At 68.0% G+C, this 55,689-nt stretch carries 52 protein-coding genes and 6 tRNA genes (2 of these 58 running past the window's edge); 23 read left to right on the top strand and 35 right to left on the bottom strand.

The features are described from left to right. The 19 genes from rpoB to OV208_RS15890 form a co-directional block, all read right to left on the bottom strand. Positions 1 to 2,512 carry the 5' portion of a DNA-directed RNA polymerase subunit beta gene (gene rpoB / locus OV208_RS15980; protein ID WP_267574693.1) on the bottom strand. The gene continues 1,715 nt to the left of window position 1, outside the view, so 2,512 of the gene's 4,227 nt are visible here — the first part of the coding sequence; the start codon lies at positions 2,510 to 2,512; the stop codon falls past the left edge of the window. A 180-nt stretch (positions 2,513 to 2,692) separates the two neighbouring features. Further along, the gene (gene rplL, locus OV208_RS15975; RefSeq protein WP_267574692.1) at positions 2,693 to 3,061 is read right to left on the bottom strand and encodes a 50S ribosomal protein L7/L12; all 369 of its coding nucleotides are present in this window, start codon (positions 3,059 to 3,061) and stop codon (positions 2,693 to 2,695) included. 92 nt (positions 3,062 to 3,153) lie between these two features. Then, positions 3,154 to 3,675 (bottom strand): 50S ribosomal protein L10, encoded by a 522-nt coding sequence (rplJ, locus tag OV208_RS15970; RefSeq protein ID WP_267574691.1) that lies wholly within the window; start codon positions 3,673 to 3,675, stop codon positions 3,154 to 3,156. Between the two features lie 397 nt (positions 3,676 to 4,072). Beyond that, positions 4,073 to 4,786: a 50S ribosomal protein L1 gene (gene rplA / locus OV208_RS15965; protein WP_120533437.1), complete on the bottom strand. Its 714-nt coding sequence runs from the start codon at positions 4,784 to 4,786 to the stop codon at positions 4,073 to 4,075. 28 nt (positions 4,787 to 4,814) lie between these two features. Next, a complete protein-coding gene (gene rplK / locus OV208_RS15960) occupies positions 4,815 to 5,261 on the bottom strand; it encodes a 50S ribosomal protein L11 (protein ID WP_120533438.1) in 447 nt (148 codons plus the stop codon). Positions 5,262 to 5,364: 103 nt separating this feature from the next. After that, positions 5,365 to 5,913 (bottom strand): transcription termination/antitermination protein NusG, encoded by a 549-nt coding sequence (gene nusG, locus OV208_RS15955; protein ID WP_267574690.1) that lies wholly within the window; start codon positions 5,911 to 5,913, stop codon positions 5,365 to 5,367. Beyond that, positions 5,913 to 6,356 (bottom strand): preprotein translocase subunit SecE, encoded by a 444-nt coding sequence (secE, locus tag OV208_RS15950; protein WP_267574689.1) that lies wholly within the window; start codon positions 6,354 to 6,356, stop codon positions 5,913 to 5,915. The genes nusG and secE overlap by 1 nt, the downstream gene beginning before the upstream one ends. 88 nt (positions 6,357 to 6,444) lie before the next feature. After that, positions 6,445 to 6,520, bottom strand: a tRNA-Trp gene (locus OV208_RS15945). Between the two features lie 22 nt (positions 6,521 to 6,542). Then, positions 6,543 to 6,707: a 50S ribosomal protein L33 gene (gene rpmG, locus OV208_RS15940; RefSeq protein ID WP_002617522.1), complete on the bottom strand. Its 165-nt coding sequence runs from the start codon at positions 6,705 to 6,707 to the stop codon at positions 6,543 to 6,545. Between the two features lie 94 nt (positions 6,708 to 6,801). After that, the gene (gene tuf, locus OV208_RS15935; RefSeq protein ID WP_267573766.1) at positions 6,802 to 7,992 is read right to left on the bottom strand and encodes an elongation factor Tu; all 1,191 of its coding nucleotides are present in this window, start codon (positions 7,990 to 7,992) and stop codon (positions 6,802 to 6,804) included. A gap of 16 nt (positions 7,993 to 8,008) precedes the next feature. Then, positions 8,009 to 8,084, bottom strand: a tRNA-Thr gene (locus OV208_RS15930). A gap of 21 nt (positions 8,085 to 8,105) precedes the next feature. Then, positions 8,106 to 8,181, bottom strand: a tRNA-Gly gene (locus OV208_RS15925). 9 nt (positions 8,182 to 8,190) lie between these two features. Further along, positions 8,191 to 8,274, bottom strand: a tRNA-Tyr gene (locus tag OV208_RS15920). A gap of 93 nt (positions 8,275 to 8,367) precedes the next feature. Continuing rightward, positions 8,368 to 8,440 (bottom strand) — tRNA-Thr (locus OV208_RS15915). Positions 8,441 to 8,567: 127 nt separating this feature from the next. Then, on the bottom strand, positions 8,568 to 9,371 hold the full coding sequence (gene rlmB, locus OV208_RS15910; RefSeq protein ID WP_267574688.1) for a 23S rRNA (guanosine(2251)-2'-O)-methyltransferase RlmB: 804 nt from the start codon (positions 9,369 to 9,371) through the stop codon (positions 8,568 to 8,570). A 5-nt stretch (positions 9,372 to 9,376) separates the two neighbouring features. Next, the gene (locus OV208_RS15905) at positions 9,377 to 9,823 is read right to left on the bottom strand and encodes a hypothetical protein (protein WP_267574687.1); all 447 of its coding nucleotides are present in this window, start codon (positions 9,821 to 9,823) and stop codon (positions 9,377 to 9,379) included. Positions 9,824 to 9,889: 66 nt separating this feature from the next. Further along, positions 9,890 to 10,867, bottom strand: coding sequence for an ATP-grasp domain-containing protein (locus OV208_RS15900; RefSeq protein WP_120545537.1), 978 nt, complete (start codon positions 10,865 to 10,867; stop codon positions 9,890 to 9,892). Between the two features lie 76 nt (positions 10,868 to 10,943). Beyond that, entirely contained in the window at positions 10,944 to 12,263 is a 1,320-nt protein-coding gene (gene cglB / locus OV208_RS15895; protein WP_267574686.1) for an adventurous gliding motility lipoprotein CglB, read from the bottom strand. A gap of 209 nt (positions 12,264 to 12,472) precedes the next feature. After that, entirely contained in the window at positions 12,473 to 12,865 is a 393-nt protein-coding gene (locus tag OV208_RS15890) for a DsrE family protein (protein WP_267574685.1), read from the bottom strand. Positions 12,866 to 12,943: 78 nt separating this feature from the next. Here OV208_RS15890 and OV208_RS15885 point away from each other — a divergent pair, with 78 nt between their 5' ends. From OV208_RS15885 to hrpB, 4 genes are all read left to right on the top strand, one after another. Further along, on the top strand, positions 12,944 to 13,603 hold the full coding sequence (locus tag OV208_RS15885; protein ID WP_267574684.1) for a HEAT repeat domain-containing protein: 660 nt from the start codon (positions 12,944 to 12,946) through the stop codon (positions 13,601 to 13,603). A gap of 65 nt (positions 13,604 to 13,668) precedes the next feature. Further along, entirely contained in the window at positions 13,669 to 14,364 is a 696-nt protein-coding gene (locus OV208_RS15880) for an HAD family hydrolase (RefSeq protein ID WP_120544433.1), read from the top strand. Positions 14,365 to 14,403: 39 nt separating this feature from the next. Beyond that, positions 14,404 to 15,591, top strand: coding sequence for a hypothetical protein (locus OV208_RS15875; protein ID WP_267574683.1), 1,188 nt, complete (start codon positions 14,404 to 14,406; stop codon positions 15,589 to 15,591). Positions 15,592 to 15,636: 45 nt separating this feature from the next. Next, positions 15,637 to 18,201 carry an ATP-dependent helicase HrpB gene (hrpB, locus tag OV208_RS15870; RefSeq protein ID WP_267574682.1) on the top strand — a complete coding sequence of 855 codons (2,565 nt, stop codon included), beginning with the start codon at positions 15,637 to 15,639 and terminating at the stop codon, positions 18,199 to 18,201. A gap of 17 nt (positions 18,202 to 18,218) precedes the next feature. Here hrpB and OV208_RS15865 read toward each other — a convergent pair whose 3' ends face one another. Then, positions 18,219 to 18,698, bottom strand: a complete 480-nt coding sequence (locus OV208_RS15865; RefSeq protein WP_267574681.1) for a GNAT family N-acetyltransferase — start codon at positions 18,696 to 18,698, stop codon at positions 18,219 to 18,221. A 296-nt stretch (positions 18,699 to 18,994) separates the two neighbouring features. Between OV208_RS15865 and OV208_RS15860 the strand changes: the two genes are divergently transcribed. Both OV208_RS15860 and OV208_RS15855 read left to right on the top strand, forming a co-directional pair. Continuing rightward, positions 18,995 to 20,047 (top strand): hypothetical protein, encoded by a 1,053-nt coding sequence (locus OV208_RS15860; protein WP_120544429.1) that lies wholly within the window; start codon positions 18,995 to 18,997, stop codon positions 20,045 to 20,047. A gap of 294 nt (positions 20,048 to 20,341) precedes the next feature. Then, positions 20,342 to 21,037: a hypothetical protein gene (locus OV208_RS15855; protein ID WP_267574680.1), complete on the top strand. Its 696-nt coding sequence runs from the start codon at positions 20,342 to 20,344 to the stop codon at positions 21,035 to 21,037. Between the two features lie 103 nt (positions 21,038 to 21,140). Here OV208_RS15855 and fdxA read toward each other — a convergent pair whose 3' ends face one another. From fdxA to OV208_RS15835, 4 genes are all read right to left on the bottom strand, one after another. Further along, positions 21,141 to 21,482: a ferredoxin FdxA gene (gene fdxA, locus OV208_RS15850; protein ID WP_267574679.1), complete on the bottom strand. Its 342-nt coding sequence runs from the start codon at positions 21,480 to 21,482 to the stop codon at positions 21,141 to 21,143. A gap of 108 nt (positions 21,483 to 21,590) precedes the next feature. After that, positions 21,591 to 22,679, bottom strand: a complete 1,089-nt coding sequence (asd, locus tag OV208_RS15845) for an aspartate-semialdehyde dehydrogenase (protein ID WP_267574678.1) — start codon at positions 22,677 to 22,679, stop codon at positions 21,591 to 21,593. 69 nt (positions 22,680 to 22,748) lie between these two features. Continuing rightward, a complete protein-coding gene (locus tag OV208_RS15840; protein ID WP_267574677.1) occupies positions 22,749 to 23,099 on the bottom strand; it encodes a rhodanese-like domain-containing protein in 351 nt (116 codons plus the stop codon). A 111-nt stretch (positions 23,100 to 23,210) separates the two neighbouring features. Further along, positions 23,211 to 24,362: an acyl-CoA dehydrogenase family protein gene (locus tag OV208_RS15835; protein WP_267574676.1), complete on the bottom strand. Its 1,152-nt coding sequence runs from the start codon at positions 24,360 to 24,362 to the stop codon at positions 23,211 to 23,213. 150 nt (positions 24,363 to 24,512) lie between these two features. On the opposite strand from OV208_RS15835, the gene OV208_RS15830 reads away from it, so the two are divergent. Next, positions 24,513 to 24,584 (top strand) — tRNA-Cys (locus OV208_RS15830). Between the two features lie 82 nt (positions 24,585 to 24,666). Here OV208_RS15830 and OV208_RS15825 read toward each other — a convergent pair. Beyond that, positions 24,667 to 26,331, bottom strand: coding sequence for a right-handed parallel beta-helix repeat-containing protein (locus tag OV208_RS15825; protein ID WP_267574675.1), 1,665 nt, complete (start codon positions 26,329 to 26,331; stop codon positions 24,667 to 24,669). Positions 26,332 to 26,414: 83 nt separating this feature from the next. Here OV208_RS15825 and OV208_RS15820 point away from each other — a divergent pair, with 83 nt between their 5' ends. The 3 genes from OV208_RS15820 to OV208_RS15810 all read left to right on the top strand — a co-directional run bounded on the left by OV208_RS15820 (position 26,415) and on the right by OV208_RS15810 (position 30,549). Continuing rightward, positions 26,415 to 28,214 (top strand): SpoIID/LytB domain-containing protein, encoded by a 1,800-nt coding sequence (locus tag OV208_RS15820; RefSeq protein ID WP_267574674.1) that lies wholly within the window; start codon positions 26,415 to 26,417, stop codon positions 28,212 to 28,214. Positions 28,215 to 28,333: 119 nt separating this feature from the next. After that, positions 28,334 to 29,572 (top strand): energy transducer TonB, encoded by a 1,239-nt coding sequence (locus OV208_RS15815; RefSeq protein WP_267574673.1) that lies wholly within the window; start codon positions 28,334 to 28,336, stop codon positions 29,570 to 29,572. Positions 29,573 to 29,649: 77 nt separating this feature from the next. After that, positions 29,650 to 30,549, top strand: a complete 900-nt coding sequence (locus OV208_RS15810; RefSeq protein WP_267574672.1) for a cation diffusion facilitator family transporter — start codon at positions 29,650 to 29,652, stop codon at positions 30,547 to 30,549. Between the two features lie 75 nt (positions 30,550 to 30,624). Here OV208_RS15810 and gcvP read toward each other — a convergent pair whose 3' ends face one another. The 3 genes from gcvP to gcvT form a co-directional block, all read right to left on the bottom strand. Then, positions 30,625 to 33,531, bottom strand: coding sequence for an aminomethyl-transferring glycine dehydrogenase (gene gcvP / locus OV208_RS15805; protein ID WP_267574671.1), 2,907 nt, complete (start codon positions 33,529 to 33,531; stop codon positions 30,625 to 30,627). A 105-nt stretch (positions 33,532 to 33,636) separates the two neighbouring features. Continuing rightward, positions 33,637 to 34,020, bottom strand: a complete 384-nt coding sequence (gcvH, locus tag OV208_RS15800; protein ID WP_267574670.1) for a glycine cleavage system protein GcvH — start codon at positions 34,018 to 34,020, stop codon at positions 33,637 to 33,639. Positions 34,021 to 34,061: 41 nt separating this feature from the next. Continuing rightward, positions 34,062 to 35,147 carry a glycine cleavage system aminomethyltransferase GcvT gene (gcvT, locus tag OV208_RS15795; protein WP_267574669.1) on the bottom strand — a complete coding sequence of 362 codons (1,086 nt, stop codon included), beginning with the start codon at positions 35,145 to 35,147 and terminating at the stop codon, positions 34,062 to 34,064. Positions 35,148 to 35,244: 97 nt separating this feature from the next. On the opposite strand from gcvT, the gene metF reads away from it, so the two are divergent. Genes metF through OV208_RS15780 form a run of 3 tightly spaced genes read left to right on the top strand, consistent with a single transcriptional unit; the run spans position 35,245 to position 37,588 of the window. Continuing rightward, on the top strand, positions 35,245 to 36,117 hold the full coding sequence (gene metF / locus OV208_RS15790; RefSeq protein ID WP_267574668.1) for a methylenetetrahydrofolate reductase [NAD(P)H]: 873 nt from the start codon (positions 35,245 to 35,247) through the stop codon (positions 36,115 to 36,117). Beyond that, the gene (locus OV208_RS15785; RefSeq protein ID WP_267574667.1) at positions 36,114 to 36,536 is read left to right on the top strand and encodes a hypothetical protein; all 423 of its coding nucleotides are present in this window, start codon (positions 36,114 to 36,116) and stop codon (positions 36,534 to 36,536) included. The genes metF and OV208_RS15785 overlap by 4 nt, the downstream gene beginning before the upstream one ends. Further along, the gene (locus tag OV208_RS15780; RefSeq protein ID WP_267574666.1) at positions 36,533 to 37,588 is read left to right on the top strand and encodes a hypothetical protein; all 1,056 of its coding nucleotides are present in this window, start codon (positions 36,533 to 36,535) and stop codon (positions 37,586 to 37,588) included. Before OV208_RS15785 ends, OV208_RS15780 begins: the two co-directional genes overlap by 4 nt. A 9-nt stretch (positions 37,589 to 37,597) precedes the next feature. On the opposite strand, the gene OV208_RS15775 is transcribed toward OV208_RS15780, so the two are convergent. Beyond that, the gene (locus OV208_RS15775) at positions 37,598 to 38,533 is read right to left on the bottom strand and encodes an ADP-ribosylglycohydrolase family protein (protein ID WP_267574665.1); all 936 of its coding nucleotides are present in this window, start codon (positions 38,531 to 38,533) and stop codon (positions 37,598 to 37,600) included. 293 nt (positions 38,534 to 38,826) lie between these two features. Here OV208_RS15775 and OV208_RS15770 point away from each other — a divergent pair, with 293 nt between their 5' ends. Together OV208_RS15770 and OV208_RS15765 are read left to right on the top strand one after the other, a co-directional pair. Further along, positions 38,827 to 39,006, top strand: a complete 180-nt coding sequence (locus OV208_RS15770; RefSeq protein WP_267574664.1) for a hypothetical protein — start codon at positions 38,827 to 38,829, stop codon at positions 39,004 to 39,006. A 194-nt stretch (positions 39,007 to 39,200) separates the two neighbouring features. Further along, positions 39,201 to 39,377, top strand: coding sequence for a hypothetical protein (locus tag OV208_RS15765; protein ID WP_267574663.1), 177 nt, complete (start codon positions 39,201 to 39,203; stop codon positions 39,375 to 39,377). A gap of 51 nt (positions 39,378 to 39,428) precedes the next feature. Here the strand turns inward: OV208_RS15765 and folD are convergent, their stop codons facing one another. Next, positions 39,429 to 40,280 carry a bifunctional methylenetetrahydrofolate dehydrogenase/methenyltetrahydrofolate cyclohydrolase FolD gene (gene folD, locus OV208_RS15760; RefSeq protein WP_267574662.1) on the bottom strand — a complete coding sequence of 284 codons (852 nt, stop codon included), beginning with the start codon at positions 40,278 to 40,280 and terminating at the stop codon, positions 39,429 to 39,431. A gap of 78 nt (positions 40,281 to 40,358) precedes the next feature. Here folD and OV208_RS15755 point away from each other — a divergent pair, with 78 nt between their 5' ends. From OV208_RS15755 to OV208_RS15725, 7 genes are all read left to right on the top strand, one after another. Continuing rightward, the gene (locus OV208_RS15755) at positions 40,359 to 41,174 is read left to right on the top strand and encodes a TerB family tellurite resistance protein (protein WP_267574661.1); all 816 of its coding nucleotides are present in this window, start codon (positions 40,359 to 40,361) and stop codon (positions 41,172 to 41,174) included. Between the two features lie 24 nt (positions 41,175 to 41,198). Continuing rightward, the gene (locus OV208_RS15750; RefSeq protein ID WP_267574660.1) at positions 41,199 to 41,900 is read left to right on the top strand and encodes a Smr/MutS family protein; all 702 of its coding nucleotides are present in this window, start codon (positions 41,199 to 41,201) and stop codon (positions 41,898 to 41,900) included. Between the two features lie 36 nt (positions 41,901 to 41,936). Further along, positions 41,937 to 42,929, top strand: a complete 993-nt coding sequence (add, locus tag OV208_RS15745) for an adenosine deaminase (protein ID WP_267574659.1) — start codon at positions 41,937 to 41,939, stop codon at positions 42,927 to 42,929. Between the two features lie 5 nt (positions 42,930 to 42,934). Then, entirely contained in the window at positions 42,935 to 44,035 is a 1,101-nt protein-coding gene (locus tag OV208_RS15740; protein WP_267574848.1) for a quinone-dependent dihydroorotate dehydrogenase, read from the top strand. Positions 44,036 to 44,155: 120 nt separating this feature from the next. Further along, entirely contained in the window at positions 44,156 to 45,679 is a 1,524-nt protein-coding gene (locus tag OV208_RS15735) for a hypothetical protein (protein ID WP_267574658.1), read from the top strand. Between the two features lie 165 nt (positions 45,680 to 45,844). Further along, positions 45,845 to 46,519, top strand: coding sequence for a hypothetical protein (locus OV208_RS15730; protein ID WP_267574657.1), 675 nt, complete (start codon positions 45,845 to 45,847; stop codon positions 46,517 to 46,519). Between the two features lie 63 nt (positions 46,520 to 46,582). Next, entirely contained in the window at positions 46,583 to 47,734 is a 1,152-nt protein-coding gene (locus OV208_RS15725; protein ID WP_267574656.1) for a serine/threonine-protein kinase, read from the top strand. Between the two features lie 94 nt (positions 47,735 to 47,828). On the opposite strand, the gene OV208_RS15720 is transcribed toward OV208_RS15725, so the two are convergent. The 5 genes from OV208_RS15720 to OV208_RS15700 all read right to left on the bottom strand — a co-directional run bounded on the left by OV208_RS15720 (position 47,829) and on the right by OV208_RS15700 (position 51,456). Continuing rightward, entirely contained in the window at positions 47,829 to 48,149 is a 321-nt protein-coding gene (locus OV208_RS15720; protein WP_267574655.1) for a hypothetical protein, read from the bottom strand. Beyond that, the gene (locus OV208_RS15715) at positions 48,119 to 48,808 is read right to left on the bottom strand and encodes a TVP38/TMEM64 family protein (protein WP_267574654.1); all 690 of its coding nucleotides are present in this window, start codon (positions 48,806 to 48,808) and stop codon (positions 48,119 to 48,121) included. The genes OV208_RS15720 and OV208_RS15715 overlap by 31 nt, the downstream gene beginning before the upstream one ends. Then, complete coding sequence (locus OV208_RS15710; RefSeq protein ID WP_267574653.1) at positions 48,805 to 49,458, bottom strand: hypothetical protein; 654 nt, start codon at positions 49,456 to 49,458, stop codon at positions 48,805 to 48,807. Before OV208_RS15710 ends, OV208_RS15715 begins: the two co-directional genes overlap by 4 nt. Before the next feature lie 79 nt (positions 49,459 to 49,537). Beyond that, complete coding sequence (locus tag OV208_RS15705; RefSeq protein WP_267574652.1) at positions 49,538 to 50,095, bottom strand: TetR/AcrR family transcriptional regulator; 558 nt, start codon at positions 50,093 to 50,095, stop codon at positions 49,538 to 49,540. 134 nt (positions 50,096 to 50,229) lie between these two features. Continuing rightward, positions 50,230 to 51,456 (bottom strand): erythromycin esterase family protein, encoded by a 1,227-nt coding sequence (locus OV208_RS15700; RefSeq protein ID WP_267574651.1) that lies wholly within the window; start codon positions 51,454 to 51,456, stop codon positions 50,230 to 50,232. A gap of 95 nt (positions 51,457 to 51,551) precedes the next feature. On the opposite strand from OV208_RS15700, the gene OV208_RS15695 reads away from it, so the two are divergent. Next, a protein-coding gene (locus OV208_RS15695; protein ID WP_267574650.1) for an NACHT domain-containing protein crosses the window boundary here: on the top strand, positions 51,552 to 55,689 show its 5' portion. 20 nt of this gene lie beyond the right edge of the window; the window shows 4,138 of its 4,158 coding nt (coding positions 1–4,138); it begins with the start codon at positions 51,552 to 51,554; its stop codon lies off the right edge, out of view.

Below are 55,689 nucleotides of genomic sequence, written 5' to 3'. Positions count from 1 at the left end.
AGTCTTCGAAGTTGTAGCCCTGCCACGGCATGAACGCGACGACGATGTTCTGCCCCAGCGCCAGCTCACCGGTCTCGGTGGCCGGACCGTCCGCGATCACGTCGCCCTTCTTCACCCGGTCACCCTTGCGGATGATGGGCTTCTGGTTGAGGCACGTGTTCTGGTTGGAGCGCTGGTACTTGAGCAGGTTGTAGATGTCCACTTCGCTGGACACGTCGCTCAGGGCCGCGTTGGAGTCCGCCTTCACCACGATGCGGCCGGCGTCCACCGACTCCACGATGCCGTCGCGGCGCGCCACGCAGGTGACGCCTGAGTCGCGGGCCACGATGGCCTCGATGCCCGTGCCTACGAGCGGCGCCGCCGTGCGCAGCAGCGGCACGGCCTGACGCTGCATGTTGGAGCCCATGAGCGCGCGGTTCGCGTCGTCGTTCTCCAGGAACGGGATGAGGGAGGCGGCCACCGACACCAGCTGGTTCGGGGACACATCCATCAGGTCCACGTCCTCGGCCTTGACCTGGACGAACTCGCCGCTGCGGCGGCTCTGCACCAGCGCGTTGACGAACTTGCCCTTCTTGTCCGTCTCCGCGTTCGCCTGGGCGATGGTGTGCTTCTCCTCCTCGAGCGCCGAGTAGAAGGCCACGTCCGCGGTCACACTGCCCGCGTCCACCTTGCGGTACGGCGTCTCCACGAAGCCGAACTCGTTGACGCGCGCATAGGTCGACAGCGACGCGATGAGGCCGATGTTCGGACCTTCCGGCGTCTCGATGGGGCAGATGCGGCCGTAGTGCGTCGGGTGCACGTCGCGCACCTCGAAGCCGGCGCGCTCACGCGTGAGACCGCCAGGCCCGAGCGCGGACAGACGACGCTTGTGCGTGACTTCCGAGAGCGGGTTCGTCTGGTCCATGAACTGCGACAGCTGGCTGGAGCCGAAGAACTCCTTGATGACCGCCGTCACAGGCTTGGCGTTGATGAGATCGTGCGGCATGAGCGTCTCGATCTCCTGGAGGCTCATGCGCTCCTTGATCGCCCGCTCCATGCGAACCAGACCGATGCGGTACTGGTTCTCCAGCAGCTCGCCCACCGCGCGCACGCGCCGATTGCCCAGGTGGTCGATGTCGTCGATCGTCCCCTTGCCGTTCTTGAGGTCGATCAGGTAGCGGATGACCTCCAGAATGTCGCGCTTGGTGAGGATCTGCCCGTCCAGGGGCTCCTCGAGGCTGAACTTGAAGTTCAGCTTGAGGCGGCCGACCTTCGACAGGTCGTAGCGCTCCGGATTGAAGAACAGGTTGCTGAACAGGTTCGTCGCCGTCTCCGGCGTCGGGGGATCACCCGGGCGCAGGCGCCGGTAGATCTCCATGATGGCCTGCTCGGGCGACTCGATTTTATCCATCATCAACGTCTCACGCAGGTACGGACCCACGTTGAGGTTGTCGATGAAGAGGACCTTGAACTCCTTGATGTCGCGCTTGAGGAGCTCGTCCACCTTCTCCTGCGAGACTTCCTCGTTGCACTCGAGGATGACCTCACCGGTGTTCTCGTCCACGACGTCGTAGGCGGACACCTTGGTGAAGAGCTCGTCCACGTCGATGGGCAGCTTCGTCATCTTCGCCGCTTCAAGCTTCTTGATGGCGGCGCGCGTGAACTTGCGGTTCTTCTTGACGATCAGGTCACCGGACTTGGTCTTGATGTCGCGCGTGGCGCGCTGACCCGGCAGCAGCTCCAGCTCGACGCTCTTCTCAAAGTCGGCGGCGCTCTGCAGGTAGACCGTCTCGGTGGCGTAGTAGTAGTTGAGGATCTCCTCGGTGGAACCCTTGAAGTCGAGCGGGTTCTTCTTCGCGGTGTCACCAACGGCGCCCAGGGCGCGGATGAGCACGGTGGCCGGCAGCTTGCGGCGCCGGTCGATGCGCACGTACAGCAGGTCCTTGTGGTCGAACTCGAAGTCGATCCACGAGCCGCGGTACGGGATGATGCGGGCGTTGTAGAGCAGCTTGCCCGACGAGTGGCTCTTGCCCTTGTCGTGGTCGAAGAACGCACCCGGGCTGCGGTGCAGCTGGCTCACCACCACGCGTTCGGTGCCGTTGATGATGAACGTACCGTTCTGGGTCATCAGCGGGATTTCGCCGAAATAGACTTCCTGCTCCTTCACATCGCGGATCGACTGGGCGCCGGTCTCCTCGTCCTTGTCCCAAACGACCAGGCGCACGACGACCTTGATGGGCGCCGAGTAGGTCATTCCACGCTGGTGGCACTCATCGACGTCGTACTTCGGCTTTTCCAGGTGATAGCTGACAAACTCCAGCGAGGAGGTCTCGTTGAAGTCCCGGATCGGGAAGACGGACTTGAAGACACCCTGAAGGCCAAGGTCCTCGCGCTTCTCCGGGGCGATGTCAGCCTGGAGGAACTTTTCGTAGGACTGCTTCTGGATGTTGATGAGATTGGGAATGTCGATGATCTTCGCGATTTTGGCGAAGGTCTTCCGCACGCGGAAATTGTTCTGGATCTGCGTCGGCATTCGGTCTCCGGGGACGGCTGCTCGGGCGGGGCAAACTTCAGTAACGCGCGGCGGCGCCGGGAAATTTGGCAAATGTCAAATGGGCAAAGCCGGCGCCCCAGCAAAGGGGACGCCGGCCTGCTCATCCAGTCAGGAGGCTGTCCGGGATTTCCCGGAAGAACAGGACAGCCCCTGTCAGAACTACTTCACTTCGACGGTGGCGCCAGCCGCGACGAGCTGGTCCTTGAACTTCTTGGCGTCGTCCTTGTTGACGCCTTCCTTGACCGTCTTGGGCGCGCCCTCGACCAGGTCCTTAGCCTCCTTCAGGCCCAGGCCGGTGATGGCGCGTACCTCCTTGATGACGTTGATCTTGTTCGCGCCCGCGTTCGCGAGAATGACGTTGAACTCCGTCTTCTCCTCGACAGGAGCGGCGGCGGCAGCAGGGCCCGCGGCAACGGCAACGGCCGCGGCGGAAACGCCCCACTTGGTCTCGAGGGCCTTCACGAGCTCAGCGGCCTCGAGGATGGTCAGGGAGGAGAGGTCTTCGGCAATCTTGTTCAGGTCAGCCATGGAACTGTGTCCTTCTGGTGTTGACTAACGGCCGGCGACCCATTGGGTCAGCCCAGCCGCAGGGGTTGCGGTAGAAAAACTTCTCGGGACGATTACTCGGGCTTCGACTTGTCCGCGTTGGCCTGGATGACCCGCGCGAGCTGCGACCCGGGGGCCGCGATGGTCCGAACCAGCATGCCAGCAGGCTGGTTGAGCATTCCGAGCAGCTGCCCTCGGAGCTCGTTGAGGCCCGGCAACTTCGCCAGCGCCTTCACACCGTTGACGTCGACCTTGCGGCCGTCCACCACGGCGCTGCGGACCTTGATGGTCTCCATGTCCTTGATGAAATCCATCAGGATCTTGGCAGGAGCCACCACGTCGTCGTAGCTGATGCACAGGGCCACGGGACCCGTGAAGTCATCCGAAATCACGGAGAGGGCCGTGCCTTCAGCAGCACGGCGCGCCAGCGTGTTCTTGATGACCTTGTACTCGACCTTGCCCTCGCGGAACTTGCGACGAAGCTTGGTCACCGTCTCCACATCCACCTTGGAGAACTCGGCGACCACCGCGGACTTGGTCCGGGCGAACTTCTCGTGGAGTTCCTTGATCATCACTTCCTTCTCGCTCTTCAGCACCTTGACTCACCTCCTTTATGGCCCGACCTGACGGTCGGGCGTGATGCCTGGGCCAAAGTGGCAGAGCGAGGGAGGAGCCTCCGAGAGGCACCACACCGCACCTCCAGTCTCGGCAGGGCTGACCTTGCGGCCGTTTGAACCTGAAGTGGAATGAACGCCCGACCGGTTGCCCGGTTCCCAACGGACGCGTCTTCTTCCCTTCCAGGTCCCTGCTGTCATGAACCAGGTCGGAACACCGTGTCTCTCGACATGGCGCCCCAATTGCAAAAGCCGGGGGCCTATACCCCCGGCTTTCGCAAAGATCCAGCACTTTCTATGCGACCGACGTTCAGCGGGCGACAGGACTGACGCTCCCCGTCAGGGAGCGCACTCTTCCCGGCCCGGCTGGCGCCGCGAACTAGCGGTGACGCGCCAGGATTTCGGTGGTGTCGAGCTTGATGCCCGGCCCCATCGTCGTCGAGATGGCGATGCCCTGCAGGTACACGCCCTTGGCGGTGGCCGGCTTGAGCTTCATCACCAGGTCCACCAGCGCGTTGAAGTTCGCCTCGAGCTTGGCCGTCTCGAAGGAGGCCTTGCCCATCTTCGCGTGGACGATGCCCGCCTTCTCCGCGCGGAAGTCGACCTTACCGCCCTTGGAGTCGCGGATGGCCTTGGCGACGTCCATGGTGACCGTGCCGACCTTCGGGTTGGGCATGAGACCGCGGGGACCGAGCACCTTACCGAGGCGACCGACCACGCCCATCATGTCCGGCGTCGCGATGACGGTGTCGAAGTCGAGGAAGCCCTCCTCGATGCGCTTCTGGAGGTCCTCCGCGCCCACGATGTCGGCGCCGGCGTTGGCCGCCTCGGTCGCGCGCTCACCCTTGGCGAACACGGCCACGCGCACGGTGGCGCCGGTGCCGTGCGGGAGCACCACGGCGCCGCGGACCATCTGGTCCGCGTGCTTCGGGTCCACGCCCAGGTTGATGGCGACATCCACCGTCTGGTCGTACTTCGTCGCGCGCGACTCGACCGTCTTCTTCAGCAGCGCGAAGCCCTCGGCGACGGGATAGCGCTTGTTGCGGTCCACCAGCTCGGAGGACGCGCGGAACTTCTTTCCATTGGTAGCCATGGCAGGAATCCTTGAGAGAGGGGGCGGGCTAGCCGACGACTTCAATGCCCATGGAGCGCGCGGTGCCAGCAATGGTGTTCATGCAGGCTTCGAGGGACGCGGCGGTGGTGTCCTGGATCTTCTTGTTGGCGATCTCCTCGAGCTGCTTCCGGGTGATCTGCCCCACCTTCTCCTTGCCCGGCTTCTTCGCGCCCGAACCCTTCTTCTTCTCCGTGTGGAGACCCGCGGCCTTCTTGATGAGGATGGCGGCGGGAGGCGTCTTCATGATGAAGGTGAAGGAGCGGTCCGCATACACGGTGATGATCACCGGGATGATGAGACCTTCCTTCGCCTCTGCCTGCGTCTTGGCATTGAACTGCTTGCAGAACTCCATGATGTTCACGCCCTGCTGACCGAGGGCGGGACCAATCGGCGGGGCGGGGTTCGCCTTGCCGGCGGGAATCTGCAACTTGACCTGACCTGTGATCTTCTTCATCGGCGGACTGCTGCCTTTCGATGGGGTGGTTCCAGCGGGTCGCCAGACGGGACGACCCTCCCACCCGTTGATCCGCGCCCGTCATCCGGACGCGGAAGACTGATTAGCCGGTGGTCTTCTCCACCTGCATGAAATCGAGTTCCACGGGGGTCGCACGACCGAAGATGCTGACGAGCACGCGGACGCGGCCCTTCTCCGGGTTGACCTCTTCCACCGTGCCGTTGAAGTTGGCGAACGGGCCGTCAATGACGCGGACGGTGTCGCTCGTCTCGAACTGGACCTTGGGCTTGGTCTTGTGGGCGCCTTCGGTCACCTGGGCGGTGAGCCGCGCGACCTCCGCGTCCGACATGGGGCGGGGCTGTTCGTTCTGCCCGACGCCCGGGAAGCCGGTCACCTTGGAGGTGTTCTTCACCAGGTGCAGGGTAGTGTCGCTGAGCTCCATCTGGACGAAGATGTAGCCCGGGAAGAGCTTGCGGCGGGTGGTCTTCTTCTCGCCGTTCACCATCTCCACGACCTGCTCCATGGGGATGAGGATCTCACCGAGCAAGTCCTGGTCCTGCAGGCCCTTGAGGCGCACCTGCTCTTCCAGGTTCTTCTTCGCCTGGTTCTCGTAGTTCGAGTAGGTCTGGACCGTGAACCATTTCTTCGCCATTACAGCTTCCCCCACAGGGCAGGCAGCCACTCCACCATCAAGTTGTAGGCGACGGTGTCGATGCAGAAGAGGAGGACGGCCGCCACGAGCGAGGCGACGACCACGGCCATGGTCGAAGCGCGGGTCTCCGACCAGGTAGGCCAGGTGACCTTCATCAGCTCGGACGCCACGTCGATGGACAGGGCGTGCGTGCGGGGGTGGAAGTAGGCCGCCAGCACCAACCCCAGGGCCACGACGTAGCCCACGAGGGTTGACACACGCCAGCCCAGGCCCTCGAAGAGCTCGACGTCGCTCCAGCCGAACCGGCTCCAGAGCAACCCGAAGACGTGCTCCAGGAAGAGGGCCAGGACGATGCCGGCGACGAGATAGAAGATGACCACGAGCCGCTTGGGGTCGATGCCCGAGCGGTTAGCCTGCTGGCTGGCCTCAGTTGCCGTCGCCATTTTGCCTCACGAGGGACTGCGGAAGCTGGACTGCGAAAAGGCAGGGACCCCCGGCACCGCTCGGTACCGGGGGTCCCTGTACTGAAGCTGGCAGGCCAGGAGGGATTCGAACCCCCAACACGCGGATTTGGAGACCGCTGCTCTACCGTTGGAGCTACTGGCCTAAACCTTCATGGAACGCGCGACCTAGACCTTGCCTTCCTTGTGGTCCGTATGCTTGCGGCACCGAGGGCAGAACTTGCTCAGCTCGAGCTTGTCCTGGCTCTTCCGCTTGTTCTTCGTGGTCGTGTAGTTCCGCTCTTTGCACGTGGTGCATTCGAGCGAGATGATGGAACGGTTACCCTTCGGCATGGCTCATTTCACCAGATGCGAGAGGGGAAGGCTACAAAAGCAGCCCTCCCCTCGGCAACTCAGTGCCCGTGGAAGCTGGTCGGCGTGAAGCCGATCAGGCGATGATCTCCGCAACGACGCCCGCGCCCACCGTACGCCCACCCTCACGAATGGCGAACCGCAGCTCCTTGTCCATCGCCACCGGGGTGATGAGTTCCACCTCGATCGCGATGTTGTCGCCCGGCATCACCATCTCGACGTTCTCCGGCAGCTTCACCGTGCCCGTCACGTCCGTCGTGCGGAAGTAGAACTGGGGGCGGTAACCCTTGAAGAACGGGGTGTGGCGCCCACCCTCTTCCTTCGACAGCACGTAGATCTGCGCCTTGAACTTGGTGTGCGGCGTGATGGAGCCCGGCTTCGCCAGCACCTGGCCACGCTCCATGTCCTCACGCTTGAGGCCACGGACCAGCGCGCCGATGTTGTCGCCCGCGCGGCCCTCGTCCAGCAGCTTGCGGAACATCTCCACGCCCGTCACGACCGTCTTCTGCGTCGCGCGGAGGCCCACGACTTCGACTTCCTCGCCGACCTTGATGATGCCGCGCTCGACGCGACCCGTCGCGACCGTACCGCGGCCAGCGATGGAGAACACGTCTTCCACCGGCATCAGGAAGGGCTTGTCCGTCGCGCGCACCGGCGTCGGGATGTAGCTGTCCACCGCCTCCATCAGCTTCAGGATGGCCGGCTCGCCAATCTCGCTCATGTCACCCTCGAGCGCCTTGACCGCCGAGCCGGGGACGATGGGGATGCTGTCGCCGGGGAACTCGTACTTCTTGAGCAGGTCCCGGACTTCCATCTCCACGAGCTCACGCAGCTCGGGGTCGTCCAGCAGGTCCACCTTGTTCAGGAAGACGACGATGTAGGGCACGCCGACCTGGCGCGCCAGGAGGATGTGCTCACGCGTCTGCGGCATCGGGCCGTCCGCCGCGGAGACCACCAGGATGGCGCCGTCCATCTGCGCCGCGCCCGTGATCATGTTCTTCACGTAGTCCGCGTGTCCCGGACAGTCGACGTGCGCGTAGTGACGGTTCTTGGTCTTGTACTCCACGTGCGCCGTGGAGATGGTGATGCCGCGCTCCCGCTCTTCCGGCGCCTTGTCAATCTGGTCGTACGCCATGAACGTGGCGCCACCGGACTTGGCGAGCACCTTCGTGATGGCGGCAGTCAGAGACGTCTTGCCGTGGTCCACGTGCCCAATCGTTCCGATGTTCACGTGGGGCAGGCTGCGATCGAACTTTTCCTTGGACATGACACTCCTCGAAAAATGGAGCCCTGAACCAGGATTGAACTGGTGACCTCGTCCTTACCAAGGACGCGCTCTGCCAACTGAGCTATCAGGGCTTGGCGATTCACTACAACGGCTGGAGCGGGAAATGGGATTCGAACCCACGACATTCAGCTTGGAAGGCTGACGCTCTACCAACTGAGCTATTCCCGCATTGCAGAGTGGAGGGAGATGGATTCGAACCATCGAAGGCGTAGAGCCGGCAGATTTACAGTCTGCTCCCTTTGGCCGCTTGGGTATCCCTCCAGATATTCGATTGTGGTGCTGCGGCCGCTTCCTACACACAAACTGCCAAACCGACTTCGTGTCCCGGACCCTACTCCGCGGCCCGTCCTACCTGGCCGGCGGCGGGATTTGAACCCGCGACCTACTGATTACAAATCAGTTGCTCTACCGACTGAGCTACACCGGCATCACTCCAGCAACTGCCCCGCCCTACCTCATCACCGGGCGGACCGTCAACCACCCGGCAGCGACTTGAGAGGCGCGACCTTTTAAAAGTCCCCACTCTCCAAGTCAAGGAGATTGATCCGGGGTCGTCAGCGGGCCGGATGGCCCCGTTGACGGGCGACCTCGTATAGCAGAATCGCGGCGGAAACCGACGCATTCAATGAACCAACCTGACCGCCCATGGGAATCCGGAGGCGGAAGTCGCAGTGCTTGAGGACCCCTTCCCTCACGCCCGCCCCCTCGGCGCCCACGACGAGCGCCAGGGGACCGTCCAGCCGGGCGCTCCACAGGGGCTCGGAACCCTCGATGTCCGCAGCCGCGACCCAGAGGCCCGCTTCCTTCAGCTCTTCCAGGGCGCGGGAGATGTTGGTGACGCGGGCAATGGCGCAGTATTCGACAGCGCCGGCGGAGGCCTTGGCCACCGTGCCCGTCACCTGCACCGCGCGGTCCTTGGCCAGGACGACGCCGTGGGCCCCGAGCGCGTGGGCCGAGCGGATGATGGCCCCCAGGTTGTGCGGATCCTGGATGCCGTCGAGCACGACCACCAGGGGCGGCTGGGAGCGTGCCTTCGCCACGGCGAGCACGTCCTCAAGGTCGACGTACTGGAAGCCCCGGAGCTCGGCGACGACGCCCTGGTGGACGCCGCCCTCCGCCATGGCGTTCAGCCGTTCCTTGCCGACCTTCTCCACCTTGACCCCGGCGTCCCGAGCGCGGCTGAGCAATTCGCCCGCGGCCTTGGCGGCCACCTGCCCGTCGACGAGGAAGATGCGCTCAACTGCGTCGGGATGGGCGCGGAGGGCTTCCAGCGCGGGGTTGATGCCATAGACGTAGCGCGGCGCTTCGGGACTACCGCGCTCGCGATCGCTGCCGGCCTTGGGTGAACGCTCTCGCATGGGGGCTACTGGACCTCGACGGGCAGCGAGAAGGTCTTCTTCTGACGGGCGCAGATCTTCTCCGTGCAGATGAAGAAGGTGAGCGTCGCATCCAGCGTGCCCTTGCCGGCGGAGACCGCCGTGAAGGGGACCTCGAAGCGAGGATCCACGAACTGCTGCCCCTGGGCCTTCTTCGCCACCGACTGCTCGCGGGTCAGCGTCTTCTGCGCGGGGGTCAGCTGAGTGCCCGTGAGCTCCAGCTTCAGGGGGGCCTCGTCGGAGACGTGGGCTCCGGCCTTCGACTTGATGGCGAGCACGAAGGTGCCCTGCCCTCCCGCCTTCACCTGCGTCGACGTGCCCTCGGTGGTCACTTCGTAGAGGGTGGCGGGGTCCACGTCCTGGGCCAGCACCGGGGCGCTGACGAAGGTCAGCAGCAGGGTGGCCAGGTGCGGGAAGCAGCGGGGGTTCAGCATGGGTCGTCTCCTGGAAGGCGGCGCTCGTATACCGGGGCTTGGGACGCGCGGGGAGCCCTTTCTCTTCTAACTCCGAGGCACGCCCACCTTCACGGGAGCCTTGCGCGGTGGCGGAGGCGGCAGCAGCGCCTGGGGCGTCTCCAGCGCGGCGCTCCACACGGGAACCGCCCCGGCCACCAGCGCCTCCGCGCGCAGGATGATGGGGGTAGCCAGGTCCATGCCTGTCGCGGCCTCCATCTCCAGCAGCGCGGGCGAGCTGTTCACTTCAAAGACCTTGGGCTGCCCCTGCACGTCCAGGATGTCCACCGCGGCCACTTCCAGGCCCACCAGCCGGGCGACCTTCTCCGCCGTGGCGCGGTGGCCGGGTGACAGGGCCAGGGCCTCCAGGCGGGCGCCCCGGTTCAGGGTGTGCGAGAGGCGGCCGGGGCGCGGCTTGCGCAGCACCGCCGCGACCGCCTCGCCTCCCACCACCAGCACCCGGACGTCCTGGCCGGTGCTCCGCACGTACTCCTGCATGATGATGTTGTGGCCCAGGCCGAGCACCGCCTCCAGCGCGGCCTCCAGCGACTGGAGGCTCTCGCACACCATCACGCCGTGCTTCTCCTGGCCCTGGAGGAGCTTCACAAGCACCGGCACCCCGCCCACGAGGCCCACCATCTCCTTGAGGTGGGCCGCGTCGCGGGCCATCACCGTGGCCGGGATGTCGATGCCGTGGGCGGACAGGAGCTGGAGCGCGCGCATCTTGTTGCGCGATTGCGCGATGGCCTGGGCATGGTTCACCAGGGGCACGCGCGCCAAGCCGAACTGGTTCACCACCGCGAGCCCGTAGGTGCTGATGGACAGGGCGATGCGCGGGATGACGACGTCGGTGGGTGTCAGCTTCTTGCGGTCGTACAGCAGGGTGGCCCGGCTGCCCCCGTCCAGATGCATCTGCACCCGGAGCGGGTTGAGCACGCGGACCCGGTGTCCCCTCGCGCGACCTGCGTCGACGATCCGCCGCGTGGACGAAATGGAGGCGGAGCGCGAAAGGACAGTGATTTTCATGGCGGAGGCGACCGGCCTGGCGAGGTCCTATAACCCCCGCCATGGCCCGGGTAAAGCCGCCTCCGCCCGCCGCGCTCTAGAGTTCGCGGATGGCGCGCACTTCGACGCTGACAGGCGCTTCCGGACGCGACGCTTCCAGGCGCGCGCAGGCGCTGCCGGTGAACCGCACTCCCGTGTCTACCACCGACCAGGAGTCCGGCCCCCCGAGCGTGCGCTCGCCGTTGATGTAGACGACGATGAGCGAAGGGTCGGACGGCATCTGGCTCGGATCGAGCGGGATGTAGCAGGGCTCGCCGGGCATGAGCCGCTCGCTGATGGCCTTCAGGGCGGACGCCAGTTCCACCTGGTTTCCCGCCTGATAGAAGCCACGGCCGCAGAGCTGGGTGGCCACGTTGCAGGTATCACCCGCGCCGCAGTCGATGTCCGCCCGGCACGTGCGCGCGAAGCCGCCCGCGCCCGCCATCTCATTGAGCACCTGGGGGCCGGCGCCCGCCGACGTCTCCGCGCCGAAGCCGATGACGATGGTGGAGATCTGGCGAGCCTTCAGGGCCTGCACCGCCGCGACCGAGGCGTTCTTGTCCAGGCAGCCCCGCCGATAGTACGGGCTGTCTGGGTCAGTGCACTGAGACGTGGCCACCACGCAGTTGCACTGCTCCGCCTGGCTGCCGCTGTACTCGTTGATCACGTTGCAATTCGGCAAACCGTCGGTCAACAGGATGATGATCTGCGGGCGCTCCGCCGGGTCCGTCGTCAGCAGCGAGCCCGTGAATGCCAGGCTTCCGCTCGTGGGCGTACCTCCGCGGGGGCGGTTCGAGCCGCCGTTGGGAATCGCCTGCAGGATGGCATTGAGGCCCTTCGCGTGGTCCAGCAGTTCCAGGTCCGAATCCAACGTGGTCGGGATCGCGAGGCGAACGCTCCCGCTCCCGGTCGCGCCCTCGCCGGCCGCAGCGCAGGCCTGGGCCACGGAGGGGGAGTCCACCGTGATGGGCGCGGGATACGTCGTCAGGCCGAAGCGGACGAGGCTGCCGCTCTCCGTAAGAAACGGGCCCATGGCGGCCTGCAGATCCGACCAGCGCGTGGGGCACACGGACGTATCGCAAGCAGGCCGGCTCTCGCCGCAGAGGTATTCCTGGCCCTGCTCGTTCCTGCCGTAGCAGACCTTCACGCCGTTCACGGTCAGCTCGGGATCCACCGGCAACGTCATGGAGCCGGAGGTGTCCACCAGCAGCATGACGTCCGGCTTGCTGCCGCGCGCCGTGATGACCGTCTCCTTCGTCGTCTGGGCGATCGCGAGCGGATCCACAGGCTCGAAGTCATACGTTTGACAGCCGGCCATCAGGGCACCACCGACGATGCCGGCCAGCAGTGCGCTCAGGGGGGTCAACTTGGCGCGCATAGGCTTTGGGAATTCCTTCTTGGAGGGGGACCACGAACCACGAGGCGTCAGCGTAACGCGTGAGCGCCCACCGAGGCTACAGCGACTCGCAGCAGGCAGGACCCATTCAGGTGAAGCTGCCAAGTTGCAACGACAGGCGATCCTGCGGGGCCAGGGACCTTCCGGAGTCTGACACCCACATCCATCCGCCAGGCATGTGGCCGACCCGCTCACAGCGAGAGGACGCGCGCACCCTCTGTCAGACGCCAGATGGAGGCGAGCCCCATGACCTCGTCGAGGGTGCCCTGCAACTCCTGGGGCGTCAGGCCGCAGATGCGCACCGTGGTGTCACAGGCCACGAGCTTCGCGCCCAGGGCCCGGGCCTCCTCGAGCATCCGGGCTGGCGTGGGGACGTTGAGCCCTTCCGCCCGGGCCGCCTCCGTGCGCTCGCGCTCGCTGTGGGCGAGGCCGAAGCCGCCCCGGACCAGCTGGCGCAGGGCCTCGAAGGCGAAGACGAAGTAGACGTCGTCCCCCATCGCGGCGGCGGTGATGCCCATGGAGCCGGCCTGGAAGGCGGGCTCGTACGTGGCGTGCTGGAGGAAGAAGAAAACGCGTCCGGCCATGATCCGCGACCTTAGCTGTATCGAGTCCGGACCGGCAGCCGTCGTATAACGGAGACCCCACTCCACCGGGAGTCCCGCATGCCGAGCCCGTCGTCCCGCCCCCGCGGCGTTCGTCCCTCGCTGGCTCCGTCACGTCCCGCCCTGTCGCGTTGGGTGGGCCTGTTCGGCCTCGCCGCGCTCGCTGGCGCGGGGCCCGTGTCCGAAGCGGCGCCGGCTCGCGCGAACGTCCAGGCCGCCCCCGCCACTTCCCTGCCCCAGGTGGCCCCCGTTCCCGGCCCCTTGCGCGACGAAGCCCTGAGGTTGCTCGCGCAGCCTTCGGTGCGAGGGATGGCCTGGAGCCGGCTGGGGCCGGAGGTGGTGCCCGTGCTCGCGGCGCTCACGGAGGATCCGAGCGTCCCCGATGCGCAACGGATGCGGGCCGTGACGGCGCTGTCCCTGGTGGAAGCCCCCCAGGCGGGGCCGACCCTCCAGGCGATGATGGAGGATCCGCAGCGGCCCGCGGACGTCCGCACCCGGGCCGCCGCGGCGCTCGGTCAATGCCTGGGGTTCGAGGCCGTCACCGCGCTGCGGGCCCGGCTGGAGGACCAGGATGTCCGGATTCGCGCGGCGGTGGCCCAGGCGCTCGGCCGGCTGGGAGGTCAACAGGTGCGGGAGGCGCTGGAGGAACGGCTCCCCCGGGAGGAGGTGCCCCAGGTGCGCGAGGCCCTCCAGCAGGGGCTCACACTGGCCGAGCCCTGAAGCCCCCTCCCGGGCGGCTCGCTCGGGACTCGCGTCGGGCGGGGCCTTCCGTTAGATGAGGGGCCATGCGCCCCACCGTCCTCCTTTTCGACATCGATGGCACCCTCGTCACCACTGGTGGCGCGGGGCGTCGCTCCATGGCCCTGGCCTTCGAACGCCTCCACCAGCGCCGCGACGCGTGCGACGGCTTCAGCATGTCCGGGATGACGGACCGGGCCATCGTCCGCATGGGACTGGGAATCATTGGCGTGCCCGTCACCGAGGAGACCATCAGCGCGGTCGTCGACGCGTATGTCGCCCACCTGGCCGAGGAGGTCCCCAAGGTTGATGAGCGCGAATACCGCCTGCACCCCGGCATGCGCGAGGCCGTGTTGGAGGCGCGCTCACGGTCGGGCTTCGCCGTGGGACTGGGCACCGGCAACGTGCGCGCGGGCGCCCGGGTGAAGCTGGAGCGCGTTCGCATCCATGATCAGTTCGCTTTCGGCGGCTTCGGATGCGACTTCGAGGACCGCGTCGCGCTCATCCGGCACGGCGCCCAGGCCGGAGCGGCGCAACTGGGACACCCCCTGGAGGCATGCCGGGTGGTGATCATCGGCGACACGCCAAAGGACGTCGCGGCGGCCAAGGGCATTGGCGCGCAGACGATTGGCGTCGGCACGGGCAACTTCACGCCCCAGGCGCTGCGCGACGCTGGCGCCGAATGGGCCTTCGCGGATTTCTCCGCCCCCGAAGCCATGGAGGCCCTGCTCGTCGGACGGTGAAGGTGTGCTATCTCCGCCGCCCCTCCGAGGAGTCCACGCATGTCGTCCACGCTCGAATCCTATGAGCTGATCCGCTTCGCCGAGGCCTTCGAGGCCCGACTCGCCACGGCGGAGGAGATGGTCGTCGGCAGGCCGGGGCTGGAGGCCGAGAAGCAGTGGCTCGCCTCCGCGCTGGAGCGGCTGCGCGAGGCCCGGGAACCGGCGGGCGGACTGCTCGAACAGGTGAAGGACCTGCCCGAACTCGATGAGGCTCGCGAGGAGTTCTCGTTCGATCAGCAGGGCCGGTGGGTGGATGCGCTGGAGAAGCTGCACGCCGGCATCACCTTCACCGCCAGCAGCCGCGCCCCGGTCATCGAGGCCCTCTTCCCCCACCTCAAGTTCCCGCAGCTCCGGCGGGCCCCCCTTGAGCTGGTGAACGAGTACGCGTCGTCCTACGAGCGCCGGTTCAAGAGTTCCTACGTCACCCGCATCTTCTCCCGCGACGACTTCGCGATGGTCCGCCCCGTCGTGGAGCTGGTGGCTACGACGTTCGCCGCGTGGAACGCGAGCCTGTCCCCTACCCCTCTGCCTCCAGACGAAGAGGCCGCGCTCCGCGAGGCCCTGGTGTCGCTGGGACGGCGACTGGACGTCGCGTTGCGGCAGGGGCGGCTGCTCGCCGAGGCCGCGCTCGTTCCCGTTCCGGGAGTCTTCGAGGCCGCGGGACTCACCCTCAAGCCCCGGAAGCGCGCGGGTCGTTCGCTCGCCCTCTCCGCCGAGGACGGGTTTGATCCGTACGGGGACGACGTGGACTCCGCGCAGGAAGACGCGCTCGACGGGCCGGTGGATGAGACGCCCGTCGAGGACGACCCGGCGGCGGATGGCGAGGATGCCGCGGATCCCCACGCGGATGCGTCCGAGGAGGAGGGCACGGTCGAGGCCGCCCCCCTTCCCCCGGCGAATCGCAAGGGGCGGCGGACCTCCGCCCCCGTGGCCTCCGAGGAGGAGGCTCCTGCTTCCGAGGGGGGCGAGGATGCACTCCCCGCCGCGGAGACTTCCGTTCCGGACTCCGAGGCGGCTCCGATCGAGGTGCGTCCTCGCCGGGGCCGGCCCCCGAAGAATCCGGTGCCTCCCGCCGCACAGGCGGAGGCGGCTCCGGTTCCAGAGCGGGAGGCTTCCGAAGCACCACCGGAGGCCGTTCGCCCCCGCCGCCGCAAGAAGACCGACCCGTCCGAGACAGGGACGCCCTGAAACCCGCCGCGCGGTGAGTGCCCCGCCGTGAAGAGGAACCCGGACATGGCGGACGTCGCCCTCCCTATCGATATCCTCCTGCCCGACATCGTCTCCACGCTCCGGAGCTCGCGGTCGCTCGTGCTGGAAGCACCTCCCGGCGCGGGCAAGACGACGCGCGTTCCCCGGGCCCTCCTGGAGGCCGGCCTGGGTCAGGGGAAGGAGATCGTCGTCCTCCAGCCCCGGCGGCTGCCCACCCGGCTCGCCGCGCAGCGCGTGTCCGAGGAGATTGGCGAGCGCGTGGGCGAGACCGTGGGCTACCAGGTCCGCTTCGAGGACGTGCGCGGACCGAAGACCCGCATGTCCTTCGTCACCGAGGGCGTGCTCGGACGACGGCTGCTGACAGACCCCACCCTGCGCGACGTGGGCATCGTCGTGCTCGACGAGTTCCACGAGCGGCACCTGTCCGCGGACATCTCGCTCGCGCTGTTGCGCAGGCTCCAGGAGACCGCACGGCCCGACCTCAAGCTCGTCGTGATGTCCGCAACCCTGGAGGCGGAGCCCGTGCGCGCCTACCTGGGCGGCGCGCCTTCGCTGCGCTCCGAGGGCCGCCGCTTCGACGTGAGCGTCGAATACCTCTCCGCCCCGGACGAGCGGCACCTGGATCAACAGGTGCTCTCCGCGCTCAAGCGCCTGTTCACCCAGGGCGTCGACGGCGACGTGCTCGTGTTCCTTCCCGGCGCGGGGGAGATCCGCCGTGCACGCGACACCTGCGCGGAGTTCGCCGAACGCCACGACGCCGACGTGCTCCCGCTGCACGGCGACCTGTCCCCCGCCGAGCAGGATCGCGCCGTGCGCCGCAGCTCCCGCCGGAAGATCATCCTGTCCACCAACGTCGCGGAGACCTCCGTCACCATCGACGGCGTCGCGGTCGTCATCGACAGCGGCCTCGCGCGCGTGGCGTCCCACTCCCCCTGGTCCGGACTGCCGCAGCTCAAGCTGGGCAAGGTGAGCCGGGCCTCCGCCACCCAGCGCGCAGGCCGCGCGGGCCGCACGCGCGCGGGCCACTGCGTGCGCCTCTACACCCAGCACGACTTCGACGGACGGCCCGATCAGGAAGCTCCGGAGATCCGCCGCACCGACCTGGCGGAGACCGTGCTGTCGCTGCGCGCCTCGGGCGTGAAGGACCTCGCGGCGTTCCCGTTCTTCGAAGCGCCCCCCGCGCCCGCCATGGAGGCCGCGGAGACGCTGCTGCGCCGGCTGGGCGCCGTGGATGCCCAGGGCAAGGTGACGGACGTGGGCCAGCGGCTCTTGCGCTTCCCCGTCCATCCCCGGCAGGCCCGCGTCATCGTCGAGGGGGAACGCCGGGGCGTCGGCGCCGATGCCGCGCTGCTCGCCGCGCTCATGGGCGAACGGGACATCCGCCGCGAGGCCCGCGCCAACCTGGGCGGCGGAGGTCGCGCGGCAGCCATCGTCAGCGGCCCTTCCGACCTCCTGGAGCTGCTGGAGCGCTTCCGCGAGGCCGGACGTTCGGGCTTCTCCTCCGGCCGCCTGCAGTCGCTCTCCCTGGACGCCGGCGCCGTGCAGTCCGTGGAGCGCGTGCAGAAGCAGCTCCGCCGCAACGTGCGGGAGCAGGGCTCGCGTCCCGGCCGCCCCGAGGACGTGGAGCAGGCCCTGATGCTCAGCGTGCTCGCCGGCTACCCGGACCGCGTGGCCCGCAGACGACGCCCCCGCTCCCCTGAGCTGGTCATGTTCGGCGGCGGCACCACCAGCCTGTCCGAGTTCAGCGTCGTCCAGGACGCGGAGTTGATGGTCGCCGTGGATGCCGAGGAGCGTCCCGGCCGCGGCGCCGTCGTGCGGCTCGCCAGCGCGGTGGAGGCCGAGTGGCTGTTGGACCTCTACCCTGACGCCCTGGAAGAGGTGGACACCCTCCAGTGGAACCCGGAGGCGCGCCGCGTGGAGCGCCTTACCCGGCTGGCGTACGGCAACCTCATGTTGGAGGAGACGCGCACGCCCGCCCCTCCCTCCGAGGCGGCCGCGCGCGTGCTGGCCGAGGCGGCGCTCGCCGCGGGTCCGGAGCGCTTCGCGGAACCCGAGGCGCTGGAGCAGTGGCGTACCCGCGTGGCGCTGCTCGCCAAGGCCTTCCCCGAAGCGGGCTTTCCCGCCGTGGACGCCACCTTCCTGCGCGATGCGCTGGCCTCCCTGTGCGTGGGCGCGCGCAGCTTCTCCGACCTGGAGGGTGTGTCGCTGCTGGACGCGCTCTACACGCGCCTCACGCAGGAGCAGCAACGCCTGCTGGCGAACCATGCCCCCGAGCGCGTCACCCTGCCCGGCGGGCGCGGCGTGAAGGTGCACTACGAGCCGGGCAAGCCGCCCTGGGTGGAGTCACGGCTGCAGGATTTCTTCGGACTGGCCCAGGGCCCCAGCGTGGGCGCGGGCCGCGTGCCGCTGGTGCTGCACCTGCTGGCCCCCAACATGCGCGCCGTGCAGGTAACGACCGACCTGGCGGGTTTCTGGGAGCGGCACTACCCGGCGATCCGCAAGGAGCTGTGCCGCAAGTACCCCCGGCACTCATGGCCGGAGGATCCGCGCCACGCCGAACCGCCCGCGCCCCGTCCTCCGAGGCGCTGAAGCGCACCGCACGGCGGCTACAGCCGCTTGTGCATCTCCAGGTGGTCGATGCCGGCCTCGTCGAAGACGGCGCCCACCGGCTGGTAGCCGTGCTTCTTGTAGAAGTCGAGCGCGTAGAGCTGGGCGTGCAGCATGATGCCGTGCACGTTGCGGCGGCGCGCCTCCTCCTCCAGCGTCGTCAGCAGCAGCGAGCCCACGCGCGACTTGCGGTGCGCCTGGAGCACCGCCATGCGGCCAATCTGGCCCCACGCCCCCGTCTGTCCCGCAGGAGGCTCCGGCAGCTTCACCAGCCGGCCGGTGCCGATGGCGTGCCCGCCCTGGTAGGCGAGCACGTGGTACGCCTGCGCATCCTCGGCGTCGCGCTCGATGCCTTCGGGAACGTGCTGTTCCTCGATGAACACCACCTCGCGGATGGCGAGGGCTTGGAAGAGCTCCGCCTCGCTCTTGATCTGGGCGATGGTGACGGGTGCCGGGGTGGTCTCGGGAGGCGTCGGCATATCGCTGGGCAAGGTACACAAAAGGCCGCGCCACCGACAGGCGGAAAAAGACGCGGCCCCGTGAGAAGTCCCCTCCGGAGGACAAGGCCGACTCCGTCCCGGCACGCCTCCCGCGCGGTCGCTCCGCCCCCTGCCCCCTGGAGGCAGCGCTGAAAGTCACGGAAGCCCCGCCGCATCGGGTCCTCCGGTTGCAATACCTGACGCGTCGGATGGCCTCTCCCACGGTTTCACGCGGAGCATGTGCGGACGCGCTCGGGGGAGGATCGCGCCGGGGAGGGCATGGTAGGGTCAAGCGGATGCGTTCTCGAGCCCTCCTCGCCCTGTCCCTGAGCCTGCTGTCGTCTCCCGCTCTCGCCCAGAAGGAGTTCTTCTTCGGGACGGGTGAGCCGCCCGTGTTCCGCGAAGCGGACATGGACAAGCGCTTCCTCCGTTCGCGCGTGTACCAGGCACTCACCAACGGCACGTCCGACCCGGGCTGCGCCCAGCTGGTGGGCGCGCTGCTCACCGTCGTGGGCGAATCCGCTCCGTTCCTGCACAAGCGCGATGAGAACTTCTTCGTGGATCCGGCGCTGCTCCAGACCGTGAACACGCAGCTGTCCACGCCGCGCTTTCCGGCCAGCATGTTCCTGGTGTCGATGATGCGCCGGGTGCTCATCGACAAGAAGCTGCCGGCGGAGTGGCTGCAGACGGCGGTGGCGCTGGCGCCGTACTACCCGCCGCTCGACGTGGGCAAGCTGCGCTTCGCAGCGGACGGCGTGAAGCCCGTGGACAGCTTCTTCTTCACGCTGCCCGCCATGCTCGAGCGCTACGACGTGGAGGTCCTCAAGGCCAACACCACCGCCGCCAGCGTGGCGGATGCGAAGTTCCGCGACGACTACCTCGATAAGGAAGTGGGCTTCGGGGGCCTGGAGTTCGTCGACGCGAAACTGGAGAAGCCCAAGAAGAAGAAGGGCCGCAATGCCCCGCCTCCGGAGCCGCCCGCGCTCGTGGCCCGGCTCGTCTACTACCTGCCGGATCCCGCCCAGGACGGCATGCTCAGCGGACTGACCTACGGCAAGCCGAAGCTGCGCCCCGCGGTGACCATCACGGCGCGGTTGAAGGATGCGCAGTACATGGACCTGGCGACGCTGCCGAAGGGCACCCGGGTGCTGCTGCGCGGACGCTTCTGGGAGTACCGCAAGGCGCTCAAGGAGCTGGAGGTGCGTGACGCGCTCCTCTTCCAGGACCGCGACTGGACCCAGAACGCCGCGCTGGCGGACCCCGCCGCCGTGGCGGCCTGCCCGCTCGCGTTCAACGACCTGACGGGCACCGCGCCCGTCCAGCCGGGCGGCTTCGGCGGCAAGCGCTGACACGCCGTCCCGCGCACCGCACGCCCATCCCGGAGGCGAACTCCTCCGGGACGCAGCCTTGAAGTCCCGCCCCTCTTGAAGGGGCCGCCCGTCACGGTGGCACGACCGCTGCTGATGCCCGCGCATTCCCTACGCGCGAGGCACGCAATGAAGGTCGAAGGTCCCGACGCCCCTTCCGGACACGAAAAGGTCCCCCCGGAGAAGGAGGCGTTTCAGCAGGTCCTCCAGCAAACGCCCGGACGCGGTGGCTCCCGGGGCCGTCCCGGTCCCGAACCCCGGCCCGGAACGGTTCCCGTGGGGGGACCTCCGAAGTCGTTGGGCTCCCGCCCCACCGTCCCCCCTGGCGCCATGGGCCTGACGGCGCGGGCACCGTCCGGAGCGCCAGGGGTCCGGGCCTCGGCGGCTGTCATCTCCACCGCGCACCGCGCGCTCGGAAGTCCGGAGACGCTCCGCCAGGTCCGTCAGGGCATGCACGTGGAGACGCAGCGGCTGGGCACCGTGCGCCAGGAGGCCCAGGCCGAGGGCCGGGAGCAGGCGCACCACCGGGCCTCGGAGCTGATCGCCCGCGAACTGGATCGCACGTTTCGCGCTGAACCCCGGCCGGCCACGCCCTCCGCATCGACGCCCGCGCGGACACGTGAGGACGGCGGCACTGGAAGCACCCTCCGGACCTCGTCGGCCGAAGGCCGGAGCTTGGCGGCCGGGTCTCCGGACAGCGCCGGTCCGTCCGACTCACCCGTCGCGCAAGTCGAGTCCACGCTGGCCCTCATCGAGAAGATCGAGGTCTTCGTGAAGTCACAGCGGCCGGCGCTGGCCCTGAGCCTGCGCGGTTCGATGGAGGCCACCGTGGAGGTCGAGCGCACCGGGCCGCGCGAGGTGGCGCTGCGCATCCAGGGCCGCCACGGGCCCGTGCCCACGGAGGACGTGACGCGGCTTCGCGACGCACTGGAGGCCCGCGGCCTGCGACTCAGCTTCCTGCGGGCGGAGTGAGCGGGATGCGCGTCGCCACCGGGTGCCACGAATGACGAAGGCCCTCACGCCGTGGGGCGCAAGGGCCGTCACCTGCACGGGCGCACACGAGCAGCGCGGCGCCCTACTTCTTCGCGCCGCCCGCCATGCTCAGCTGGGGGCGCTTGCCCTCCTGCTCCTTGAACTCCTCGGCCTCGGGCAGCGGCGCCTTCTTCTCCGCGATGTTGGGCCACTTGCCGGAGAGGTCCGTGTTGAGCGCCTGGTACTCCTTCCACTTCCCGGGCAGCTCGCTCTCGGGGAAGATCGCCTTGGTCGGACAGACGGGCTCGCAGGCACCGCAGTCGATGCACTCGTCCGGGTGGATCACGAGGAAGTTCTCACCCTCGTAGAAGCAGTTGACCGGGCACACCTCGACACAGTCGGTGTACTTGCACTTGATGCAAGGCTCGGCGACGACGTAAGCCATTTAAAACTCCTCTGTGCGGAATTCCGCGCGTCCGTGGCCGCGCACAGTAGATGGTTGCGGCCGGGGTGGCATCCTGAATTTAGGGCCCTCCCCGACCACTTTCCCCAGTCAGCCCAGCAAGCCCTGCGCTCGCAGCAACTCCGCCACGAGGATGGCGCCCTTGGCGGCGCCGAACTTCGTGTTGTGGGAGACGAGCACGTACTTGAAGCCGTTCTCCAGGACACCATCCTCGCGGATGCGGCCCACCGTGGTGGCCATGCCGCCGTGGGTGTCCCGGTCCATGCGGGGCTGGGGACGGAACGGGTCATCCAGCACCTCGATCCACCGGGGCGGAGCGGACGGCAGGCTGCTCGCCACCTCGGCGCCCTTCCACTCACGCATCGCCAGGGCGACCTCCGCCACGGTGGCCTTCTTGCCGAGCGACACGAAGACGGACTCGGTGTGGCCCTCCAGGACGGCGACGCGGGTGCAGGTGCAGGAGACGCGCACGTCATGCGGGGTGAGCGCCGCGCCCGCAGCGTCCAGCGAGCCGAGGATCTTCTTCGTCTCCACCTCGACCTTGTGCTCCTCCTTGGGGATGTAGGGCACGACGTTGTCGAGGATGTCCAGACCGATGACGCCGGGCGAACGGCCGGCGCCGGACATGGCCTGGAGGCTGGTCATCAGCACCGCCTTCACGCCGAAGCGCTCGGCCAGAGGGGCCAGCGTCACGGCGAGGCCGGTGGTGGTGCAGTTGGGGATGGGGACGATGAAACCCTTCCAGCCGCGCTGCTTGCGCTGCGCCTGGATGAGCGGCGCGTGGGCCGCGTTGATGGGCGGGATGAGCAGCGGCACGTCATCGTCGTAGCGGAAGGCGCTCGCGGCGGAGAACACCGGGATGTCGCGGGCGAGCCGGGGCTCCAGTTCGCGCGCCACGTCCGCCTCCACGGCGGAGAAAGCGATGTCGAAGTCCTTCGCCTGCACCGCGTCGCCGCTGATGACCGTCATCCGGGCGATGGCTTCCGGCAGCGGCTCCGGGACGAACCAGGCCTGCATTCCGTTGGAGGCACGCAGGGCGTCTCCGTAGGATTTTCCGGCGGAACGGGGCGACGCGGCGAGCCCGGTCAGCTCGATGAACGGGTGGTCCTTCAGGGCAGCGATGAACTGCTGGCCCGCGAGTCCGGTGGCGCCAATGAGTACCGCGCGAAGCTTGGCCATCGTGGAGGGTCTCCGGTGGGGGCGGCAGGCCGCTCCTTACACCGTTTCACGACGCGCCGCATCCACCGCTCAGCGGTGGGCGTGGGACTGGGCGCGCACGTGGCGTTCGGTGGGATAGCCCCCCGTCACCCAGGCGTGGAGCCCACCGGTGAGACACACGGCGTTGCGCCCCCGGAGTCTCAGCACGCGGCAGATGCGGCGGATGTCGGCGCAGTCCTGGGTGGTGCCACACAGGACGATGAGCTCGTCGTCCGGCAGCATCGCCAGGTCGCGGACGATCTCCGAGGCCGTCATGCGCAGCGCACCGGGGATGTGGATCTCGAACCGCTCCCAGTCCATCGCGTCCCGACAGTCCAGGACGAGCACATCCTCGTCCCCCAGACGCATGAACAGCTCATCGCAAATGATGGTGGGCTCCACCGGGGCCTCCCCGAGACGTCATGTTCCTTCGAACATGAACCCAGGGGGTTTTTCCCCTCTTCCCGCTCGACTGCTCGCTTGCTGACCGGGACAAGCCGGGAGGCACTCGCTTCAGAGCCCCAGTTGCTTGGCGATGATCTCGTTCATCACCTCGCTCGTGCCGCCGCCGATGGGGCCGAGCCGCGCATCGCGCCAGTGGCGCTGGATGTCGTACTCCATCATGTAGCCGGCGCCCCCGTGGAGTTGGAGGCACTCGTCGGCCACGCGGCAGCACGTCTCCGTGGCCACCTTCTTGGCCATGGAGGTCTGCGCGACGGCGTACTCGCCCGCCACGTGCAGGCGCAGCGCGTGGTAGGTGAGCTGACGCGCGCTCTCTCGGGCGGTGTACAGCTCCGCCAGCTTGTGGCGGATGACCTGGAACTGCCCCAGCGTCTGGCCGAAGGCACGGCGCTCCTTCACGTGCGCCAGCACCGTCTCCAGCATGTCGTCCATGGCGCCCACCGCGCCCAGGGCGAGCGACAGGCGCTCCCACTGGAAGTTGCCCATGATCTGCGAGAAGCCCTGCCCCTCCACCCCCAGCAGGTTCTCCGCCGGCACACGGCAGTCCTCGAAGAACAGCTCCGCCGTGTCCGACGCGCGCCAGCCCACCTTCTGGAGCTTCCGCCCCACGCCGAAGCCCGGCATGCCGCGCTCGACGACGAGCATGGACAGCCCCTTGTGGCCCCGCTCGGGGTCGGTCTTCACCGCCAGCACCACGAAGTCCGCCCGCACCCCGTTGGTGATGTACGTCTTGGAGCCGTTGACGACGTAGTGGTCGCCCTCGCGGCGGGCCGTGGTGCGCAGACCGGCCACGTCCGAACCTGCGTCCGGTTCGGTGATGCCCAGGGCGCCAATCTTCTCCCCCTGGATGGCCGGGGCCAGCCAGCGCTGCTTCTGGGCCTCCGTGCCGAACAGATGCAGCGGCCCCGTGGCGATGGTGAACTGCGCCCCCAGCCCGGCGGCCACGCCTCCGGAGCCGCACCGGCCCAGCTCCTCCAGGAGCACCGCCTCGTAGAGTTCGCCCGCGGCCGTGCCCCCTTGGGCCTCCGGGTACTTCAGCCCCAGGAAGCCCAGCTCGCCGAAGCGGCGGAAGAGCTCCCGGGGAAACTCCTCCTGCTCCTCCCACGCGTTCGCGAACGGGCGCAGTTCCTTGTCCACCACCGCCCGGACCGTCCGGCGGAAGGCTTCGTGCTCCTCAAGGAACACTCCATGGCCATGCAGCATCGTTTGCCGTCCCCTTGAATTCCGAGCCGCGGGCCCGGGGGCCTGACGCCCCGCGCCGCATGCTAGCGGGACGAGAAGCAGGGATGGATGCTGTTGCTTCCTTGACCGCATCGCACGGGGCTGCGTATAAACCCGGCCCCAACTACTTCCGGCGCCATAGCCAAGTGGTAAGGCAAAGGTCTGCAAAACCTTCATTCCCCGGTTCGAATCCGGGTGGCGCCTCTCAAGACAAAGGCCCGATGCGGAAGCAGCTTCCGCATCGGGCCTTCTGTTTTTCCAGCCGGGGAGGCGCTGGGAGCCCGACCTAGCAGCCCAGCTCCACCGCGCCGATGTCCGGGGCCGCGCCGCAGAAGGGCTGGCCCACGTCCAGGCCCTTGTCCTGGGCGGAGGGCGACGGGGCGAAGACGTCCGACACCGTCACGTCCCCGCCGTTGGAGGTGACGTCCCCGGTGGCGGCCTTGAAGGCGTCCAGGGCCACGAGCTTCCCGGTGTGCATGAACTGGGCGCCCGCAGGGTAGAGGTTGGAGCCCATCTGGAGGCCGGGGGCCTCGGCGCCCACGTCCACGGCCATGGGCGAATCCACGAGGTTGTTCTCCACGCGGAGCGACTCGGTGGGGCCGCCGGTGCCGTGGCCCAGGATGATGGCGGACTTCGCCCGGGTGATGGTGTTGTTGGCCACCACCGCGCCCTGGGAGTTCTCCAGGCGGATGGCCGTGCCCTCGCCGCCGCCCGCGTCGGTGATGTCGTGCAGGCGGTTGCGGCGCACGACGACGGACGTGGGCACGGGGCCCTCGTGGTTGCCACCCAGGGCGATGCCCTTGGAGGCGTCGTACAGCTCGTTGTCCTCCACCAGCACGTTCTTCGCCGAGTAGTGGATGACGAGCGCTTCGCCCTTGGCCGTGGCCGACGGCACGAAGCGGTGCATCCGGTTGTTGCGGATGGTGACGTCGTGGCACGTCTTGATGTCCACGGCGTTCTCCCGGTTGCCGAACAGGTGGTTGTTCTCCACCAGGACGCCCGTGGCGGGCGGCAGCGTGCTGAAGCCCTCGGGCCCCAGGCACTGCACGGAGTCACCGGAGTTGTCGTGGATGTCGTTGTTGCGCACCGTCACGTCGTAGGACGCCGGCTGCACGACGATGCCGTGCGAGTCCTGGTTGCCGGTGGTGCGCACGAAGTCGTGGATGTTGTTGTTCTCGATGGTGGGGCCGCGGGCGTTGTTGAACGTCGTGATGCCCGCCCCACCCGTCCCGTGGTGCAGCTCCGAATTGGCGAGCACCGTGCCCTGCACGTCGCCCTCGAAGCCGACGCCGAAGATGGGCTGCGACTGCACGTCGATGTCGAAGCCGTCGATGATCCAGTTCGGCCGGCGCACCTGGACGAGCGCGCCGGAGCCGCTGCCCGGCGTGAGCTTCGGGCGGCCCTCGCCCTGCAAGGTGATCTTCGCGTCGGGCGTGCCCGCCTGGACGTTCTCGCCCAACACGACGCGCTCCGCGTAGGTGCCCGCCAGCACGCGGACCCGGTCGCCAGGGGCGGCCTTGCCCACCGCCATGGCGATGGTGCGCAGCGGCGCGGCTTCCGTGCCCTCGGCTCCGTCGTTGCCGTTGGGAGACACCACCCAGTCGTGAACGGGCGTCGTCGCCGCGACGGCGGTCATCGCCTTGGCGCTGACAGAGGGCTGGGGACCGGGCCCCGCGATGGGGAGGTGGTCATCGTGCGCCGGCATCTGCGCGGCAGGCGTGTTGGCCACCGGCTGTACGCCGATGGGGGGCGCCGTGCCCGGGGCCGTGGTGGACTTCGTGACGGTGGGAGCGTTGGCGGTGGCCGCGGGCGGCTGGGTGGAGCCCGCCGGGTTGGATGACCCGCCCGAACTGGCGCCACAAGCGCTCATACTCAGGGCCAGGGTGCAGGCAGCCAGGGAGGTCGCCAGGGAGTTTCGCTTCGTCAAGCCGTTGCCTCCGTGAATTCGCATGAACAGGGGCAACGCATGGCGTCGGGCGTTCTATTCACTGCCGGTCATCCAGGGTGAGACGCGCCGCAGTGGAAGGGAGGACCGTGACGCCTGACCGCGCGGCGGCTACGGTGCCGCCCGCCGTGTCCAAAGCCGTCCTCCTCCTGACCGCCCTGCTGCTCGCCTCCTGCGCCACGCCAGCGCCCGCCCCCGCTCCCGCGACTCAAGGGCTGGGCGAACCGGAGGTCTCCTCGAACACGAAGCCCACCGCGCCCGCGAACATCGCCGACGCGGGCGTGTCGCTCACGACAGGGAGCGGGCTCCCGGATCCGCTCACCTCCGGGCTGCCCGGACCGCAGGACCTGAAGCGCCTGGACTTCCGCAACGGTGAACCCCACCTGCCCATCAAGCTGATGGAGGGCCGCGACGCGGTGACGTTCTCACCGCGCGGCCGGATGCGCCTGCGCTTCGGCGGACCGGACGACAAGATGCTGGATGCGCCCGCGGGCTCCCGGTGGACGGTGCGGGTGACGCAGGGCGAACCCGCGCAGTGGAGCGCGCGGCTGCAGTTGGGCGAGTTCCGGTTCGCGGACAAGGCGGGCCTGACCGAGGCGCAGGAGACGTGGCGCGCCCGGGGGCTCGCGGTGCGCACGCACACGCTGGGCTCGGTGTACGGCATCGCGGGGAAGGTCATCGACAACCGGCGCTACCTGCTCCTGGGTGACGAGGCCCTCTCGCCCCAGGCCGCCCAGGAGAAGCAGGCGGAGCTGCTGCGCCGCTACGGCCTGCGCACCACCCTCTTCGAGGAGGTCCGCAAGCCGTCGAGCGCCATCCTCGAGGTGAAGGATGAGAACGACGCGGTGGTGGGCCTCGCGCAGGACCGGCTGGACGCGGAGACGCCGGACGGCAGCGGCTTCGACGTGCGGCAGGTGGAGTACGGCGTGGGCTACGACTTCCACGCCTTCGAGGACCGCAGCTTCCGGGGTGCGATCCAGTTCGCCGTGGACCGCGCTGGCAAGCTCGCGGTGGTGAACGTGGTGCCGCTGGAGGAGCTGCTCAAGGGCCTGGTGCCGTCCGAAATCTTCGCGCGCGCGCACCCGGAGGCGCTCAAGGCCCAGGCCGTCACCGCGCGGGGCGAGGTGCTGGCGAAGGTGGGCATCAAGCATCTGGCGGATCCGTACCTGCTGTGCTCGGAGCAGCACTGCGCGGTGTACCGGGGCCGCACCGGAGAGGCGGCCAGCACCACCGCCGCGGTGGAGGCCACCCGGGGCGAGGCGCTCTTCAGCAAGGACGGGCGGCTGGTGGACTCCGTCTACAGCGCCGTGTGCGGCGGCCACTCCGAGGACAACGACGTCGTCTGGGGAGGCCCGCCCGACCCCAGCCTGCGCGGCCGGCCCGACCTGCTGGAAGCCGCGCCGGACGTGCCCAGGCCGTCCTCCCTCAAGGCGTGGCTGGCCGCTCCGGACGTGCCCGCCGCGTGCCGGCTGTCCAGCTTCGCCCAGCCGACGAAGTTCCGGTGGGAGAAGCGCTTCACGCAGGCCCAGGTGGACGCGCTCACGGAGAAGCTGGGCGTGGGGTCCATCCAGGCCTTGAGCCTCTCCGAGCGCGGGGTCTCCGGCCGGGCGAAGCTGCTCACCCTCGCCGGGCTGAAGGGCGCCACCCAGGTCCGGGGAGAGCTGAACATCCGGCGGCTCTTCGGGATGCTCAACAGCACCATGGCCACGGTGGACGCCGAGCGGGACGCCGAGGGCCGCCTCACCGGGTGGCTGTTCCGGGGCGGCGGCTGGGGCCACGGCGTGGGCATGTGTCAGACAGGCGCCATTGGCCGGGCGGAAGCCGGGCAGCGCTATCCGGAGATCCTGCGCTACTACTTCAACGGCGCGGAGGTCGCCCCCATCTACTGAGGCGGAGAGGACAATTCGTGCGCATCCAATGCCGGGAACGCGAATCTCTTCGAGGCTTCTGGTGTTGTGGGCCGCACGTTCGGGACTGAAGAGGCGGTCCGGAGGTTTATCATCAGGCCGTGGGCAAGGGTTCCTCGACAGACTGGCGGGAGCGGCGCAAGAAGCGCATGCCGTGGCGCTATCTGGTGGCGGCCGTCCTGGCGCTGCTGGGGCAGGCCGCCGTCGTGGGCTTCGTGCTCCTGGCGTCCCTCCTCCAGACGAACCTGGCCGGTGAGAAGCGCCCCACGCCCCGGCCCACGTCGGTGGCGGTGCGGCCCCTCACGTCGGACCAGTGGGCGAAGAACCGGGGCCCCACGTCCCCCCAGGTGAAGCCCCGCCCCACCGAGAAGCGCGAGCCCAAGGAAGAGAAGAAGCCGGAGGAGACCAAACCCCAGGGCCAGGTGGTGGACGTGGCGCCGGGAAATGATCAGGTGTCCCCGGACGCGAAGTACCTGGCGGAGAGCAACAACACCGTCCAGAAGGAGACGCGCGCCAAGGAGCAGACGGCCAACTACCGCAACGCCATGCCCCAGCGGACTGCGCCCCAGAAGCAGGAGGGCGCGCAGCAGGATCAGGTGCAGCCGCCGCGCGTGTCGGGCAACAACGGCCAGGGCGCGGACGACAAGCCCCAGACGCAGGGCGGCCAGAAGCCCTCCTTCGAGATGCCGGAGACGCGCCGCAAGCAGGAGATCGCCATGAAGACGGATCCGCGCGAGCAAGGTCCGGGCATGGCGGTGAAGAACCAGTCGGAGAGCCACTCCACCCCGGGCAATGCGAAGCGCCTGCGCATCCAGCCCGGCCAGGGCGACACCAACGAGGAGGACGGCTCCACCGGCCGCACCGGTTCGCCGGGGCTGGCCACGCTGATGCCGTCGCAGGCCGCGATGGACCGGGTGGTGGGCGCGGCGCCCAACGACATGCTCCGCGACCAGGAGGAAGGCGACGGCACCTTCCTCAACACGCGCGAGTGGAAGTACGCGAGCTTCTTCAACCGCGTGAAGCAGAGCGTGGGGATGCACTGGAACCCCAACGAGCAGCTGCGCGTGCGCGACCCGACGGGCAACATCTACTCCGGGCGCGACCGGCAGACGCTGCTCAGCATCACCCTGGACGAGCGCGGCGCGGTGAAGGACATCCAGGTGGAGAAGAGCAGCGGCCTGGACTTCCTGGACATGGAGGCGGTGGCGTCCTTCAAGCGCGCCCAACCCTTCCCCAACCCGCCCTCCGGCCTGTTGACCCAGGACGCGACGGTGCGCTTCCAGTTCGGCTTCTTCCTGGAAATGGGCGGCGGCCCCCGGATGCGGCTCTTCCGCCAGTAGCCGCACCGTCCGGCGTCGGGCACCCGGACCCACCAGGGCCTCGCGCCCGGCAAGCGGGGGCACTACCCTGCCCCGCCGTGGAAGCCACCTTCGTCGACCGAACCGCCGCGCTCCAGGACCGCAACCGCAAGGTCCGCTTCGTCCTGCTGGCCATCCTCGTGGCCAACTGGGTGGTGGCCGTCGCCAAGCTCGTCTTCGGGTTGATGGCCCACTCCGCGTCGGTGACGGCGGACGGGTTGCACTCGTTCATCGACGGCGGCTCCAACGTGCTGGGGCTGGTGGCGATGGGCGTGGCCTCCCAGCCGGCGGACGCGGACCACCCCTACGGCCACGGCAAGTTCGAAGCGCTCGCGTCGCTGGGCATCGGCGCGATGATTGGCGTGGGCATGCTGGAGCTGGGGCGCATGGCGTTCGATTCGCTCCTTCACGACAAGCACCCGACGGTGACGGCGACGATGGCGGGGGTGATGGTCTTCACGCTCCTCATCAACCTGGTCGTCACGCGCGTGGAGCGACACTACGGCGAGAAGTACAAGAGCGCGCTCTTGCTCGCGGACGCGAAGCACACGCTGTCGGACGTGTTCGTGAGCATCGCGGTGCTCATCTCCATTGGCCTCGTGGCGCTGGGCTTCCCGCGCGCGGACGGGCTCATCGCGCTGGGCGTGATGGTCTTCGTCGCGTGGGTGGCCTACGGCATCGTCCGGCAGGCGGTGGGCATCCTCTCCGACACGGCGCGCTTGGACCCCGCGCAGGTGTCCCAGCACACGCTGGCGGTGTCCGGCGTGCGCTCGTGCCGCAACGTGCGCAGCCGGGGCATGGAGGAGAGCGTCTACGTGGACCTGAAGATTGAAGTGGACCCCCAGCTCACCACCGCGCAGGCCCACGAAGTGGCGGACCAGGTGGAGCAGACACTGCACGGCGCCTACCCGCAGGTGGTGGACGTCGTCGTGCACGTGGAGCCCGCCGGGCACCGCTGAAAACACGAGGGCCGCCTTCCCATGGATTCAGGAAGACGGCCCCGGTGCTGACAGCGTGAGAGACGACCCGAGCGCCTAGGCGACCTGCTGCGAGGGCGACGCGTAGTCCTCGATGGGCGGGCACGAGCACACGAGCTTCCGGTCCCCGAGCACGTTGTTGAGGCGACCCACGGACGGCCAGAACTTGTTGTCGCGAACCCACGGCGTGGGGAACACGGCCTGCTCGCGGGTGTAGGGGCGGTTCCACTCCGGCGCGGTGAGCGTGCGCGCGGTGTGCGGCGCGTTCTTGAGGAGGTTGTTGTCCTTGGGCGAACGGCCCTCCTCCACGTCGCGGATCTCCTGGCGGATGGCGATCATCGCGTCGCAGAAGCGATCCAACTCCGCCTTGGACTCGCTCTCCGTGGGTTCAATCATCAGCGTGCCCGCCACCGGGAACGACACGGTGGGCGCGTGGAAGCCGTAGTCCATGAGCCGCTTGGCGACATCCTCCACCTCCACGCCCGCGGTCTTCTTGAGCGGACGCAGGTCCACGATGCACTCGTGGGCCACTCGGCCGCGCTTGCCCCGGTAGAGCACCGGGTAGTGCGGCTGGAGGCGCTCGGCGATGTAGTTGGCGTTGAGGATGGCCAGCTTCGTCGCCTCCGTGAGGCCCTCGCCGCCCATCATCTGCACGTACATCCAGGAGATGAGCAGGATGCTGGCGCTGCCCCACGGCGCCGCGGAGATGGCGCCGATGGCGTCCGCCCCGCCCGTCTGGATGACCGGGTGTCCGGGCAGGAACTTCACCAGGTGGCTTGCCACGCAGATGGGGCCCATGCCCGGTCCACCGCCGCCGTGCGGGATGCAGAACGTCTTGTGCAGGTTGATGTGGCACACGTCCGCGCCAACGTGGCCCGGCGCGGTGAGCCCCACCTGCGCGTTGAGGTTGGCGCCGTCCATGTACACCTGACCGCCGCGCTCGTGGGTGATGGCGCAAATTTCGCGGATCTCCTCCTCGAACACGCCGTGCGTGGACGGGTACGTCACCATCAGCGCGGCCAGCCGGTCCTTGTACTCGTCCGCGCGGGCCTTCAGGTCCGTAAGGTCGATGTTGCCGTTCTCGTCGCACTTCGTGACGACGACCTGGTAGCCGGCCATCACCGCGGAGGCCGGGTTGGTGCCGTGCGCGGAGGACGGGATGAGGCACACGTCGCGGTGCCCCTGCCCACGCGCCTGGTGGTACGCGCGGATGACGAGCAGGCCCGCGTACTCACCCTGGCTGCCCGCGTTGGGCTGGAGCGAGCACCCGGCGAAGCCCGTCACCTGCGACAGCGCGTGCTCCAGCTGCTCGAAGATGACCTTGTAGCCGGCCGCCTGCGAGGTGGGCGCGAACGGGTGCAGCTTGCTGAACTGCGGCCACGTCACCGGGATCATCTCCGCGGTGGCGTTGAGCTTCATGGTGCAGCTGCCCAGCGGAATCATGGAGTGCGTGAGCGACAGGTCCTTCGCCTCCAGCCGCCGCACGTACCGCAGCATCTCCGTCTCGGAGTGGTAGCGGTTGAAGATGGGGTGCGTGAGGAACGCGCTCTTGCGGCGCACCTCGGGGACCAGCGGGCTCTCCAGATTGGCGGCCACGTCCTCCAGCACCACCGGCTGCGCGGACTTGTTCGCGCCCTGGATGAAGGCCGTGAGGATGTCCTCCACGTCCTTGGCGCGCGTCGTCTCGTCCAGCGCCAGGCCCAGCGTCTTGTCGTCGATGCGGCGGAAGTTCATCTTCGCGCCCTCGGCGGCGGCCAGCACGCCGCGCACCTGCGCCGTGGTCAGCTCCACGCGCAGCGTGTCGAAGAACTGCTCGTGGCGCGGCTTGAAGCCCAGCTTCGCGAGGCCCCGCGCGAGCACCGTCGCGAGCCCGTGCACGCGCTCCGCGATGGCCTTGAGGCCGTCCGGCCCGTGGTAGACGGCGTACATGCCGGCCATCACCGCCAGCAGCACCTGCGCGGTGCAGATGTTGCTCGTCGCCTTCTCGCGGCGGATGTGCTGCTCGCGCGTCTGCAGCGCCATGCGCAGCGCGGGCAGGCCCTGCGAATCCTCGGACACGCCGATGAGGCGGCCCGGCATCACGCGGGTGTAGGCGTTCTTCGTGGCGAAGAAGGCGGCGTGCGGGCCGCCGTAGCCCAGCGGCACGCCGAAGCGCTGCGCGGTGCCCACCGCCACGTCCGCGCCGAACTCGCCGGGCGGCGTGAGCAGCGTGAGGCTCAGCAGATCCGCCGCGACGACGAGCAGACCGCCCACCCCGTGCACCTTCTCGGCGAAGGCGCGGTAGTCATGCACCACGCCATCGGTGGCCGGGTACTGCACCAGCGCTCCGAAGAACTTCTTCGCGGACAGGTCCACCGTGCGGTGGTCGCCCACGACGACCTCCACGCCCAGCGGCAGCGCGCGCGTGCGCACCACGTCCAGCGTCTGCGGATGGCAGGCGTCGGACACGAAGAACGCCGCGCCCTTGATATCGCCCTTCACCGAGTGCAGCGCGAGGCCCATGGCCTCCGCCGCGGCGGTGCCTTCATCGAGCAGCGAGGCGTTCGCCACCTCCATGCCGGTGAGGTCCGTCACCATCGTCTGGAAGTTGAGCAGCGCCTCCAGCCGGCCCTGGGCGATCTCCGCCTGGTAGGGCGTGTACTGGGTGTACCAGCCCGGGTTCTGGAAGATGTTGCGCAGGATGACGTTGGGGACGTGGGTGTCGTGGTAGCCCATGCCGATGAAGGACCGGAACACCTGGTTCTTCGCGGCGATGGTCTCCAGCTGCGCCAGGACCTCCATCTCACCCCGGCCGGCGGGCAGCCGCAGCGGCTCTGGCGAACGGATGACCGGCGGCACGGTGGACTCGATAAAGGCGTCCAGCGAGTCCACGCCCAGCGTGGACAGCATCTGCTTCACTTCAGGAGTCTCCGGACCGATGTGCCGGCCGGCGAAGGACTCCTGGTACTTCCAGTTCAAGGACATGTCGGAAGGGCTCGCGGGAGGTGCGGAAGGGGTCGGCGTCCGAGCAGGTCGGGGCCTCGTGGAGCGTCACTAACAACCGGGACGCGCCACTTCTTGCGCGAAGGACTACTTGGCGATTTCGCCGTATGCGGCGGCGTCCAGGAGCTTGCCTACCTGCTCGGGGTCCGAGGGCTCGATCTCAACGATCCAGCCCTGCCCGTACGGGTCGCTGTTGATGAGGGACGAGTTGTCGGTGAGGGCGGCGTTCACGTTGACCACCTTGCCGCTCAGGGGCGCGAACAGGTCCGACACGGCCTTGGTGGACTCGATGACGCCGAACTGCTTGCCCTCGACCAGCAGGGTGCCGATCTTCGGCAGCTCCACGTAGACCACGTCGCCCAGCGCTTCCTGCGCGTGATGGGTGACGCCCACCACCACGGACCTGGCCTCGACGCGGGCCCACTCGTGTTCCTTCGTGTACTTCAGGTTCTGCGGGATGGAATCGGACATGGAGGTTGCTCCTCGCGAAGGTGCGGAGGGATGGAAGGGAATCAGGACTTCTTCAGGAAGGGGGTCTTCACGACGACCGCGGGCACGGCGCGGCCGCGGATCTCCACGTCGAAGGTGGAGCCCTCGGTGGACAGCGCGGCGGGCACGTAGCCCATGCCGATGGGCTTCTTCACGGTGGGGCCCTGCGTGCCGCTGGTGACTTCGCCCACGCGGGCGCCGTCCTTGAGGATGGGGTAGCCGTGACGGGGGATGCCGGCGCCGGTCAATTCGAAGCCCACGAGCTTGCGCTGCACGCCCGCGGCCTTCTGCGCGACGAGCGCATCCTTGCCGATGAAGCCCCCGGCCTTGTCCAGCTTGACGATCCACCCCAGGCCCGCTTCCAGGGCGGTGTGGGCATCGTCGATGTCGTTGCCGTACAGCGCGTACTTCATCTCCGTGCGCAGCGAGTCACGCGCGCCCAGGCCGCAGGCCTTCACGCCGTCCGGCTGGCCGGCCTCCATGAGCGCGTCCCAGAGCTTCACCGCGTCGTCGGTGGCGCAGTACAGCTCGAAGCCGTCCTCACCGGTGTAGCCCGTGCGGGAGATGATGGACTTCACGCCCGCGACCTCCCCTTCGGTGAAGCGGTAGGTGCCGACCTTGGACAGGTCCGCCTTCGTCAGCCGCTGCACGAGGCCAAAGGCCTTGGGGCCCTGGACGGCGATCTGCGCGAAGTCGTCCCCCCGGTCCACCGGCGTCACGCCCTCCGCCCGCGCCTTCATCCAGGCGAAGTCCTTCTCGCGGTTGCTGGAGTTGACGCAGATGAGGATGTGCTCCGGGCTGAAGCGGTAGGCGACGACGTCGTCCACGAAACCGCCCAGGTCGTTGAGCAGGCCCGCGTAGACGGCCTGTCCGTCCTGGATGCGCCCCAGGTCGTTGGAGATGAGCCGGTTCACCGTCTCCAGCGCGCCGGGGCCCCGGAACTCCACCTCGCCCATGTGGGACACGTCGAAGAGGCCGACGGCGGTGCGCACGGCTTCGTGCTCGGCGATGACGGAGCTGTACTGCACCGGCATGTCCCAACCGACGAAGTCGACCATCCGGGCCCCCAGGTTTCGATGGGCCTCGTTGAGGGGCGTGCGCCGGGTCATTGACTTCTCCATGGCAGGGGTGGCGAAACGGCGCGGACTATAGCGACGCACCTTCTCCGATCAAGGCCGACGCGGAAGGGTCTAAACTGCTCCGGACATGAAGATCCGCAACTGCCTCAATCCCTCCCAGCCGTGCTTCTCGTTCGAGTTTTTTCCTCCCAAGACGGACGCGGGCGTGGCCTCGCTCCTGCGCACGGTGGAGGAGCTGGCACCGCTGAATCCGGGGTTCGTGTCGGTGACGTACGGGGCGGGCGGGAGCACCCGGGACCGGACGGTGGACCTGGTGACGCACATCAAGAAGCACACCGGCATCGAGGCCATGGCGCACCTGACGTGCGTGGGCCACGACCGGGACGAGCTTCGTGACGTGCTGCGCCGGCTCGACGCGGCGCGCATCGAGAACCTGCTCCTGTTGCGCGGGGATCCGCCGCTGGGGCAGCAGACCTACGAACCGGTGCCGGGCGGCTTCCGCTACGCGGAGGAGCTGGTGCGATTCGTCCGAGAAGAGGATTTCAACTTCTGCCTGGGGGGTGCGTGCTATCCGGAGGGCCACGTGGAGACGGCTTCACGCGAGGACGACCTCAAGCACCTGAAGGCGAAGGTGGATGCGGGGATGGACTTCGTGGTGACGCAGCTCTTCTTCGACAACGCCTTCTATTTCGACTTCGTGGAGCGGGCGCGGCGGGCGGGCATCAACGTCCCCATCGTCCCCGGCATCATGCCCATCACCAACTATGAGCAGGTCCAGCGCTTCACGCGCATGTGCGGCGCCACGGTGCCCATGCGACTGGCGTTGCAGATGGAGCGCGTGAAGGATCAACCGGACGCGGTGGTGCAGTTGGGCGTCGCGCACGCCACGGTGCAGTGCATGGAGCTCTTGGCTCGCGGCGTGCCGGGCATCCACTTCTACACGCTCAACAAGTCCCCCGCGACGCGGATGATCGTCAGCGCGCTGAGGGCCCGCTCATGAGCGGCCCGGGACCGCAGTTGCAGCCGGGGGATCCGCGCCAGAGGGTGTTCCTGATGGTGCGCTTCCCGGCGTTCTTCCAGCTCATCGTGGGCGTGCTGCACATCGTCTTCAGCCTGCTGGCGGCGGTGCTCGCGGCGCTCAAGGTGGCCTCCCCCTTCTCCGCTCCGGGCCAAGCGCCCGCGGTGCTGGATTTCACGCTGGGCTTCACGCTGGCCATCGTGTGCGGCGTGCTCTGCGGGGTGCTGGCCGTCTGGGGCGCCTGGAGCGCGATGAACCTCAAGGGGTACGGGCTCGCCATGGTGGGCGCCATCTGCGCCATGTACACACTGACGCCCGGGTGCTTCGTGGGGGTGCCGGTGGCGACGTGGATGCTCTTCACGCTGCGCCGGGACGGAGTGCGCGAGGCCTTCGAGCCATGAGCCCCCGCGCCGTGCGCACGGTGCGCTTCCTGCTGACGGGCGTGGGGCACGTGGGCGTGCCCCTGCTGGAGATCCTCCAGTCGCGCGCGTCGCTGCTGATGGAGCGCTACCGGCTGGAGCTGCTGCCGGTGGGAATGGCGGACTCCGGCGGGGCCGCGGTGTCACCGCACGGGTTGGACGTGGCGGCGGTGCTGGCGGCGAAGCGGGCGAAGTGTTCGGTGGCGTCGCTGCCGGTGGTGGGCCGTCCGGGGATGACCGGGCAGGCGCTGGTGCGCGAGGTGAAGGCGGACCTGCTCCTGGAGGCCACGCCCACGAGCCTGAAGGACGGGCAGCCCGGGCTGGACATCACGCGGGACGCGTTGATGCGGGGCATTCCAGCGGTGCTCGCGAGCAAGGGGCCGCTGGTGCTGGGTTACCAGGAGCTGGCGGCGCTGAGCGACCTGGAGTCACCGGGCCGGCCTCCCTTGCGCTTCAGTGGCGCGGCGGGAGCGGCGATGCCGCTGGTGACGATGGGCATGCGGGACCTGGCCCTGGGGAAGCTGGGCCGGTTCGAGGGCGTGCTGAACTGCACCAGCCAACTGCTCCTGAGCCGGATGGCGGAGGGCCGGACATACGATGCGGCGCTGGAGGAAGCGCAGGCGCTGGGCATCGCGGAGCCGGATCCGTCGCTGGACGTGGACGGCTGGGACACGGCGAGCAAGCTGGTCATCCTGGCCAACGCGGTGATGCGCGTGCCCACGACGCTGAAGGACGTGTCGGTAACGGGGATGCGTGGCGTGACGCGCGCGGAGCAGGACGCGGCGCGGGCGAAGGGCGGGCAGGTGCTGCTGCTGGCGCGCGCGGAGCCGCTGGGCGCTGGCCGGTGGGAGTGGAGCGTGCGGCCCACCGTCGTGGATGCGGCCCATCCCCTGTCCCGGCTGGGCGCGATGGAGATGGGCGCGGTGTTCCGCAGCGACCTCCACGGCGTGAACACGATCATCAACGCGGAGCAGGGCGCCCGGGGCACGGGCGCCGCGATGCTGAAGGACGTGCTGGGAATCTTCCCGGACTGAGGCTCGCGGTCAGGGAGCGGACTTCAGCAACCGGGCGAGGAGCGGTTCCACCAGCTCCTCGCCGCGCAGCATTGAACGCCAGCGGTGCGGGATCCCCTTCAGGCCGTACTGGAGGCCCGCGATGCCACCCGCCACCGCCGCCGTGGTGTCCGTGTCGTGGCCCAGCCGGATGGCTGCCTTGACGACCTCCTCGAAGGTGCGGCCCTGCGCCACGCAGTCCCGGGCGGAGCGCAGGCAGTCCACGACGTAGCCACTCCCCTTCCCTGGCGTCAGGTCCTCCGGACGGATGTGCGTGTCCAGCTCCGCTCGCGCGGGGAACTCCTCCGGGTACAGAGCGCGAAAGGTGGCCACGGCCTCCGTCCACGGGTCCGCCGCGCCTTCCAATATCCGGCGCGCCCAGAGGCAGTACACCGCGCAGCACACCTGCGAGCGCAGGTGCCCATGCGTGACGCGCGACTGCGCCATCGCATCCGAGGCCAGCGCCGCATCCGTGCCCCGGTGCCACAGCGCCAGGGGCAGCACGCGCATCAGTGAGCCGTTGCCGTTGTCCTTCTCTCCATCCGGCCCGGCGAGCAGCGCGGGAGCACCATCCCGGAGCCTTCCCAGCGCGTTGCGCGTCTGGATGCCCACGTCGAACACCTCACCGTCCACGGCGAGGTATCCCCATTCGTACCAGTTCACCAGACGCCGACCCAGGTCCTCACAGTCGAGCCGCGTCTGGTAGGTCAGCGAATCCAGCAGGCACAGTGCATGGGCGCCATCATCCGACCAGGTGCCGGGCGGTACGCCATCGTGCGCACGGTCGAACCCCGGGGGCGGTGTGTACTCGATGGCCTCCGGCGGTGGAATCCTTTCAGGACCGTGAAACTCATACGGGACGCCCAGGGCATCACCAATGAGCAGGCCATACAGCCCTCCCGACAGGTGCTCTTCGCGGCTCATCATTCCAACCTCTTTAATCCAGGGGGCGCCCGTCGAAAACCTCTCCTGACAGCGAATTTTCCAATCTCACGCTCATCCCCAAGGGTGCGCCCGCATGTCTCGCGATAGCGAGGAAATACAGGCTACACTTCGCTTGCAGTTTCCTTTCCCAGGGAGGCCCCCTCATGAGAAGGCAGACGCGGATACAGTGGATGGGAATGGTGTCCGGTGCGGGAATGCTGTTGCTGGCCTGCGGCCCCGAAGCGGCGCAGCCACCGCCGGCCGAAGCCGCGACTTCCGATCAGGAGGTTCGTGCCATGGCGCCGCCCACCAGCTGTGACCCGAGCGTCGATCTGGACTGGTGCCTCGTGCGCAGCAGCCGGGTCCAGTGCGCGGACGGATTCCAGATGTATGCCTACTCCACGCCAGATGGCTGGTGCATCGAGCGCGACATCTGCAAGAACCACCGGGGCCCCGTCATCTGCCCCAACTGGTAGCAGGCAGGGATGGCAGGACAATTCTTGAAATCAACGGAGGCAGACTCATGCGAAGGCAGACGCTGATGAAGTCCGTAGGCATGATGTTGGGCGCGGGGATGCTGTGTCTGGCATGCGGGCCCGGTGTACCGGAAACGCAGCCAGACGAAACACCGTCGACCGAAGCCTCAACGACAGACGGACGGGTCCATGCCATGGCCCCACCCGACAGCTGTGATGAGAACGTCGACATCGGATGGTGTCGCGTCTTCAGCGACAAGGTCCAGTGCAACAGCGGCATCCAGATGTTCGCCCACTCCACGCCGGATGGCTGGTGCATCCCGCGCGATGTCTGCAAGAACCACGGCGGCCCCCTCGTCTGTCCGTATTAGCCATTCACGCCTCCCTGCCCTCACACCGGGCAGGGAGGTCCACGGCGCGCGCTACTTCCCGGCGCGCTGCGCCGCTTCCAGCGTGTTCTTCATCAGCATGGCGATGGTCATCGGGCCCACGCCGCCCGGCACCGGCGTGATGAACGACGCGCGCTCGGCCGCCGCGGCGAACTCCACGTCACCCACCAGCTTGCCGTCCGCCTTGCGGTTCATCCCCACGTCGATGACGACCGCGCCGGGCTTGATCCACGCGCCCTTCACCAGCTCCGGCACGCCCACGGCCACCACCAGGATGTCCGCCTGGGCCACCTCCGCCGGCAGGTCGCTCTTGCGGTGACACACCGTCACCGTCGCGTCCTTCTGGAGCAGCATCAGCGCCTGGGGCTTGCCCACGATGTTGCTGCGGCCCACCACCACCGCCCGCTTGCCCGCCGGGTTGCACCCCACCTCTTCCAACAGCCGCATCACGCCCCAGGGCGTACACGCGCGCGTCGCCGGCCGGCCCAGGAGCAGGTTGCCCGCGTTCAGCGGGTGGAAGCCGTCCGCGTCCTTCTCCGGCTTCACCGCGGAGATGATGGCGTCCGCGTCCAGGTGCTTGGGCAGGGGCAACTGCACCAGGATGCCGTGCACCGCCGGGTCCTCGTTCAGCCGGTGCACCAGCGCCAGGAGCTCCTCCTGGGTGATGTTCTCATCCGGGTGGTGCTCCCAGGAGTTGAAGCCCACCTCCTCGGCGGCCTTCTTTTTCCCCGTCACGTAGACTTTCGAGGCGGGATCCTCACCTACACGCACCACCGCGAGCCCGGGGGTGATGCCGCGCTCCGCCTTCAGCCGCGTCACCTCCTCCTTGATTTCCGCCCGCACGCGCGCCGCCACTGCCTTGCCGTCGATCAACTGGGCCGTCATGCGGCTCACCTTATGCAAAACTGGGCGGACTCAAGGGAGCGAAGCGAAGCCATGGGCGCAGGAAAAGTTCTCGGGGCGATGGTTGGACTCGTGGTCGGCCTCCTCATAGGCGGGCCCCTGGCCATCGTGCTCGCCCTCATCGCGGGCATCGCCGTCGGCCACTACTTCGACGAACAGAACGCCCCTCCCCCCTCGAACCCGGAGCTGTTCTCCGACTTCTCCGACTTCCCAACCGCCTCCAAGCGCCCCGCCCCCCGGGGAGACGGCCCCATGCCCGGGGAACACCGCGCCGTGGAGACCCCGCCGGAGGACCCGCTCGACCGCGACATCGTCGCCCTCTTCATGGACGTGGCCCGCGCGGACGGAGAGCTGCGCCGCGAGGAGGTCCGGGAGATCCGCCGCTACTTCGAGGAGGTCCTCCACGCCGACCCACACACCGTCCAGGCGGTGGGCCGGTACCTGAAGGCGTTCATCGCCAAGCCCGCCTCGCTCAAAGCGCCCGCCTCGCTCAAGGCCTGCCAGGAAGCCCTCCCCGCGGACGAGCGGCTGCGCCTCCTGGACGCGCTCTACGAGATGGCCCTGGCGGACGGGCACATGCAGCGCTCGGAGACGGAGGTGCTGCGCCGCATCGCGGACGGGCTGGGCATCCCCGACGAGCAGATCCAGACCCTGGCCCGCAAGTACCTGGGCGACGCCACCCCCCACTTCGCCAGCCTGGGCCTCAAGCCGGACGCCACCAACGCGGAGGTGAAGGCCGCCTTCCGCAAGCTCGCCGCCGCCCACCACCCGGACAAGTTCACCCAGCTGGGCCCCAAGGCCGCCGAGAAGGCCGCCCGCCGGTTCCAGGAAGTCCGCGACGCCTACGAGACGATCCGGAAGCTGCGCGACCTGTAGCCGGGTTAGAAACCAGGGAATCCCATGAGCAAGCAGCCCCCGAAGAAGAAGGAAGCGGCCTTCCAGAACAACCCCTTCAAGTCCGCCATCAAGACGCTCCAGGACCAGGAGAAGCAGGAACAGCAGAAGGCCGCCGTGGAGGCCGCCGCGAAGAAGAAGGTCGTCGCGAAGCCCGTGAAGGCCGCCAAGGCCCGGCCGGAGGACGACGATGTCGGCCTCTTCTTCTCCGCCATGGACGGCGTGCACCAGATTACCCACCGGGGAGAAGCCCCCAAGACGAACCCGCGCCTGCCGGAGCTCATCGACGACAACGCGGAGGCCCTGGCCCAACTGTCGGAGCTCGTCGCCGGCGAGGGCGGCTTCGACGTCGCGGACTCGAACGAGTTCATCGAGGGCGCCGCGCCCGGCGTCGACCGCAACCTGCTGCGCTCGCTGCGCCGGGGCGACTTCTCCGTGCAGGACACGTTGGACCTGCACGGCAAGACGGCCGCCGAGGCCCGGAGCGCCGTGGAACGTTTCCTGTCCGACAGCCAGCGCTCCAAGAAGCGCTGCGTCCTCATCGTTCACGGGCGCGGTTTGAACTCCAAGGACCAGGTGCCCGTGTTGAAGGAGGGCATGAAGGTGTGGCTGTCGCAGAAGCGGATGGAGCGGCTGGTGCTGGCGTTCGCCAGCGCACGCCCGCAGGACGGTGGGACGGGCGCGGTGTACGTGCTGCTGCGCCGATAGCTTTACGCGTGGCCGTGGCTGTGCATACATGCCGCCATGGTTCGCGACCTCATCGACCTTCATATCCACGTGGGTGGCGCGGTAGCTCCGCACATCCTGTGGTCCATTGCCCACCAGCAGGGCTTCAAGCTCCCGGTCAAAAGCTACTTCGACTTCGTCGAGCTCATCACCTCCCGTCCGGGCAAGGTGGGCAGCCTCGACGACTACCTGAAGATCCTCCACACCTGGACGGAGAAGATCCAATCCTCTCCCAGCGCCATCGAGCGCTCCGTGTACGAGGTGATTGGCAAGGAGTACCGGGGCAGCCGCGTCACGCAGATTGAACTGCGCTTCAACCCGATGAAGCGCAACCTGTCCTCCGAACTGGACCTGGACCACATCATCCACGCGGCGCTGCGGGGCATGGACCGCGCGGTGCTGGAGTATGGCGTGAAGGTGGGCTTCATCTTCTGCCTGGCCCGCGAGTTCGACCACAAGCTCAACAGCATCATCGTGGAGAAGGCCATCAAGTACCGCTCGCGCGGCGTGTACGGCATCGACCTGGCCGGCACGGAGCGCGACGCCATGGAGCACAAGCCCGCGCTCGCGGAGTACGAGGACCTGTACGCCCGCGCGCGCAAGGGCGGCCTCAAGTGCACCGTGCACACCGGCGAGACGGCCGGCACGGGCTCCGAGGGCCTGATGGCGGCGGTGGAGAAGCTCAAGCCGCACCGCATCGGCCATGGCATCCGCGCCGCCTACGACGAGTCCGCGATGAAGGTGCTGCGTGAGAACAACATCACGCTGGAGCTGTGCCCCACGTCCAACATCCACACCAAGGCGGTGGCGGACCTGGCCGAGCTCAAGCACATCATGCAGACGTTCTGGGACCGTAAGGTGAAGTTCACCATCAACACGGACGGCCCCTACCTGCTGGAGACGGACATGCGGCGGGAGATTGAGATCGTCGAGTCCAACGGCCTGCTCACCACCGAGCAGGTGGACCAGTCACTCGCGTGGGCGCGCGAGGCGTCCTTCATCCCGGCCTGACGCGCATGTACGGCCTCACGCGCTCGCTGCTCTTCACGCTGCCCCCGGAGCCCGCCCACCGGCTGGGGATGTCCGGGCTGGCGGCCCTGGGGCGCATGCCGTCCCTCTGCCAGTCGATGCGCGAGCGCACCCTGCTCAAGGCGCCCATGGACCTGTCCGTGGAGCTGGCCGGGCTGCGCTTCGCCCACCCGGTGGCGCTCGCCGCCGGGCTGGACAAGGACGCGGAGGCCGTGGACGGGCTCTTCGCCTGCGGCTTCTCCGCCGTGGAGATTGGCACCGTCACGCCGAAGCCCCAGCCCGGCAACCCGAAGCCGCGCCTGTTCCGCCTGCCGGAGCACCGCGCGGTCATCAACCGCATGGGCTTCAACAACCACGGCGCGGCCACCGCCGCGTCGCACCTGACGGGCCGCGCGTGGAAGCCCGGGCCGCTGGGCGTGAACATCGGCAAGAACAAGGACACGCCGCTGGAGCGCGCGGTGGACGACTACGTGGCGTGCGTGGACGCGCTCGCGCCGCTGGGGGACTACGTCGTCGTCAACGCGTCCTCGCCCAACACGCCGGGCCTGCGCACGCTCCAGGAGCCGGAGCAGTTGTCCGCGCTCCTGCGCGCGGTGCAGGAGCGGATGGGCCAGGTCGCGCCGGGCACCCCGCTGTTCCTGAAGATCGCCCCGGACCTCACCCCGGAGGCCGTGGACGAGGTGGTGGACGTGGCGGTGGAGCGGGGGCTGTCGGGCCTCATCGCCACCAACACCACCATCACCCGCCCCTTCGAACACAAGCACTCGAGGGAGGCCGGAGGACTCTCCGGCGCCCCCGTGCGCGAGCTGTCCAACGCCGTCATCCGCCGTGCGTACCAGCGCAGCCGGGGCACCCTGCCCCTCATCGGCGTGGGCGGCGTTTTCACCGCCCAGGACGTCTACGAGAAGCTGCGCGCGGGTGCCACCGTGGTGCAGGTGTACACGGGTTTCATCTACGAAGGCCCGGGCATGGTGGGCCGCATCCTGGGTGACCTGGGTGCGCTGCTGGCCCGCGACGGCTTCGCCACCGTGCGCGACGTGATTGGCGTGGACGCCCATCCGGGCGCGCCTGTCGCGACGTCCCCGTAGCCGCACCGCTCCAGGCACGGCAGCGTCGGACATCCCGCGCCCACATGCCTTTCAGGGCGGGTGTCTCTTCACCCCGAGGCCCCCCAACGTCCGTCGGTTTCCTGGAAGCAAGGAGCGGACATGCGCGTGAAGGCCTGGTGGGCCCTGGTCAGTGTGGGGCTGGTGGGGTGCGGCGGAGTGGAACCGGAAACCGGGGTGGACGTCGCACCTGCGGAAGGAACGGTCCAGGCCCAGGCGTGTGCCCCGGGGGTCGCCGTGAAGGTGAAGGACGTCATCGCTCCGGGGACGCCGCCGCCGCCGCCCGGGCTCCAGAGTCCCTACGGTCTGTCGGAGCTGCAGGGCACGCTCTTCTTCGCGGTGGACGTCCTCGGCGGACAGTCGACGTTGTGGAAGAGCAATGGGACGACCGCCGGGACCGTCCCGGTGAAGGAGTTCCCCTCGCAGGGCACCAACGGCTACCGGCAGCTGGCCGACTTCACCGCCGTGAGTTCCCAGCTCTTCTTCACCATCGATGACGCGGTCATCGGGCGGGAGCTGTGGATCACCAACGGCACGACGGCGGGCACGCGGCTCGTCGTGGATCTGACCCCGGGGCCCGCGAGCACGCAGTTGTCGTTCCCCGCACAGGTGGGCGGCGCGCTGAGCTTCTTCCGCACGGTGTCGTTGACGCCCACCGGGAGCCGGCTGGAGCTGTGGAAGTCGGACGGCACCGCGGCCGGGACGGTCCGGACGGTGGACTTGGGGACGCAGTCGACTGTCGAGAGCAGCATCCTCCGGGCGGACGGCCAGCGGCTGTTCTTCCTCCAGGATGCGGTGAACGGCACGCGACTGTGGCGCTCGAATGGCACGGCCGGCGGCACGGTCCTCGTCAAGTCGTTGGACCGGGGCACGCCCCTGGTGGCCGACGTGCGCGCCGTGGGCGGCACCACCCTGTTCACACTGCGGGACACCGGGCCCAACACGGAGATTTGGAAGACGGATGGCACGCCAGCGGGCACGGTGCGCCTGGAGACCTTCGGGCACTCCGCGACGTTGCTCGGACTCATCGGCTCCCGGGTCTACGTGGCCTACGTCACGGCGGATGACCGGGTCAAACTGGCCAGCGTGCTGCTCACGGGCGGCGGCAAGACGACCGTGACGACGCTGCCCAATCCCTTCGAGGGACAGCCCGACCCGCAGCCCTTCCTCCAGGAAGTGCGGCAGGAGGGCAACAAGATCTACCTGTCCCTGGGCATCTTCTACAACGGCGGGCCCGCGATCCAGGCGTCGTACCTCTGGGTGACGGACGGCACGGCGGCGGGGACCCGGCAGCTCAGCGATCAACTCAGCCAATCAGAGGATGGCTTTTCTCCGCTCTTCGCCACCGGCAGCGGCACCCTCCTCTTCGGCAGCCAGGCCCCCGACGATGGCCTGGAACCCTGGGTGACGAACGGCACGGTCGCCGGCACGGGTCGCGTCGCCAACATCAACCCGGACGGAGGCTCCAATCCCCAGGGGTTCACGCGCATCGGCCACCGGATCTTCTTCGTCGCCAACGCCGGGCCCCCGGGCAACTCCCTGTGGTCCATGCCCGCCAACGTCACCTGCCTGCCCTGGCCCCCGAGGCCCGGTAGGCTCGAACGGATCCGCGCGCCTCCGGCCTGAGGGGAAACCCTGATCCGGATCCGCGCGTCTCCCTCCTCGGCAGGCAGTGACGCAGGCCGCCGTGGCAGGTAGGACGCGGAAGTTTGATTTCCTGGGAGACAGGGGAAACTCCGGACACTCCCCGAACGATGATGGGGGAGGGAAATCCGCCGTCCGAGGTGCTCCGTGAAGATCCTCCGCCCGCTGTCGAGTGCCGTGCCGTCCGTGCAGCCGCAGCCGGCGCCCCCGGCGGAGTCCAGGGCCCCCGAAGGCCCGCTCACGAAGCTGCCCGACCTCTTCGGCCGGGGGACGCCTCCGCCGAGCGACGCGGCGGAGAGGCCCCACTATGCCTCCGGCCAGAGCATCCTCGTCGGCGGCAGCGGGAACTCCCGCAGGACCCAGAGCGTATGGGATTCCGACAACGCCTTCGACCCCTCGAAGCTGGACACCTCCGCCGGAAAGCCGAAGGATGCCTTTGATGAAGGCGCGCAGTCCCGGAACGCCGGGTTGGATCCTCTGGCTTCGGGCTCCAGCGTGAGAGGAAGCGGCGGCGGACACTCCGGCGCGGTGTGCACCAGCTTCGTTCCACCCGATGGGAAGGCGGAGGAAGCAGCGCCGAAGCCGAACGGCACGGAGTGGGGTTCCAAGATCGCCCGGGCCGTGGCGGAGCTGATGAAGACAATGCAGGCCGATCCTCCGACGGAGGTGCCCGCCGAGGGCGCGCGCGGCGGTCGGATCTCCACGGGTGAGAGCAGCCGGAAGTCGGGCTCGACGCACTCGAAGGGCGCCCAGGCGCGCGAAGGCGCCGAGGAAGACGCGGCCCCGCCCCAGGACAGCTCCCGGGTGGCGTCGAACGGCTGACGCGAGGAACAGCTGTCTTCCCCCCAGCGGCCCTGGCGTCAGTGGCGGTAGGCTTGCCCCGGAATGAATGACGTCCAGCGACTGGGGCCGTACCGCATCCTGCGGGAGATTGGCGAAGGCGGCATGGGGCGCGTCTCGCTCGCGGAGCGCGAGGACTGGGACGCCCCGGTCGTCCTCAAACGCATCCACTCCGAGCACGCGGCCGACATCCGCTTCCGCCGCCGTCTGTTGCGGGAGGCGGAGGTGGCCGCGGGCCTGCATCACCTCAACGTGGTGCGGGTGTTGGAGACGGGCGTCATCGACGACCAGCTCTACCTGTCCATGGAGTACGTGGCGGGCTCCAGCCTGGCGCACATCCACGCGGCGAGTCGGCCGGAGCTGTTGCCCTTGGCGCCAGTGCTGGATGCCATCGCGCAGGCGTGTGATGGGCTTGCGTACGTGCACCGCTTCGTCAATCCGGAGTCGGGCAAGTGGATGGAGCTCATCCACCGCGACGTGTCGCCGGACAACCTGCTGTTGTCCTTCACGGGCACGGTGAAGATCGCGGACTTCGGCATCGTGAAGACGTCCGAAGGCACGCAGACGACATCGGGCGTGGTGATGGGGAAGCTGGCGTACATGTCCCCGGAGCAGATCCGCGACGAGCCGCTGGATGCGCGGGCGGACCTGTACTCGCTGGGTGTCTGTCTCTACGAATTGCTGGCGGGACGCAGGCCGTTCCCCATCCAGCGGGGCCGGGCGGTGATGGAGTCGGTGCTGTACGACGCGCCCCCGCCGCTCACACCGCTGCGTCCCGGGATTCCTGCGTCGCTGGTGTCGCTGGTGGAGACGCTGCTCGCGAAGGACCGCCGGGCGAGGCCCACGGAGGCGACCGAAGTGGCCAAGGCGCTGCGCGCGGAGCTGGCCACGTTGGGCGAGCCCCCGCTCTTCCCTTCCCGGCTGATGGAGCCGCCCGTCCCCATGCCGCCCAAACCACGGCAGGCCCCACCCGTGCCCGTGCCTCCACCTGCCACGGAGGTGATGCGCACGGAGGCCCTGCCCACGAGGCCCGTGGAGCGGGCGGCGCCTTCGCCCCGCTCGGAGTCACCAACCCAGTTCGTGGGCCCCCGGGTCTTCACGGCAAGGCCGCCGGAACAGCCGTCGCGCCGGTGGATGGCTCTTGGCGTGACAGGCGGACTGCTCGCGGCGGCGGTGGCGGCCTGGTGGCTGAGTTGATCCAGCAGGCGGCACGCCGCGAGGGTTTCATGCGCGTTGGCGGAGGTCATGTTTCTTTAAAAGGGAACAGCACATGAGCGGCGGCGGAAGGATTTTACCTGGCGAACCCTTCCATGCACCAGAGCTTCTCGCTCAGCGTCCAGAGGTCGGCCGCGAGCTTCGGGTCGAGAGCCTGCTTCCGCGGCTTCACCGGCCGTCGTTTTGAGACGTACTCGCCCATCAGAGAGGCCGCCTCCGGCGAAGTGGCGAGCCAGATGAGGGAGTCGGCGCCTTGCTCTGGCGTGCTTGAGAAGGGCTTCGCGAGCGCATGGACAATATTCAGCACAAACCCCTGGTCCAACGGATTGAGGGAGAGATGAATGCCTTTTTCCGCCGCGTCGCGCTTCAGGGAGAACTCCAGCGGGCACGAAGACATCGCTCGTAGACTCGGGCGAGCACGGCGATGAGCAGCGAAGCGATGAGCAAGCCGGCGAGAACGGGCCACGCACCGGGCTGCATCCTCCCCGACGCATCGAACATCTCCGCGCCGAGGTAACTTACGAGGAGGAGCGGCGGAATGTAGCCAAGGAGCGAACCCCAGAAGTGGGTCCAGAACCCTACCTTCGAGACACCGAAGAAATAGTGCAGCATCTGCGGCATCCAGAGGACAAGGCGCAGGAGGACGACAGTCTGGAATGCGTTCCTTTCGAGCGCGTCGTCGTACTTGCGCAGCCGCGCCGGGATGCGCGCCGAGACCCAGTCCTTTGCGACAAAGCGCGCGAACGAGAAGCCGACGATGCTGGCGGACATCGTCCCGATCATCGAGAGCACGAACGCCGTTTGCCACGGCCAGATCAGCGGCGCTGCGACGACGAAGACCGTTCCGGGCACGCCGAACGGCTGCAAGACGGTATAGGCGACGACGAACGCGAGATATCCCCACGGCCCCATCGCGACCAGCGTCTGGACGAGGAGCTTCGGGTCGGCGACCTGCGCGAAGACGCCGAAGTGGTAGGCGCTCGCGAGCGTGACGAGCACCAGGACGACCGCCACGAGCTTCGCGTGGCGCCTGGAGCGCGGCGTCACCAGGCTCATGCTCCGACCCGATTGATGTCCGCGGACTCGAGGATGAACCGATCGGCGCGTCCTTCGACGACGCGGAGCATCGCCTGGCCAAGTGTCTCGGAGGTGGTGAACAGAGCTGGGAAGACACGGACGAAGAACGGAAAGAGCGGCGTCAGCAGGACAGCTCCAACCCGATAGGCCCGCGTGCGGCTTCGAATGCCGGGGCCCGGCCGTATGAAGGTGGGCCTGACCGCCCCGGCATACCGGAAAGGCATTGACTGGAGCGCGCCCTCGACACGCTGCCGCACGCGTGCCCACATCGACCTCCCGCCAGCACCGCCAGCCGAGCAATAGCAGAAGGAGAACTCGGGATTGAGACGCAAGAGGGCACGGGCCCAGACGAGTGTCAGCTCTTCGGTCATCCTGGCGTAGGCCGCCTCATCAAGCCCGACCGAACTGATGCCCACGGCCCAGAGGCAAGCGTCGTAGCCATCGAGCTGGTTCTCCACGGCCGCGAAGTCGAACAAATCTGGCAAGAGGAGTTCACGCAGCTTGGGATGAGTGACGCCGCACGATTGGCGCCCGATGCTCAGCACGGACTCGACCTGGGGGGAATTGAGGGCTTCGCGCAGGGTCCCTGCACCGACCATGCCGGATGAGCCGAAGAGGATGATCTTCATGAGAACCTTTGTGGGGATGGCGCTGCGTGGCTTGAACGTCGTGGTGCGCCGACGAGACCGTCAGCGCGCGCCACCAACGCTATTGATCAGATTTCATTGGCCGAACGAACTGGCCCGCGAGAATTCGAAGCCGTCTTTCGAGCACTGCCATCGCGGGTTCATCCGCAAGGAGGCCCTCGAGAGAGAGAAGGAAGACTTCAGCTCTCTCTTCATCTCCCAGGATTGCCGCCAAGCACTGGAGTGCGACTTTGCGATGGTGCGCATCAATCCCCGGGTCGAGCCGCGCGCAGACGTCGAAAAACTCGGTCCCCATCGGGGCCGCGACCATGTCGGACCAGGGTTCAAGCACCATCACCCGACACACGTTCAGCAAGCGCTCGTACGGGCTGCCCGGACCGTTGGCGACCTGCTGCGCTTCCGGGTGCCGCGCCACCAGCCAGTACGCGAAGACGGCCGTGAAGATGTCTTCCTTGTCCTTGAAGATTCGGTAGAGCAGCGTTCGCGAGATACTCGCGCGCTTCGCGATGTCTTCGAATGACGTCTTCGAGAAGCCGAAGTTCAGGAAGCACCACCGTGCGGCATGCAGGACCTTCAAGCGGCGTTCGGCGGCCTCCTCATCTGTGATGGCGGCTGGCATGTGGAACATTGTAACAGCCAGCGCATAAAATGTCAATATGCGCGCACGGGCGAATCGGACCTCTCACTGCGTCGCAAGCGGGCGGAGTGAGCGGGGATGGGTGTCCGGAGTGGATGCGTCCCCTGCCGTGAACCTCACCAGGGTACCCGGTGCGGGAGGGCCTCTTCCCGGAAGATCAGCAGTCCATCCAGGACCGTTGCCCAGGAGGCCGTCATCCACGAGTAATCCAGGGGACGTGCCACCCTGGCCCCGAGGTCACGAAGCTGGCTTCCATCCAGATACCGGGTGTCCGAGGTGTGATTTGAAAACGCCCAGGCCTCCAGGGAGTCGGCCCGTGCGGGTGCGAGGGTATGCGTGCGATCCGAGGGGCCGAGGGCATAGCGCCCGGAGAGCGCGGAAAAACCAAGCGCGAATGATTGCGAGCCGAATTTTTCCTGAACATGGGCTCCGAACTGCACCCTGTTTCGATGGTTCGTCCCCAGGCCCTTGAGGTCCTTGGCGGCATGAAGGGTGGCAAGCCAGACAATGGCTTTTCTAGGCTTGGGGGACTGGGCCAGAAGCCACTCCAGATTCATGAACATGGAATGGTCACGCGTGTTGAAATCCTTCAAGTCCCAACCCCCTTTGTTCTGCTCCGGAGTCAGGGACATCCGGTAGACCTGCCGGATGAAGTTCCGCTCCAGGTTGCGGACCATCTGCAGTTGGCGCCCGGCCCGCGCTGTCGCGGCCGCTCCGGGCCTGGAGAGCACCGACTCCACCTCCTTCCAACAGCCCAGGATGAACTTCAGGCTCTCCACCGTGAGCAGGGAGGCGTCGTCGTATTTCCATGACACGTGCCGCTCGGTCTTCTCCGTGCACTCGGCCTGCCTCGGGCCCTCCAGGAAGGACATGAGATCGCGCGTCATCTGGCGGGATGCGTAGGTGCCCCGGTTGAGCTGGTCATCGATCCCACCGGCGACGAGGGTGCCCGCATTGATCCGCTCGGACAGGAACGAAATCAGGGGCGCCGTCTCCTCGTTGGCCCAGAAGCCGCCAATCGCGGCCGCAAGGACGCCGTTGGTGACGGGTTGGCCCTCCTCCACCCCCGATTGGATGTGGAGGAAGTCATAGGTGCCTGACTCGATGAAGAAGGCATCGTATTGGCATTCCTCCACGAGCCTGCGGGTCAATTCCGCCTTGAAGGCGTGGGTACTGCCACTTCCGTGGTGGCTGTCCTCGCCAAGCAGCGCGATCCGCTTGTCGCAGAGGCCGCGGACGAGCCGGTCGGTATCGGAGACCGCCACGGTCTCCGGCGCGGTGGCGCCCCTGGAGGGCGACAACGTATCGGGCCCCTTTTTCTCCTCACCTGGGGTGGGGCGCACGTGACTTCTCCACGGACCCGGGCCGATATCTGGAGGCAGGACAAGACGGAGTGACAGTCAGGCTATCATGATGCGCTCCTCCGTCCGGGCAGGGCATGGCGACCCAATCCATTCCGTGGCAACGCTTCTGGATCCCTCGTGGCGAAGCGCTGGCCCTCTCCGATGAGGGGTATCTGCTGGACAGGCAGGACGCGGCCTCGAAGCTCGTCTCCTTGCAGGCGCTGCTCTCCACGCATTGCGTGGCACTGCTCGGCGAGCCGGGCATGGGCAAGACCACCACCCTGCGACAGGAGCGCCAGTCCATCCAGGGTCACTGCGACCGCCTGGGCGCGCACCTCCTGTGGCATGACCTGGCGGCCTTTGGAGATGAGGGGCGGCTCGCGCGGGTGCTCTTCGACGGGGACGTCATCGCGAAGTGGAAGAAGGGGGACGCTCCGCTCTACCTCGTCCTGGACAGCTTCGATGAGTGCCACCTGCGCATCGAGACACTGAGCAAGGTGCTCCTGCACGAGCTTCGCGAACTCCCCCGCGAGCGGTTGTTTCTCTTCATCGCCTGCCGTCCCGCCCACTGGCCGCGCAGCCTCGAAAAGCAGTTGCGTGAGCTGTGGACGGACGAAGCGTTCGCGGCGGTCGAACTCGCGCCGTTGCGCAGACGGGATGTCGAGCAACTGGCCCAGGCCCGACATGTGGATGCAGCGAAGTTCCTCCAGGAAGTGGCTCAGCGGAATGCCACCGCGCTCGCCCTCCGGCCGGTGACCCTCGGCTTCCTGCTGGGAGCGTTCAAACAGGGACGGCTCCCCGCGGACCGGTGGACCCTCTACATGGAGGGCTGCGGTCTCCTGGCGCAGGAGAACGATGAATCCCGTGTGGAGTCAGGGCAGCAAGGCCGCCTCGGAACCGACGCCCGGCTGGCCGTTGCCTCGCGTCTCGCGGCGCTGACGCTGCTGTCCAACCGGGACGCGATCCAGCTCGGTCCGCCCGACCTCGATGCCGAGGCGTCCCACGGAGTCCGGCTGGGAGATGCGACCGGTGGAGAGGAGGAAGAAGCAGACGGGCGGCGCGTGCCCATCACGGAAGAAAACCTCCGGGAGGCACTCAGCACGGGGCTGTTTGGCACCGGCGGGCCACGGCTCGCGGTCTGGGCCCATCGCACCTATGCGGAGTTCCTGACAGCCCTCTTCCTGATGCGGCGGAAGCTCCCGCGTGAACAGCTCGCAAGCCTCTTCCGGCATCCTGAGGATGCGGGCCAGCTCATCGTGCCCCAGCTCCAGGAAGTGGCCGCGTGGCTGGCATCCCAGGACGACGACTTCCGCGAGTTCCTCCTGGAGACGGATCCCTGGGTCCTGCTGCGGAGCGACGCCCTCACGGCCAGCCCCCTGCTCCGGGAGAGGCTCGTGGATGCCCTTCTGGGCACGCTCACGACGGGCACGTCTCTGGGACGGGAGATGGACGCCCGGCTGGATGTCCACAGGCTCGCGCATCCGGGTCTCGGGGAACAACTCCGCCGCCATCTGCGCTCCCCCTCTGACGAGGCTCGCGTCCTCACCTTCGCGTTGGACATCGTCGGAGCCTGCGCGGAGCACTCCCTGGCTCCCGTCTGCGCGGACATCGCGTTGGATGCCAGGTTCGGTGCGAGTGAACGTCTCCGTGCCATCCAGGTCCTGGGCGAACTCGCGGATGAAGAGGCCCAGGCCCGGCTCCTGCCGCTGTCGTCGTCAGAAGCGGATGGGGAAGAGAGAGGGCGGTTGCGAGAGGAGGCGCTCACCCTGCTCTGGCCCCGGCATGTCTCCACGGAGCAGATCATCGACATGGCGCGGGCTCATCCCTGGAATGACTATCTGGGAATGAGGTTCCAGGCTGCCTGGGAAAAGCACCTTCCGATTCCGGACCTGCCGAAAGCCCTGCGGAAGATCGCGGCTCCTGCCAGGGAGGGCGAGTCAGGACGTCACAGCCTAGCCTACAGGGAACTCTGCACGACGTTGTTCCAGAAGGCATGGCAGCACCTGGAGGTGGCGGAGGTCTTCGAGGCTTTCTGCTCCGCCGTATGGGTCCAGGTGACAAGAAGGGAGGATGTTCTTCCGGGTGCCAGGGCGGAGATGGGCCCCCTTGAAGGATGGAACCTTCGCGGAGAACAGGAGCGTTGGCTGCTCATTGATGGCCTTGCCACGACGCGAGCCGCTCCGGGGGACTTGCGACGGCTGAAGGAGGTGCGCCCTCCCCTCTTCTTCCCGCGAGACCTTCATCCGCTGTTGCAGCGCGCCCTGGGGGCTTCGTCGCCGGAGGAGCAATCCGCCTGGGCGGAGCTGGCGGCTGGATTCATTTCGGGGCAGGACGCCACCCTCGAAGCAGCAATCAACGAGGCCACGAAGCAGCACCCGTTGATCGCGCACGCCTTCGCGGAGGTCCTGGGCCGGAAAGCAGAGAACCCTCCCAAGGAGGATCCGCGCCTCCAGCGCTGCGAACAACTGCTGCTGAGAATAGAGGGCGGCGAACCAGGATGTTGGCCCAAGCTCGTCCAGCTCCTGTCCGAGCCCAAGGCGAGGTTCGATCTCTTCGCTTCAGATCAATATTGGAACGCAGTCCCTGGGGCGCTCCAGTCGCGGATCGCGATGGCTGGCGCGACCTACATCAAACTCATCAAGCCACCGCAGGAACCCTGGCTGCGAAAAGGAGGACCGGTTCCATGGGAGGCCTGGACCGGGTACGCCGCCCTGATGCTGCTGGCCCGGGTCGCACCTGTCCAACTGGATGACCTGCCCACGTCTGTCTGGGGGAACTGGGCCTCCTTGATCCTGACCGCACGCCACTGGGAATCGGACACGAATCACGAGCTTCGCAAGCACGTGGTGAGTCTCGCCACGCGGCACGCCCCCGACACCGTGAAGAACAGCTTCCGGCGCAAGCTGGCGGCCGAGGAGTTCGGTCCGGGAGCGGAGCCCTATCTCGAATGTCTGAGACTGTGTTGGAATGACGTGCTGGTTTCCGTGGCCCTGGAAGCCTTCAACCGTCCGGCCCTCACGGAGACACTTTGGCTGCACCTGCTCTGGATCCTGATAGAGCATGTTCCTTCGGAGGTCCAACCCCAGGCGGAGCAACGCCTCAACGCGAAACAGGGGACGCCCCAGGACCTCAGGATCCAGATCGCCCAGACCCTTCTCTGGCGGGCTCCAAGAAATACGTGGGAGCGCGTCTGGCCGCTCCTTCATCAGGATGTGGTTTTCGGTCGGGCAGTGATGGACGCACTGGAGCAGGGATTGCCGATCGCCATCCACCTCAACACCTATTCTCCGGCACAGCTCGCGGACATCTATCTCTGGATCGAACGGCACGCAGGGGCACGCGCCCCTCGGAGCGGGAGCCGGTTTCTGTCCGTGATGAACTCCGGCGGAGACCTGCATTCCATCCAAGGCAACATTGAGGGTTTTTTGCTCAGGCAATCCTCCCGGGACGCATGTCGGGCCCTTGAGCGACTGAACCATGAAGTCCCGGGCCGGAAAGGACTGCGCATCGCGCTCATCCAGGCGCAGGAGAGCTTCCGCACGGAGCACTGGCGGCCTCCTGGCCCTCGCGACCTGCTGGCGCTGCTGGGCTCGCCCCAGGCGCGCATCGTCCAGAGCGCGGCCCAACTCATCGATGTCGTCATGGAGTCACTTGGCCGCCTTCAGGTGGACCTCCATGGAGAGACACCCGCGCTCGAGTTCCTCTGGAACGAATGGAAGGAAAAGAATGAGCCGGTCCGGTTCAGACCAAAGAAGGAGAACCACCTTTCGGACTGGATCAAACGCCACCTCGCACAAGAGCTCTCGGGCCGGCGCATCGTCGTGAACCGCGAGGTGGAGATCCGTCCCACGGAGCCCTTGCGCCCCGGGCAGCGCACGGACCTGCTCGTCCAGGCGATGGCGGCAGGTCCGGATGGGCGGGAAGCCCCCATCAGCGTCATCATCGAGGTCAAAGGCTGCTGGAATCCAGACTTGTGGACAGCCATGCGGGAGCAACTCGTGGAGCGCTACCTCGCGGAGAACGCCTGTCAGCATGGCATCTACCTCGTCGGTTGGTATGCCTGCGCTCACTGGGACGAGACGCAGGCCCATCCCACCGAGGGAGGTGTCATCACCCAGGACCGCGCACGGCAGTGCCTTGAGGAACAAGCGACGGAACTCTCCCGGATAAAGGCCCAGGTACGCGCCTTCGTCCTGGACGCGGCATTCCGGGTCGAAAGGGAAGCGCCGCCCC

This window comes from Corallococcus sp. bb12-1 (assembly GCF_026626765.1).
Classification (GTDB): Bacteria; Myxococcota; Myxococcia; order Myxococcales; family Myxococcaceae; genus Corallococcus; species Corallococcus terminator.
The sequence above is the reverse complement of the archived record's forward strand: the minus strand, read 5'-3'. Positions and strand labels throughout refer to the sequence as shown.

Excerpts from the sequence above, each read along its gene's own strand:
- rplL (WP_267574692.1), bottom strand. The coding sequence starts at position 3,061 with ATGGCTGACCTGAACAAGATTGCCGAAGACCTCTCCTCCCTGACCATC.
- rplA (WP_120533437.1), bottom strand. The coding sequence starts at position 4,786 with ATGGCTACCAATGGAAAGAAGTTCCGCGCGTCCTCCGAGCTGGTGGAC.
- rplK (WP_120533438.1), bottom strand. The coding sequence starts at position 5,261 with ATGAAGAAGATCACAGGTCAGGTCAAGTTGCAGATTCCCGCCGGCAAG.
- nusG (WP_267574690.1), bottom strand. The coding sequence starts at position 5,913 with ATGGCGAAGAAATGGTTCACGGTCCAGACCTACTCGAACTACGAGAAC.
- secE (WP_267574689.1), bottom strand. The coding sequence starts at position 6,356 with ATGGCGACGGCAACTGAGGCCAGCCAGCAGGCTAACCGCTCGGGCATC.
- rpmG (WP_002617522.1), bottom strand. The coding sequence starts at position 6,707 with ATGCCGAAGGGTAACCGTTCCATCATCTCGCTCGAATGCACCACGTGC.
- tuf (WP_267573766.1), bottom strand. The coding sequence starts at position 7,992 with ATGTCCAAGGAAAAGTTCGATCGCAGCCTGCCCCACGTGAACATCGGA.
- rlmB (WP_267574688.1), bottom strand. The coding sequence starts at position 9,371 with ATGCGAGAGCGTTCACCCAAGGCCGGCAGCGATCGCGAGCGCGGTAGT.
- OV208_RS15905 (WP_267574687.1), bottom strand. The coding sequence starts at position 9,823 with ATGCTGAACCCCCGCTGCTTCCCGCACCTGGCCACCCTGCTGCTGACC.
- OV208_RS15900 (WP_120545537.1), bottom strand. The coding sequence starts at position 10,867 with ATGAAAATCACTGTCCTTTCGCGCTCCGCCTCCATTTCGTCCACGCGG.
- cglB (WP_267574686.1), bottom strand. The coding sequence starts at position 12,263 with ATGCGCGCCAAGTTGACCCCCCTGAGCGCACTGCTGGCCGGCATCGTC.
- OV208_RS15890 (WP_267574685.1), bottom strand. The coding sequence starts at position 12,865 with ATGGCCGGACGCGTTTTCTTCTTCCTCCAGCACGCCACGTACGAGCCC.
- OV208_RS15885 (WP_267574684.1), top strand. The coding sequence starts at position 12,944 with ATGCCGAGCCCGTCGTCCCGCCCCCGCGGCGTTCGTCCCTCGCTGGCT.
- OV208_RS15880 (WP_120544433.1), top strand. The coding sequence starts at position 13,669 with ATGCGCCCCACCGTCCTCCTTTTCGACATCGATGGCACCCTCGTCACC.
- OV208_RS15875 (WP_267574683.1), top strand. The coding sequence starts at position 14,404 with ATGTCGTCCACGCTCGAATCCTATGAGCTGATCCGCTTCGCCGAGGCC.
- hrpB (WP_267574682.1), top strand. The coding sequence starts at position 15,637 with ATGGCGGACGTCGCCCTCCCTATCGATATCCTCCTGCCCGACATCGTC.
- OV208_RS15865 (WP_267574681.1), bottom strand. The coding sequence starts at position 18,698 with ATGCCGACGCCTCCCGAGACCACCCCGGCACCCGTCACCATCGCCCAG.
- OV208_RS15860 (WP_120544429.1), top strand. The coding sequence starts at position 18,995 with ATGCGTTCTCGAGCCCTCCTCGCCCTGTCCCTGAGCCTGCTGTCGTCT.
- fdxA (WP_267574679.1), bottom strand. The coding sequence starts at position 21,482 with ATGGCTTACGTCGTCGCCGAGCCTTGCATCAAGTGCAAGTACACCGAC.
- asd (WP_267574678.1), bottom strand. The coding sequence starts at position 22,679 with ATGGCCAAGCTTCGCGCGGTACTCATTGGCGCCACCGGACTCGCGGGC.
- OV208_RS15835 (WP_267574676.1), bottom strand. The coding sequence starts at position 24,362 with ATGCTGCATGGCCATGGAGTGTTCCTTGAGGAGCACGAAGCCTTCCGC.
- OV208_RS15825 (WP_267574675.1), bottom strand. The coding sequence starts at position 26,331 with ATGCGAATTCACGGAGGCAACGGCTTGACGAAGCGAAACTCCCTGGCG.
- gcvP (WP_267574671.1), bottom strand. The coding sequence starts at position 33,531 with ATGTCCTTGAACTGGAAGTACCAGGAGTCCTTCGCCGGCCGGCACATC.
- gcvH (WP_267574670.1), bottom strand. The coding sequence starts at position 34,020 with ATGTCCGATTCCATCCCGCAGAACCTGAAGTACACGAAGGAACACGAG.
- gcvT (WP_267574669.1), bottom strand. The coding sequence starts at position 35,147 with ATGACCCGGCGCACGCCCCTCAACGAGGCCCATCGAAACCTGGGGGCC.
- metF (WP_267574668.1), top strand. The coding sequence starts at position 35,245 with ATGAAGATCCGCAACTGCCTCAATCCCTCCCAGCCGTGCTTCTCGTTC.
- OV208_RS15785 (WP_267574667.1), top strand. The coding sequence starts at position 36,114 with ATGAGCGGCCCGGGACCGCAGTTGCAGCCGGGGGATCCGCGCCAGAGG.
- OV208_RS15780 (WP_267574666.1), top strand. The coding sequence starts at position 36,533 with ATGAGCCCCCGCGCCGTGCGCACGGTGCGCTTCCTGCTGACGGGCGTG.
- OV208_RS15775 (WP_267574665.1), bottom strand. The coding sequence starts at position 38,533 with ATGATGAGCCGCGAAGAGCACCTGTCGGGAGGGCTGTATGGCCTGCTC.
- OV208_RS15770 (WP_267574664.1), top strand. The coding sequence starts at position 38,827 with ATGGCGCCGCCCACCAGCTGTGACCCGAGCGTCGATCTGGACTGGTGC.
- OV208_RS15765 (WP_267574663.1), top strand. The coding sequence starts at position 39,201 with ATGGCCCCACCCGACAGCTGTGATGAGAACGTCGACATCGGATGGTGT.
- folD (WP_267574662.1), bottom strand. The coding sequence starts at position 40,280 with ATGACGGCCCAGTTGATCGACGGCAAGGCAGTGGCGGCGCGCGTGCGG.
- OV208_RS15755 (WP_267574661.1), top strand. The coding sequence starts at position 40,359 with ATGGTTGGACTCGTGGTCGGCCTCCTCATAGGCGGGCCCCTGGCCATC.
- OV208_RS15750 (WP_267574660.1), top strand. The coding sequence starts at position 41,199 with ATGAGCAAGCAGCCCCCGAAGAAGAAGGAAGCGGCCTTCCAGAACAAC.
- add (WP_267574659.1), top strand. The coding sequence starts at position 41,937 with ATGGTTCGCGACCTCATCGACCTTCATATCCACGTGGGTGGCGCGGTA.
- OV208_RS15740 (WP_267574848.1), top strand. The coding sequence starts at position 42,935 with ATGTACGGCCTCACGCGCTCGCTGCTCTTCACGCTGCCCCCGGAGCCC.
- OV208_RS15735 (WP_267574658.1), top strand. The coding sequence starts at position 44,156 with ATGCGCGTGAAGGCCTGGTGGGCCCTGGTCAGTGTGGGGCTGGTGGGG.
- OV208_RS15725 (WP_267574656.1), top strand. The coding sequence starts at position 46,583 with ATGAATGACGTCCAGCGACTGGGGCCGTACCGCATCCTGCGGGAGATT.
- OV208_RS15720 (WP_267574655.1), bottom strand. The coding sequence starts at position 48,149 with ATGTCTTCGTGCCCGCTGGAGTTCTCCCTGAAGCGCGACGCGGCGGAA.
- OV208_RS15715 (WP_267574654.1), bottom strand. The coding sequence starts at position 48,808 with ATGAGCCTGGTGACGCCGCGCTCCAGGCGCCACGCGAAGCTCGTGGCG.
- OV208_RS15710 (WP_267574653.1), bottom strand. The coding sequence starts at position 49,458 with ATGAAGATCATCCTCTTCGGCTCATCCGGCATGGTCGGTGCAGGGACC.
- OV208_RS15705 (WP_267574652.1), bottom strand. The coding sequence starts at position 50,095 with ATGCCAGCCGCCATCACAGATGAGGAGGCCGCCGAACGCCGCTTGAAG.